We start from the raw sequence: 54,062 nt of genomic DNA on the forward strand, positions 1-54,062 counted from the left end.
GTATATCGGCGGCATGGACCACGGCTGGAATGACCCAGCGGTGTTATTGGTCTTTGGATGCACGGACGAAGAATACTATTTGATCGAGGAAAGCTATCGCCAGCAAACCAATGTTCTGGTGGTAGACGATCAAGGTAAGCTGGAGGACTGCCTTGTTAAGAGGTATCTGGAGCTTCAAAAGGATTACCCGATGGATGTTATTTGGGCAGACCCTTCTGAGCCAGAAGATATTTCTACGTATAGACGTTACAAGCTTCCAGTGTATCCCGCTGAAAATGCTATTGGTCCCGGAATACGTCGAGTGTCAAGTCTCTATAAGGTAAAAGAGTCATCTGGCCGTCCAAACCTCTACATTGCTCGTACTGCTGTCGAGACGATAAAAGAAACAGGCAATTACAAGTACAAGGAACAAAACGGCATCATGCTTGAAGAACCGGTTGATAAAGACAACCATACCCAGGATGCGAAGAGATACGCGACTTACAGTGATTGGCTCATGTTACTTCAAGCTGAGAAACGAGAGGATAGGAAAAAGAACGGGAAAGGAGGATGGATTTAATGTCTGGAGCAACAGGCTGGTATCCCATTGGTAAAGCTGAGGGAGAGGGCGAAAGCAAGCAGCTTGTAATTGATCAATTCGAGCAGGATTACGATGAACACAAGCTCATACGCCCAACCATTGACCCTGTAGCGTGTGTTCAAGTAGTTAAGCAGAGCAACATCATCCCTCAATGTGTCGAAGCGTACAAAACAAACGTGGTTGGTTATGGCTATGCGCTTACATACCATCCCGGTGAAAGCGACAAGACAGCAAAGGCAGAATGGGATGTTGCTGACCGATTCATGCAGACGGCCAATCTGGAAGAATCGACCGAGCAACTGCTGAGCCAACTGGTAGAAGACCTTGAGCATTGCGGCAACGCTTACGTTGAAGTTGCATGGGGTGGTGGCCTCCCTGCTCTCTATCGAATTCCACCGGAATATATGCGGTGTACGGCTCCACTTGAAAAAGTAGAGATGAAATATCGGCGACTTGTACAAGGCAAGGTGGAAGAGTTTACGCAAAGTAAGTGGGTTAGGAAGTATGCTCAAAAGCGCGGTACCAATATTACGTGGTTCCGTGAATTCGGAGCTCCCGGCGAAGAGAATGAAGTCATTCATCTTCAGCTTGGAAACGGAACGTATGGAGAACCTCGTTGGATTGGTAATTCGCCTGGAGTCGTTGGCTCTAGGAAAGCTGAAGAACTCAACTTCGAGTACTTTGATAACGGTCGAATGCTCGACATGATCTTGACTGTCACAAACGGCGAATTAGCTCCACAGTCTGTCGATGCTCTAAAAGGGGCAAGGGGGAAAAAATCTCGTGGAGGAATACTCTATCTCGAAGTGCAAGGGTATGACAAAGGGCTGCTTGGCGATGAGAAAAAAAACCACCATTAAGCTGTACAAGCTGAATGACTTGCTGCAACAGGACGCTCTTTTTATCGAGTACAACCAGGAGAAGCGAAAATAGGTTCGTTCAGCTTTTCGATTACCACCTATTCTCACGGGTGAATCTGAAGACTATAACAGAGCGACAAGCGACAATGCTAGTAGAATTGCAGTGGAACAAGTCTTTAAACCATACCGCTCGTGGATTATGTATGAGATTTTCAACAAGCGATTGTTACCTGCAATTGAGGTGTATAGGGTGAAGGCAATACTGAACAGCCCAAAAATCAGCGATCCAGAAGAGTGGAAAGCGTTACTTGATTTTCTGGCTGACAAAGGAATTATGCTGGTGCGCCATCTCATCCCAAAGCCGAGGAAGTATTGGGTACCACGATTGATGAGTCGAAGTATACCGAGGAGTACCTCGATACACTGATTGCTAGCTTGGGCAGCACATTCTCCCAAGAACCATTTGATACATCTGATCAAAAAGAGCAAATGGCGACGATAGCAAAGCGTCTGCTTCGCGGTGGCGGGCAGCGAATAACAAGCGCAAGCGCAAGGATCACAAAAAGGCAAACGCTCAGACAGGGGACATCGACGAACATTTCGAAGTAGGAGGTGAAAAACTTATGCACCCAGGAGACCCGGCAGGAAGTGCAAATCAAATCGTAAAATGCAGATGCAGGATGCAAGCTGTGTTTGACGAAGGGAACTCGTCCGATTTAATGTCAGGGCTCAATAAAGAAGCCCAGAATGTTTATACAACAGCAATGCATTTGAAGATGACTTACACACAGTAATAATCCACTCCTCCAGTTGCAGGATTACGTGATTGATAACATCTTGGACATGGAGTATAGCTACAGACATTTTCTTCAAAGCATCGATATTCCCACTGTCTTGTTCGTGGATTAAACCTTCTAAGACATCTTGGGCGAACACGACACGACACACCACATCGAGGTAGAGGTAACATCGGTGGTCTTAGCTGTGTTGGTGTAATTCCGGGATAGTAAAAATTATGTTGATTATAGTTATACATCGAGAGTCCCCCTTATGGGATTTCTACAATATCCTATGAAAACTTTATCCAAATTCTTTAGGGGAGTGCCTAAGATCATGGAAATTTTTACCGTTTATTCTGTGATGAAAAATTTAGTTCAGTCTGTCGAAAGGAGGTGAACATTTTTGTCATACGCATTGAAAGACGCAAGAATTACGCACATTTCCCTCGTGGATAAGGGCGCAAATGGTAAACCGTTTGCGATCATCAAGGAAGAGGGTAAAGAGCCATTACAGAAAGATATCCGCATAGCAAAGGCGGACAAGGCCAAGCAGATCGTTTACGCCGTCGTATATGAGCCTGATACCGAAGATGCACATGAAGATCAGATGACAGAAGAAGAAATCGAGAAGGCAGCTCATGGTTTCATGGGGCGTCAGAACACATACAACATCGATAAGCAACACGATTTAGACGTAAACAAAGGTTACGTGGTGGAATCGTACATTGGCCTGTAGATATGACTCTAGGTGATCAGGAGATTAAGAAAGGGTCCTGGGTGGTTGGCGTGAAGGTAATGGACGCTAACACATGGGAGCAAATTGAAAAGGGCGAGATTACAGGCTTCTCTATGTGGGGAGTAGGTAAACGTGAAAAAATTGAAGGAGCCTCTTCGGATACCGATGATGAAACGGTAGAGAAGGGGCTTTTGCATTCCCTTGCCAAGCAATTGAAGCAGAAGAAGAGGAGAAGGTAAGCACATAGCTTTCTCCTTTCTCCCGAGCGGTAGGCGGTTGGGGAGAAGTAAAGAAAAGAACGCTCTGAAATAGAGCGTCTAGATGTTATAATATTCCAAGTGTAATTGAATCGGCTCATTCCCGATAGAAAGGGGGTGAGGCCATGACGGTGTTTGAGGCAATATCATTGATGCTCACTTTCGGGCTTCTGATTGTTGCCGTGCTGTCGTTCCACAAAAAGTAGTAGACCACCCTTGAGCTTGGTAGGCTTGGTGGTCTACTGATGACAAATTGAGATAAAAGAGGTGGGCTACATGGATTTAGATAAAGCGATATTAATTGCCGTAAATGCTCATAAAGGACAAACCGATAAAGGAGGGGACACTTACATTTTACATCCATTAAGGGTCATGCTATCTATGGATACTGAGTCATCAAGAATTGTGGCAGTCCTTCATGATGTAGTTGAAGATACAGATGTAACACTAACTGATTTGCGACAGCAAGGTTTTTCCGAGCAAATCATAACTGCCATTGATTGTTTAACTAGGAGAAGTGGAGAGTCATATATGCAGTTCATTGAGCGGGTAAAACAAAACGACTTAGCAAGGGCGGTAAAGATAGCAGACATTAATGACAATAAAGATTTGTCTAGGATACCAAGTCCAACTAAAGAAGATATAGAACGACTCAAGAAGTACAACGAAGCATTAAACCGGTTGTTATCACAATAGTTAATGTAGATGGCACACTCTTTTTAGAGTGTGCTTTTGTCGTAATATGTCGTTTGTTCCCGAAATGTTTAAACTGACTGGAAAAGTGAGGTGGGGTAGAATGTAGGCGGGAGGGAGTGGTATATATGAGACAGGTATTCATTTTATTTGTATTTCTGCTTTTAACTGGCTGTGCTAATGTATCGAATACAGACAAGAGCTTGGTTGAAGTATTTGGCGAATCTACTAGTGAAATAAAAGATAAGCTGACCAATACGTCTGACTGGTATCATAATTCTCGATCGTTCCCCGATCTAAAAGCTTCATCAAAATGGTTCGAACGTGACGAAGGTAACGGATTCAAGACATATTTTACTTTTTCTGAGGACAGTAATCATGCATTCGGATTAGTTGTAAACAAAAACGAGAACAAGTTAGTTCAGGTTCTGGTAATGTCGTTTTTGGATCCAAAGTTTAATGAGAATGCGAGTGAAAAGGCATTTGCCTCAGCCCAGATGATCACCACTGCGGCAGGCTGGACATTAGATGAAGCCAATGAAAAAATCAAGCAAATAACAGAAACTAGTATAGAGAAAGATATAGATCAGGTAAGTCACAATGGATTTGTTTTGAAAAGAGAAAATAAAAAAGTGGAACAAATGGTATTCTATTCGATAAAACCTGAGAATGAAGAGGTTCCTGTAGAATTTATGAGAGTGTTAACTAATACATAGCAAGCTAAAACCACCTAGCAATAGGTGGTTTTCTATTTGGAGGTGATACAGTGGGGGCAGTTGTAGGGCTTACCGTATAGATCTAAGCTAAAAATCAATTGAGTTCAGAACTTCAAAAGTTGATTGGTAGTTTGTTGACACCCTCGCCGAGATAGCTAGCACTACGACTGACATTCGTGGAGAGGTACTCGGCTCAATCGTTGAGTACAGCACCCAAGTGACGAAGTTTTTGGATACGCCTGAAAAACTAGCTGCTCTAACCAAGGAAATGAATAATCTGTGGTCGATCGATAAAGTTTTTGATGCTTTGAAGGAAGCAACGATCAAACTCGACAATCAAGGTGATATGGTCAATGTTTTGAAGACAGCGTATGAGGCGCAGGACATTGATTCAGACGAAGCTCAAAAACGAGCTGAGAAATCAAAAATTATTGCCGAAGCGATTCACGCGTCAAACGCGGGAGACAATCAGTTTGCAATAGCGGCATTGATACAAACATTCGGTGGCATTCAGGACCAAAAAGGTTAGACAAGAATTGCTGAACGAGTTGGGTGGAGGAGCAGGGGAGGATATCGCTACGGCATTTGCGCCTCTACTAGATGCAGCGGGTCGTATTGGTATGGCTGATTCCAGTGAATATGACTACTCCGGTAAGCTCAATCAAGAATTTAAAACATATCAGGACAATGACCCATTACGAGGCTTTACTGAAGCGAAAGCATTGCTCACGACAGAATTGGTGGGGTTAGGTACAGTTGTTGGAGGCGTGACAATTGCGCTATAGAAGATGAAAGTTGCGTTTGATGCAGCAACCGCCGCAGCCGTACAGAGAAAGCTAGCTGGTAACAATACATCAGGATCTGATTTTCCGGATTTACCGGATGGACCCGATAAGGGTGGTAAGCCGAAAGGAAAAGGTAAGGGTAAAGGCGGCTGGTTTAACCCGTTCAATTGGGGAAGCAAAGGCGACAAAACGCCACAATCAGCAAAGGATTTTGCATTCAAAAATCCGCTGGAGGAAGCGACAGAACCTTCAAGCTGGAAAGATAAGTTCAAAAATGGGGTGGCATGCTGCCGAAAGGTGATGCCGTGCTAGATAGTCTCAAAGGTGCATGGGACGTTACTAAAACTACTGGGACAAATCTGTTTCGAAAAGTACCTGAAACATTTAAAGCCATAGGGGTCCGGTACGTTTACCCAATCGAAGATCGATTTGATATACAAGGCGCTGTTCAAGCGGTGGAGAGAATCAGACCTGTTCACTGTAATGGTGTCGCCTTTGAACCTGTGTTGTCCGAAAAAATCGAGCTGCGAGATGTCTTGGTTGTCGGGATAAAGGAATACCACAAAGTCTATGAATTTAGGGTAGGCATGACACCTATTAAACGCTATGAGGAGGTCGTGAAATGATCCTGCCAAGCTATCTGCAAACCGTCCGTAATGACCTGCTAGATAGGGTGTCGGGTGGCGACATTTTGATAAACGGCTCCGTTTCAGTACCTATACAGGCTGTGGAGATTGCTTCTCATCCGATTGCGGGTATCCAGGATGGAATAGCGCTACAAGTATCTGCTCAGCATGTCGCCAACGTACAAGTCATCACAGACGTGAAGTTGAGGACTTGAACGGGAGCTGTAGTTGCCGAGAAGACAGGAGCCATCGAATTGAACGGGGCGCAGTTTGTAAACCTGACCTTTGTTATTGAAGCGAGAGGAGGGATGTAGTTGTCTTATGTGGCGAAAACAGACTGGAAACACGATGATCCGGTTACCGAACACGATATTAACTGTTGGGAGCGAGGTATTGCGGATGCCCACGCTGAACTCGCTGTGCTCAAAGCAGATGTTTCGAACCTGAAAGTCCGAGTGAATACGATAGAATCAACCTTGCCTGACGGATTCGTACACAACAATTTCAATGATGATCTGTCCACTATCAGCTCACTCAGAGTGATTCGGGGCTACTATAACGAAGCTCAGAGTCGGTTGGAAGTTTAGATGGTAAAAATAGGAATGGGTCGATATAACAGCCATTATCATTGGAATAATTAGAAAATTATTATTTACAATTGACGATAAATAAATATATGATATTAAAAAGTATAATAACTTATGTGGATGGGAGTGATGTTACTTGATTAAAGGATTGTACGAGGCTCATTTGCCTGTGAAAAACTTGGAAGTTTCAATAGAATTTTATACTAGGCTTGGGCTGAAATTTGCTTGGCGAGATGATGAAACTGCCTTCTTTTGGATTGAGGAAGGAAAGAGCTGGCTTGGTCTATGGGAAGGGAAGGAGCATCAGACTCCTTATCATCCTTCTTTGCGGCATATTGCTTTTCAGGTAACTTATGACGATTTAAAGCAATCTTTACAGTGGTTGGAATCAATTCAAGTTAAGGCTGTACCATTTGGGAGGAGAAACTCTGCTGAACCATTTGTTCGTCCGTATCTAGGGAATGCTTCAGTATATTTTGAAGACCCAGATGGAAACAGCTTAGAATTGATTTGTAATTTTGTTGTACCCGATGATTTAAAACATATTACTGGTAAGTTGTTATTCCATGAGTGGGAAGAATTGCTGATAAAAACAACAAATCAACATTGAAAACACGTTTATGTTACCCCCCATCTATTCTTAGGACGGGGGTGTATTGTTGTCGAGGAGATGATCTGAAGTTGAGTTTTATTATTTCAAATAACGGCCATACGCGGGAGGTAGGGGGAAGAATATGCCTGTAGTTACGTTATCAAGAGCTAATTCTATAATGCGGGATACCTACGTTTGGGAGTATGCTCCTAATACAGAGCCTATGGTACAAATGATCCTGGGTTTAGTGTTGGTGTAGGAGATTACACAAACTCTAGGGCAAGATCGCTCTTATTTTTCGATTTAGGCCTTGTTCCGAATGACGTAATCATTAATAGTGCTACTCTTCGTTTGCATCAATACGTCAGCTCATCGGGAGCGGCAAATCGAACAATAAATATCCATACTATTACTTAAAATTGGGATAACGCAACAACTTGGAACAATCAGCCATCTTATGACAGCAATTCGTTTGTGAGTTTTCAACGTTCTAATGCGATTGCCACTATTCATATCGATATCACCAGTTTGGTCTGTGCGTTTATTGGCGGGAAAAGTAACTTCGGACTATTAATAAAAGAAGCAGATGAGTCTACATTGAAAACTTTCCGTGGTTTTGCTTCTAATGATTCAACAGGAGGAAATCATCCTACGCTCATCATTGATTACACAATACCGACAACAGGAAAAAAACAAGTAGAGTTTGTCGGGAGTGGCTCGACTGCTTATCAAGTGGGAACGACGGTAATCACGCCAGAACTACCACAAGGAGTGAAGCTTGGTGATCTGATGGTGTTATGCAGTTAAGATGTCCAAGCACAGTCAATGTAACGTTATTTGAAGGATGGGAACTCTTCACATTAATAATAGATAATTCCATTCAAGTAAGATACTTTCTAGCTATTAATAGACATAATGGCAATGAAACAAACCCTAGTGTAAATTTCAGTTCATCTACAACACCACTTGCTAAGATTTCAGCTTTTAAGAATGTGAAATCTATTGTAAACAGCTATGGTCGAGTGGTAGCTGACGGCGGTTATTATCCGGCTTATACTGCATCTACAACTGTAAGTAATACACTTTTCGTTATTTTCAATACATCGGTTGGTAATGGGATATTCTTTCCTGATCTTTTTAATTATACGAAGGGTTACCATACTGATCCTGTAGTTGGTGTTTTCTCTCAGATGAATAATAAATACATGTATAGTGATAAAGATCAAAATTCATCTGAAATGGGTGTAACTCTCTATAGAGCTGGGGCTAGTCAGTTATTAGTATTGGAGCCTGTGACCAATACGCCCCCATCAGTTACGCTTACGTCTCCTGCCGATAATCAGACATTAACGGAAGGGAGCCCATACAAAATTGAGGGTAGTGCGGCTGATCCAGATGTAGGCAACGTAGTTACCGCAAAATACAAAATAAATAACGGTCGAATTAAGGCGTTGCAATCCGGTGTATCGAACGGAAGCGCGCCTATTTCTTTTGTGCTGAATATGACGTTCAGGGACAAACGGATATGGGATGGCGAAGTAGATATATACGATGCGGATTTGGCAGAAAATGTGGACCACACTCTAGCTGTCTGGGCAGAAGATGACCAAGGTGGGAGGAGCGGAGAAGTCACTCGCAAGTTTAGGGTGGTTTGGAATCGTCCTCCGGTGATCGGTGGCGAGAATAAGGACCTTGGTTCCTTTATGCAGCCACCAGTAGTGAACTATTCAGCCACCGATCCAGAGGGCAATACATTCACATTCAGCGAGTATTTAAACGGAAAACAAATCAGGTCGGGCGTAGCCGGACAGCAATACACAGTTGAAATTAGCCATGATACTTGGATTCGATTGGATTTAGACGTGCAGCATCAAATCAAAATAGTCACCAAAGATAGCGCGGGAATTTCATCCGAACGGGTTTACACATTCACCCGAACAGAGACGTATATTGAATTTATGCTAGATTACGGAAACCCTGACATCAAAGCAGACTTCATGTTAGACGGTATGCCATTACGTGTATTAGTGACACTTGAGCGATATTTGCCAGAAGGCTCGTCAATTGAAAGTGTGAAAGTTTATAATAACTACTTAGATACTGTGCCGACGTGGGAAGATTGTACGGGAGCAGTAAAGGGGAACCGAGGCTATCTTTTCATCAACAAAACCAAGACTGCTTTAAATTGGGCTATTAATTTGTGGGTGACGATCGACAAAGGAACGGCTAGGGAACGTGTACTTGTAAATGGTTATGGGGGTGCGTTCGATTAATGAAGATGCAAAATAAAGAGGCTATCTCAGTGATTAGAGAACAGCAACAAACCGATCCAGTTATGACGATGGGACAGGAGCTTGCTTCACTCAAACTTAGCAACGTCCAAAAGGATGCGCTAATCCAAACAATGGGGGAGCAGCTAGCCATGGTTAAGCTTGAGCTAATCCAATTGAAAGGAGGTGGTAACTGATGGCATTCTGGGCTTTGGCATTTAGCATGAAGTGGGTATCAGCAGCAGAAAAGCTGCGACTTGCTGTAAAGACAACATCAAATCCTTTCGGAGAAATCTCCACGGAAGAATTCAAGTAAATCACTAACCAAGAATTCTAGGTTGGTGATTTTTTATTTCAACAAGACCTTGAGCCAGCCTCGTACCTAGCGGGGCTATTTTTGTTGCCCCGAGGGGGTGAGGAGGAAGATGAGCTGATGAAGTTTTTACAGTGTTTAGAGAATGTAGTGACCCCAGCAAACGGAATAGCAGCGACGCTTGGGGTGTTTCTTACTCCGATTTTCCAGTACCTCTATGGAACGGGTCGGCTCGATATTCTAATCGTGCTTTTTCTTATGATTTCACTCGATTGGATCACCGGTATTTCCGCAGCAAAAAAGGACCATACTTACTCGTCCGATTATGGCCTTTCCCGAATCCCACGGTCGCTGTTTCTTTTTGCACTGCCGGCCGTAGCAAATTTGCTGGATCGGGTGATGGGCACACCCGGTTTTCTGTTTTATGGAGTTACATTCGGTCTACTCTATCACACATGGAACAGCCTCACAGCGAATGCACACCGAGCAGGTTGGCCTGTGCCGAAGTCGGTCGTAAACTTGGTCGGTTCGGAGATCAAAGCCAAGACTGAGCGTGCTGCACTGAAGGAGACAAAATAACAATGAATATGACGATTCCCGGTGCGCGTGTGACAGATGTTCGCGCCTCTTTACCACGACACAAAACACTTAGGTATGGACGGCGTAAGCCATCAGATATACGATCAGCAGCCATCCACCACTCAGCTACAGTAAGAGTAAGTGGGGCGCCAGAGGCATTTGCACGCTACCATGTCGGCACGAACGGTTGGCCGGGCATTGCCTATCATTTTGTGATTCAAAAAGACGGCGTAATCTATTGGTGCAACGATCCAGAGGCAAATTCCTACCACGTAGGCAACAGCAACCGTCATGCGCTAGGAATTTGCCTTGTAGGTGATTTCCGGACACTGCAACCAACCGCAGCACAGCTAGATGCTGCAAACAAACTTATCAAGCACTTACAGGAACAAATCCCAACAATGAAGCAGGTGCTTGGTAACCACGAGTACCCCGGCTATGCGTAGAAAAACTGCCCTGCATTCCCGATGGGTAAGTTTCGGTCGGATTATTCACAGTATTTACTGAAGCCTGTGGACAAGCGGGTCAAGCCACAGCAAGTGCCTGTTGCTATCAGCCTGAATGGATCGCTGTTATCAGTGACTGGGTTCCTACAGGATGGTGTATCCCTGCTACCTGTCAGAGCGGTAACCAATGCTGTTGGCGGAAAAGGTGGAGTGGATAGCGGCTACCCAAGATGTGCGTGTAAATGGCGAGGACTTAAACGAGAAAATTGTATCCGGTTCCGCGTATGCTCCATCCCGTGAGTTAGCTTTTGTGCTTGGTCTACAAGTGGAGTGGGATGGTCTAAATAAAATTGTAAAGCTGAAAGGAGTGTAGATTCATGAATAACGTTTTGAGCAAGCATAAGAAATCTGTGTTGCTTATTATCACTGGCGGTCTGGCTATTGCGGGCACTTACGTAGGCATCAGCCAGGAAGCACAAGTGCAGATTCTAAACGGGATTGAATATATTCTACAATATGTGTGAAGTATCCCGCGAAGGAGAATCTACTGTACAATTAATTACAAAAGTTTACATTACAGGAATATTGAGCGGTAAAAATTGGTTGTTTGGTAAAATGGATAGAGTGGTTAGGGACGTGCCGGTGAGAACTGGTGCGTCTATTTTTTTATAAAAAAACGAACGCATGATCTGGTTTGGGGTGATGTTGTAGTTGTGATTCTCAACTAATTGGAGAGTAGGTGAGCGTTTGACGAAAGAGGAATGTAGAAAAATACTACGACGCATTGCTTGGAACCTGAACTATCGAGAGAGAAAGCGGCTCCGAAATGAGTGCCCGATCTTGGACGACTTTGGTCAACAACAAAGAACGAAAGATAGCGACAATAGTCTTTTTGTTGAGGAACTGTTACAGCAACTTTCTAGTGAAAAGGAAAGATACGTAATTCGAAAGGTTGTACTGGAAGGTTTCACAGCAAGAGAGGTCGGAGGAGACCTACACATGGGAGAAAGAGGCGTGAATCAATGCAAAAGTCGAAGCCTAAAGAAGCTGCACAATTATCTAATCACGCATTCACTTTAATGGTTGAGCGGGCAAAAAATGGGGACAATGAAGCGCTACTGATGGTCTTGGAAGAAATGGAACCTGAAATTAACAACTTGGCGAGCTTTCTTAAACTTCCAAAGGAAGAGGGGATTCAAGAGATTACGACGCGGTTTATTGAAAAAATTAGAGGGTGAAAAGCATTAAATATTTTTTGAGGAAAACTGTTCCGTTTTACCGCTGTTTTTTTCCTAGATAGGTGAAAGCGACAATGACCGGTCAAACACTGTTGCTTATCCATTAAACTAAGAGGAGAATGTATAAATGGCACGAAAAACTCACTATGTACCAGGAACAAACATCACCTTCACGATGAAGCCAGGAAGCGTTCATATTGACAATGACTCTTATCTTCGAACTGTACTAGAAAATGAGGTTATGACAGGGAAAGAGATCGCAAGAGAAATTAAAGATATTTACTATGATGTGTATGGTGTAAATCTTGATATTTCTACGAAATCTCTCGGAATTGAAATTTTAGGTCACGTATATCCAGGTGAAATGGCCAAACTTGTTAAGGCAGAGTTTGATCCTCCTAAGTGGGTCACTAGAGAACTCGATAAAATTGTTAGTCGAACAAAAGTAATTGATTGTGGAGAGAATAATGAAGGAAGCGAAGATACCAACCGTAGACTTTGGGATTTCTTAGCTAAACTTTTTGATACCTTGGATTCCATGGTGACGGTCCCATTTCCGGGATTGTAAACAAAAACAAAGAACGTTCACTTCTGTGGGAAGTGAACGTTCTTTGTTTTAGGAAAGTATTTTAGATGATATTGCTGTACGTTTAGCATCAAAAAATAAAACCAAAAAAATTAATGCAATACAAATAAATCCGGTAATGGTAATAATGGTATCGTACTCGTGATAGTTGTAGATTAATGATTGAGTCATAGAAAAGCCCCAAAGAAGTGTAGGAAAGAAAAGCAAATAATATAACTTGTTGCCAGGAATTATTTTAACGTAAAAGATAGTAATGGCTGTAGAGGCGAGAATGGTAAGAACTACACTTTTCATCTCATCATAAGTAATGTTTATAGGCATATCACTGGAAAGAAGCATCATTTTGCACCAAAGTAAAAAGAACCATATAGCTATGACCCCATTAGCACAGAATATCAAAAGTTTTTTCATCATTTTCCCTCCTGATAAAGACGTGATGTAACCGCGAATTTTTTCAATTAGGTATCCACTTATTTGTTATGACGCAATAAAACGGAAAAAGTTTCAAGTTAATGGGAATATAATCCATTGTACAATGGATTGATCTGCTTTATTCAAAAAATCATAAGGATTTTTTTGTTATATCCCCTTACTCTAGTTAAGTATCTTATTATAATAGTATCAGAGGGTATGAGTTACATACATTCAACTAGAAGCAAGGAACGGTGATGGTAACAGCTATTTTGCTGGTTATCGCGGGGATGCTCAATTTGCTAACTGCAGTCATCAACTGGCAAACCGCCAAGCGGAATGCTAGAAAAAAGTAAAAACCCCTTACGCCGCAATCGTAAGAGGTCAAGGCACAGGCAGGTTCGAGGGCGAAAGCCCTCACCTGCTACCATCATCTTACTCCAATCATACCCTCGTTATTCTTAAAAGTCAAAAGGAGGCAGAGGCTGTGTAAACACTTGCTACCGTCATTAGTATTATTGCATTAGTATTTTCTATTTCCCCATTTGTACAAGCCTTGAAATCGAGAAAAGGATGACGACCGTGATTACTTTCAGCAGCTTAGAAAAATTAAAGGCGTATATTCAAGGTAATGTTATGACCACATCAGAGGTGCTCGATTATCTTAAAATTAGTCGTCCTGGATTAAAGGATTTGATTGATCGTGGTAAGCTCGCACCCCTAAAAGAGGAGAAGGCTACTCGTTTATTCTTTCGTGCAGATGTGGAAGCAAGAAAACGTGAGGCAGATGAACTCAAAAAAAAGTATCGTCCTTATGATTGAACCCTGGCAGAAAAATTTGCTGGGGACTTTTTTTATTTGCATGTTCGAAATCTGTTCGTATATAATTCGAACGAACGTTCCAGTTTTTGGGAGTGGTTTTTTTGTCCTTATCTGATATCGAGCGGAAGGTATTAAGAGTGATCGGCAACTATTCGGCAGGGCGGCATAGGACACCAGCCGTAGACAAACTATGGATCAAGACTGGAGACACAGCAGTGGTAGGGTTATTGTCGTTTTAGAGGCGATCTACAGTCTTGCTGCCAAGGAGCTTCTTAATGACTTGGACGATGGAAGAAGAGATTGACCCATGATCCTGCTGGTGTCGGAATGAATTGCTCTGGCTTATGTTTACGATGTTAAATCGAGTAACAGAAAAAGCGACGACGTAAAAGCGATAGCCCTCCTTCTGGTTAAACAGGGGAGGGATTTTATATTCTATTCTTTATAAATATAAAGTAAATACTTTACATTATTTGGAATAAAATGGTATTATAAACTCGTAATCTAGAAAATAATGGGAGGGAAACTTATGAAAAGGTTCAAACCTATGTTAGTAGCTTTGGGGTTATTTACTGCAATTTCGTCTGTAACGGCAGGTGGTGCATTGGCAGCAAATGATAATTGGATTGTAAACTCTAAATCTTCTATACAATCTGTAAAAACCTCCTTCAGATTTGATATTAACAGTCATCTTGAATCTGATCAGTTTGATGTAGCTGAAGGTGAAACTATTAAAGTTACTGTTGTACAATGGTTTAAGAATAGTAATGCAACAGGAAAGCCAAAAGTTTCGTATAAACTGTATAATATAAATAGTACCGAAGCAAAAGGTTCAAAGTTAATTGAAGGTACGTATACAAATACAAACACATCGTTTGAATTTCCAAATCTAAAAAAAGGAAAGTATTATATTAAAATCATAAATGAATCAAACTCGACGGTAGCTGGAAACGGGTATGTCGAGTAATAGGTGCTAAACCGCTGTATAGGGGCTGTCTCAAAAGTCGATTTTCCGACTTAGAGACGCCTCTTTTTTTGTTTGCGTGTTCGCATTATGTTTGCATATAATACGAACAAACATTCTTATTCGGAGGGAACAACTTGATTAAGGAAATGCAAAGAGCAATAAACCAGCAACTGCACATTCAGTTTATTTACCTCGGAAACAACAAGAAGACGTCGCAGCGTACTTACGCCCACTGGCGATTTTTGGAGACAGACTGAAAGCTAATTGCCTTACACGAAAGGCGCCGAGGGTTTTTGTCATCGATAACATTCTTACTATTGAACCGGTGGTGAGCAGCCATGCTATCTGATATCGAGCGGAAAGTCTTGCGAGTGATCGGAAACTACTCAGCAGGGCGGCGTAGAATGCCAACAGTAGACGAATTGTGCATCAAGACAGGGCGAACTCGTGGAGGCATAATGACAGTGCTGGAGTTATTGGCAAAAGCAACTACTCCAAAAAGACCGACTCGGGATGAATTTGAATTAGAAGAATTGGGAAATCAGCTCGCTGAAGCTAAAGATGATGGCGACAAAAGATCGTTGTCTGTTTGGGGATGTCGGAGAAAGTGTGTGGGCGGATCACGGTTCCTGACTCGTGTACTAGACTCGTTCACGTGGAAATAGAAAAGAGAAAGAACAAATTGAATGTCTTCGAAAAAACTATGACCCGTATCTGTAAAATAGCAGAGACTGGTCTTTTGTTTATTTTTGGTAGGGGAAAATAGCCATACATTCCGATATTTACAAAACAATGCTATTATCATTAATGGAAAACTGTTACAGAGGTACCACAACATAGAGAGAAGAGAAGGTGCATTCATACGAGAATTAAAGAGATTGATTATCTAAGGGCTATCAGTGCTATTGCAGTAATCTCAATCCATGTAACAGCGAGTTATGTAGAAACTAGTGTTATGGCGTTTGCTTGGAATCAGGTAGCGCGTTTCGCTGTACCAATGTTTATTCTACTTTCAGGATTAAGTCTTGCCTTAAGTGATCGGGGGAGCATAGGGAAACGTGAGTTTTTTAAAAGGCGGTATAATAAGATCTTACTACCGTATTTGATCTGGAGCATACTTTACTTTATCTATGCCCAGCGATACAATCTTGGGTCAGCCGAACCCTGGGTTCTTTTAACAACGCTAGGGAAGCATATGGTGAAAGGTACGGCTTACGTTCACCTATATTTCTTGGTGATCATTTGTCAACTCTATCTAATATATCCATTCTTGAAGAGTCTTCTACGGACGAAGACGAATTGGACGCTAACAGTTTCGTTTATATCGACCTTAGTAATGCACATGGCAATTTATTTACATGCCAACCAACTAATCGTACTACCTAGCATCAAGGTACCTTATGTTATTCTTTTTCCTGTATGGGTGTTTTACTTCGTTTTGGGAATGTTCGTGGCAATGAGATTTAATGAAATCTCAGCATTTGTCGGAAAGCTGACGCTCTGGCAAACTTTTGTACCATGGTTTGCCTCTCTGATCGTATTGGTGGTTGATAGTAAATGGACGGACACTTTTGCCTCCTCAACTAAGCCGAGCACTTTGTTGTACACGGTTGTTAGCGCGTTGTTCATGTACAGGCTGTCAACAAGCATGACTGGTTGGCCAAGGAAGGTATTACACTCGGTCTGTTGGTTCTCTACCCATTCCTTTTTCATTTACCTGATCCATCCTTTGATCATTAGTGAACTGTTTCACTTCAAAGGATTGAGAGTAGGAGATTCAGGATTGGTAATGTTATTTATACTAACGATCGTATGTTCCTGTGTCCTTGCCTATATGAGCAGTCGGTTTAAATTCGTCCATTTGTTCGGCGGAGTCTTCATCAGACAAAAGCAGAGAAAAGAAATTGATATAAAGGTAGATTATCCAAATTGAGAACTTATTGTAGATTATTGCGAATTTCTAACTGGGCACCGTAAAACACCAAAGGTAAACGAACTTTGAATAAACATCTAGGAAAATCCCTTTCCTGGACATTATAAAGGTTAGCTACAAGTAATTACCAGCACCAGTATTCGTCGATTGTATCCTCTCTGCCGACATAGATTACAACGGCAACGGAGTCTTCAAAAGTGCGAGGCACCTTCCAGTTTTATAGGAGGTGCCTCGACGTGTTATTTGGTATATTCCATCACTTCAAAGGATTGAATCTTACTGAATGCTACATAATCTTTTCGAGAGGTAAATGGGCCTTTATTAAAGTCCTTATCAAACATGTATGTCTCTTTGCCGCGACCATCTGCACGGTCATTGTACCAGTCGATGAAGTCTTGTACTTCGGATGCAGTTAGCTCAAATTCTTTCTCAAGACCACTAATCATTTTAATTACAAGAAGTGCGTTATCACCAGTTGGGGTTGGCTCTGGTTCAGGCTCCGGCTCAGGTTGTGGTTGAATATTCTTTGACATCATTTCTATTTCGCCAAGTGAGAGGGCTGCACCATCATTATTAGAAGAAATATTAATGCGATATGTTTTATAGCTATTTGGATTATCGAAAGTATATTCCTTTACTTCACCTAACACCCAATTAGTAACATTATTACGGACATCTAATACTACCCAATCACTACCATCCCAAGCTTCAAAGGTCCAATCTCTCGGATTCTCATTAATACTTAAATTATAATTCCTTGATTTTAAGGTGTATTTTGAAATAGTTTGTGGTGTTTGAAATTCATAGGATATCCATCCGGATTTTATTCCTTCGCTAGTTACCCATCCATAATCATTGGCTGAATCATTAAATGCATTATAGGGTTGATGACTCCCACTCCATTGACTACTAGCACTTACAATACCACTTGGAGTATTATTGCTTGTCATGATAGGAATCAAATCATCAGAATACTGATCTTCCGCATGACCAATGTTCTGACCAGAAAATAAAACAGAAAACATAAGGGCAAAGCGAAAGAAATGCTTGCTGAGCTTCTTTGTTAAAATCATGATAATCCTCCTCGGAATTCAAAAAATGGATAATAGATCAAAACACCATAGAAATATATTACAGTTCGTTGATTTGAGCAAAACAGTAAAAGGAATAAATTCAAATCAAAGGGACAGTCAGCGAAAATAGTCAAAGAGAGTTCAAAAAAACCGTCCCTGAATTTCAGGTGACGGGTTTTCGTGTTTCCTCACTACTTATGACAAGCCGTTCGCGCATATCTTCTCGACAGGAGGGAGAAGCCGTATGATCGGAATATATGCCAGGGTGAGTACAGAGGAGCAGGCCAAGAGCGGATTCAGCCTCGACGATCAGTTAAGGGAATGCAGGAAGAAGGCAGCGACGAGTGAAGCTGCCGAGTACATAGATGATGTATCAGGCGAGTTGCTAGATCGTCCGGCTCTCTCAAGGCTAAGACAAGATGTGAAGGACGGGGTCATTACAAAAATAGTTTGTCTGGACCCTGACCGTTTATCGCGTAAGCTAATGAACCAACTGCTTATTACAGATGAATTTGATAAGCGTGGTATAGAGCTTGTGTTCGTAAATGGAGAATATGCAAAAACGCCTGAAGGTCAACTCTTTTACAGCATGCGTGGAGCAATTGCTGAATTTGAGAAGGCAAAAATTAATGAGCGTATGAGTCGTGGAAGAAGAGAAAAGGCAAGACAGGGCCTCGTTCTCCGTGACTTTCAAATATATGGGTACAGTTATGATTCTAAGAAGGAACAGATAGTAATAAATGAAGCTGAGGCAGCAGTAGTGCGACTTGTATTTGATCTGTTTACTCAGCCAAACGATCTTGTTGAAGGGATAAATGGAATAGCCGTTTACCTGACCAGCAAGGGGGTTCCTACAAAACGGGGGGCGAGTGTATGGCATCGACAAGTGGTACGTCAGATGCTGATGAACGAGGCGTACGTAGGAAGATTTTATCAAAATAAGTGGAATACGGAAGGGATGCTGGGCAATCAGTTTCGCCAGCCAGATGAGAAAGTCCGTATGAAAATGCGCCCAAAAGAAGAGTGGATATTGTTGCCATGCCCATCCATCATTAGTGAAAAGAAATTTGAACATGCCCAAAGACCACTAAAGGAATCTAGAAGAAGATGGGCGGGCCGGAGCTTTAACGAGTACCTCTTAAGCGGCCTAATACGTTGCGGGACTTGTGGAAATACGATGCCAGGAAGAAAAGCGAAAAACTGGAGCCAACATATTTTTGAGTATACTGACGTTAAGAATACCGCAGGAGCAAAGAATAAGGGATGCGGTCGCCGTGTCAGATGTGAGCAATTGGACAATCAGGTTTGGGAAACGGTGGCGTCCTGGTTGAATAATCCTGACGAGATTGCGGTGGCAGTGGAAGATAAAGTGGAAACTCCGTTCGAGCAAGTGGAGATGGAACGCTTGCAAAAGGAACTCGAAAAAACAAAAGCGGGTCGCAAGAGATTGCTTAAATTGTTTGCTTCCGGCGAAGAAGATATTGGTGAAGAAGATATTCGCCAAGAGTTGAAAGTGCTGAAGGAGAAGGAAGATAAACTGAATCAGCGTCTCAATGAGCTGCTGGATCAAACAAAACAGCAGGTCGATTATGAGTATAGCCGCAACTTGATCCAGGAAGATGCTGAATATTATTTATCCAAGGCACAGGATGAGCTAACCTTTGAGGACAAAAAAGAGCTGATCCGACATGTGGTAAGGGAAATAAGAGTATTTGAAGAGAGCGTGGAGATATTCACGTTTTAAGTCTTTCTAAGCTCCTCTTTTGACATTTAGATTGAAATCCTCATGCATCTAAGAAGCCTGAAAAAAACCAAAAAAGACGTATCCTTGCACGACCCAATCGGGACGGATAAAGAAGGGAATGAAATGAAATCACCTTAATCGACGTCCTTGGCACAGAAACCGACGAAGTGGTCGACGCTGTACAGCTCAAGCTGGAGTCCAATAAGATTTACCAGCACATACACATCCTTGATGAGCGCGAAAAAGAGGTGATCATCGGCAGGTTCGGGCTGGATCAGGACAAAGAAAAGACACAGCGTGAAATTGCACGTGAGCTGGGCATTTCTCGTTCGTATGTATCCCGTATCGAAAAGCGAGCGTTAATGAAGCTGTTTAATGAGTTTTATCGAACGAAACAGCCGTAGGGAAGATAAAAGTTCAAGGCGTAAAGGAAATTCATTTGAAAAAGATCACCCGTAAGAGAGGCATTCTTTAAACCAGCCGTCTTACGGGTGATTGCTGTGCGAGTAGCTTCAAAAATGATTGTATCCGCACCACTTTCATTTTTTACACGAAAAAACAATCGTAACATCTGATGTTTGAAACAATTCACCCTGATGTAAAGCTTAAAGTCGGAAGCAAGGTGGGAATTGATCTATATTCGCATTTAAATCTTTTTGTCCTAAGTGATATTTATCTAAATTGTATCCAGTCTGAAGGTTATTCAGAAAAAGAAAGAAGGTAAGGATAGTGCGAACAAATGAGCGACTTTAGTAGGCAGAAGACCTCTACATGAAACAACACTCCTTTTCTTGGAGCGTAACGTAGCAGGATGGGCAAAAAAGAACCCACCGATAGCACATTCACTATGGGTGGGAGTGGGAATCGTTACCCTGCCTATGGCTCACTCTTTAGGGATTCAATCCAATCAGCATGACAGGTATCGCACAATAGTTCGTTGCGATCCTGCTTACCTTGGAAAAACGTGATTTGGCGAACGCTGTCGGTTTCACGTTCACAATAATAACAGCGATATTTCCCCAATTCGTTCCCTCCTTGAAGAGTTTTTCAAGAGTAACGATAGTTATTCTCCCCATCTATGGTTTTATCTAACACGCTAGAAATTTTTCAAATGATCATAACCTCAATTATGTTAAATCAAATCGTTTATGACCTTCTATGGTTTTTTGTCTGAAGTAAAGAAACAGAGGAAAAGCAAATGATAGACCAACAGTTAAAGTTGCAGCTATGTAAATCCACCAATGCTTAATGTGATGCTTTCTAACTTCTTGAAAAAGAAATACCCAGAAAATTAAGCAAGAGATTAGAAAATCGGTTGCAAAAAACGAAGAAATGTTGTTTGCAAAAAGTTCCGATGTAAAGAGTTTGATATCTAATCCATTTGCACGAAGGAACGGAATGAAATAACTGTAAGGCAAGACTGCTCCCAAAATTGCCAGTAACAAATATAAGTTTTTCATTCTCAACTTCCCACCCTTATTTTTGGGAATATTATACAGTAGGCAAAGAGTCAACTTCAATCCGTTTGAGAGTGAATTATTTGGTCTAAATACCATGGTGAACAATATTGTAGTTTTCATGAAAAGCCCGTTCAGCAATTGCTGCCAAAGCAGCTAGGGTTTTCGTCAGATCATCTCTGGTGCAAGTGTCTTTGAGCAGGTTCGCACCTTCGTTACGAATGATTGTAATGCCGTGGTAATTTAAGCCGGTTTGGTTGTTAAACTATTGGAATGTATGAGACAACATAATCAAATCCGTATAAGATACCGATTTTGGATATTACGACAAAGGGCGCTATGCCTGGCAATTAGATGACGTTGAGCAGATAGATGAGCCGATGACATCGAAAGGACAGCAAGGACTCTGGAATTGGGGAGGGGAACGGGATGCAATTCACCAGGCTACGTGAAAAGAACGGCAAGGAGATTTTCAAAGGGGATATCTTGCAAGATATCACTAACAGCGATGCTGCCGTCTGCTTAACAAAAGAGAAATTTAGATAATCAAGTTGTTTAAACAAACGAAATTAACAAGAGGCCTTCCGTAGAAAGCCTCTTTCAAAAGAGTAGGTTTATGGTGTTGTGACTGAAATAGTACCAGAAGTTCTCCCGGTCCTTTTGCTGTTATATCTAATGTAATATTCGCCAACTGGTAGCGGTTTACTACTTGTGAAGCTAAAGGATCCATTTCCATCTAAGTTTGCACTGCCATAGGAGGTTGTAGTACCATCCGGACGGTCTTTAACAATTGCATAGAGAACATAAGCGGTGTCACTATTATGAGTCTGACTCACATTAACTGTAACATAGCCTTCTGTATTTACATTGAAATACCCAGACGAACTAGTCTTATTACTTTTGCCTAAGTTCGAAAAATTTGCTACTTGTGTTGTTGTAGAAGGTGCAACGGTATTAGAAGTTTGTTGAGAATTGGCGGCTTCTGCCCCTGTTGGAATAACAAAAGAGGCAGTAAGTAATGCGAGCATAGCTGCTTGAGCAAACTTTTTCAAATCTATCATCTCCTAATTTTTAGATTCTAGTATATATTACATAATAAACCAATTTTTTACAATATTTTTCGTGTGCAAAACACCTTATAACAAACCACAGCATGAAGTCTTATAAAAATGAACTGACACAAAAAGTAGGCGATTCTTCAAATTGCTACAGCGCTCGGTATGATTTGAGCGTCTTTTCTATTTTTCATGAAACAATACTGAGTTGATTATCGTATTTTCATATAATTAGAGTTTCTAATTTCCGTTAATATGCTAAGGGATCGAATAATGAACGGTGTTTTAAGAATGCTTGAAGAAAAGTCTTGTAAAAAGTAAATAGGGGGTAAAAGCATTTTGAATGACTATATAACAACAATGAGAAAACTCATTGGTCATGAAACACTATTAACAGTAGGCTGTGGGGCTATAATGGAGGATGACTTTGGGAGAATTCTGCTTCAACAAAAAAGAGATATTTGGGGTCTTCCAGGTGGCCTACTGGAAATTGGGGAAACCTTTGAGGAAGCTGTTAGAAGGGAAGTTTTCGAGGAAACCAATCTGGTAATCAATCAATTTAAGTTGTTTGGTATCTACTCTGGAAAAAATGGTTTTGCCCAGTATACAAATGGAGATAAAGTTTTTAGTGTACAGATTATTTTTCATGTAACTAATTTTGCAGGTACACTACAAGGCAATGAGGAAAGTACACAACTTCAATTCAGATATAAAAATGAAATACCTAACAATTTAAATCCTCATCAAGCCCCATTCATTTTAGATTGGTTACATGGAAGAATCCCACCTGTAATAAAATGATTTAACGGGCTCAATTGCTTATAACAGATGTGCCAGAGACTAGCTTTGAGGTGTTTTTTTGATTGGAGTTTTAAATGCAAGCTCCTCAAAAAATCTCGACAAAAGCTGGATAAAAACCGGACAAAATCGGGGATAAAAGGCAGGATGATTTGAAATGGAGAAATCAGTAACGTTGGGATTATTTTCTAATGTGTGCATTTCAGCAGTTTTCAAGTTTTAGGACCCCTCTCGGAGCTTTGAAAAATCGGGAATTACTCTGCTGGGATTTACCGGCAAGGGGATTACATGCGAGACCTAAGGCTTCGGGCTCTCGGCCCTTGTCGGTTACATCTCATCTTTGTCTACGGAATATGGTAGTCACAATAGGGGAACACCCCCGTATGTTGGCGGGATATTGAGAGGCTGTCATGTTGATGATTGGTTCTAAGAGTGTTAAGAGGGATAGAATGAAGTGAAACAAGCCACCCAGTATATGAGTGGCTTGTCTTTGAGGGAGTCGTGGTCTCCCTGCTCAATGGAAATGTGTAGCTTAATCCAAGTACCTGCTATATACATAGTATTCATCAGGAAGGTTGTCATTAGAAATGATTGTATCTACTCTTAGGTTGTATGTTTTGTTTGCTTCGAGGTAGACATCGAAAAACTTATTATCGTAATTGGCGACATTTGCGTTGTACGACCCATTTGCATTTAATCGTAGCCAAAAGTCTTGATATCCTACACCACTACCTTTTGTTCCACGAGCGTAGACAAACTCAAAGCGAACGGTGCCTGATCTTGGAGGAGTAACTTTATAATAATCGGTGGATTGGTCATCTTGAAAACCATTAATTTGTCCACCGATAGCATAGAGACCGGCACCACTTAGTTTGTTGTTGTCCGGCTCAATGTCAGGATAAGTTGCTGAGGCATTAAAATTATCTAGTGCTGGAGACTCCTTAGCAGAGGCAACGGGGATGAGACTAGAGAGCAAAACTAATGTAAGCAACCCAGACATTACTTTTTTCACACGCTACTACCTCCTAAAATTTGGTATATAATATTATTAGCACCTTATATGTTAGTTGTATATGGAATTTTTTGGATTTTATTTTAATTTATATTTCTCACCACTATATAATTGATCTAATGGTTTGCCAGCTAAAGCAGGTGGTTAAATGTGGCTAAAGACGGAATATAATAACACTGAGAGCCCTCTTTTATTAAAAAGAGGGCTCTACCTTATGAAACAGGGCGAAAATGTTGCGAGTAACAAGGGAAATATATTACGATTCCATATATCTTTGATAACGAGCTAAACTTATGATTGGTATATAGAAAGGGAACGCCATATGTTCGCACAAGAAACATATATTTTAAAACCAAGACAGTTCATAAACCAAGAAGAAATGTGTAAAGAAAACAAAACCTTCATTGACTGCTTTGATTTAGTTTTTGTCTCATTGGACGATAGGGAAAAAATGAATAAGTACTTCTCGTGCAAAAGAGATCGCCGGTATGTTGATACAGCCATTCACCTTACCTTCAATGAGGATACATTGTTGCATAAACATGTCTTCGAAACCGATCTTTGGGGCGATTTTTTATCCCTCGTGAGTCGATTTATCAAATTTAATTTTGCTAATGTTCAATTCACTGGCACACAGAGTTATTTTTCACTAGTAGATCTTCCAAGTAATACTATTCAATATTCAGTTAAAGTGACTGACTCGATTTTTGATTTTGAGAAAGAAACGATTCTGCCTAAAAAGGAATTTGTCGAATTCATCCTAGTAGAAACCATAAAATTCAGTGAATCAATGATAATGTCCGGTTTTAACCAAAAATATTATGAAGATAGAATGAAACGGGCTACTCAGTGGTTGTATTGTGTTGATTTTTTGTAACTAGAAATGATAAGAGTCATTGAATCGAGATCAGGCTCACTATTCCATGAAAATGAAATCTGTGCATGATCAGATGAGAGCCTATCCTGTACCAGCAATGGTCGGTAGCCTAAAAACAATGTTCCTGATTCCATTCAAGAAATAGATCACCCGTCCCTGTTTTAAGGAGACGGGTTCTTTGCTGTGAAATGTTTATTCGTATCAGTAATCTGTGGGTGCACAAAACAGACACTTTATTTGACCAGGATTTCAACCTTAGTTCCGTTTGGAAAATCCTCTAGTTGATTGGAAATCCACGATCCAGCTCCTCGATTATCGGATGGTGATATGTATTCGATATGTGCCCCTGTTCCACCCTCAGCACACATTGCCATCGGCCATTCGTCTCGATCGAGTCCCTTTTTTGTAGGTATGCCTTTGAGTGATTCTTCACGATTTTCATCTGCTCCATCGCGGTCAATTGTACATACAGCGGACTTCCCAGAGGCAATCGCTTTTTTGATATGCTTTGCAGTCTGAGGGTATCGATCAGATGGAAAAACAATCGTATGGTCTACGTTCCCGTTGCTGACTGTTTTGTTCTCTATTGGCACAAGTCCAAAGAAATAGGCGGCTCCGACCAGCAGCACCACAATCAACATCAGCATTTTTCTGTGTGTCATGCTTTTGTCCTCCAATTAAGTTCTTTTTCAATAATAACACCACCCAGCGATATGTCGAAGGGATGTGATTAGCTTGAGCAAAGGGAACTAGCTATACCTGCAAAGGTCAGAAGTCCAAAGAATGAGGGACCCAAATATATCTTAACCTATGAATAAAAAGAGGCACCATCCTGTCTTAGAGGAGGTGTCTCTCATGTTATTTAGTATATTCCTAAGTTAAATCACTCGTCACTTTTGCCAAAGTATGTAAAAACATTCCAAATTCCAATAGCTAAATAAAGGAAGCGGCCACGCCAAACTCCTTTGGGAATTACTATGCAGGGATTTACCGGACTGGGGGAATAAATGGAGATTATGCTAGCTAAAAGGAAAAAATTGGAACGTTTTTAAATAATACGGTTGTATTGTTTAGAAACGCATGCTATGATGTCTTTGAAATAATTGGAAGGAGATGGGAATTATGTATTAATTTTGGTTTTATAAAGAAATATGAAAAAGGATTTGTTCGAAAAGATTAAGTGGGAGTGTGGAGTATGATTAAAAAGTTAATGACTTTAGGTGCCGTTGTTTCTGCATTAACTTTCGGTTCGCAAGTTGTGTTTGCAAATGACGTTTCACAAACTGAGAAATTAGGCCAAGAAAAGATTAGGTTACAAGAGGGCAGTGTCATTGGTAGAGATCAGCAAATCAAAAATGTTCAGCAGCAATCAAATGAAAACATCTTTTTTAGAAAACTAGGATTAAGAAATACTGATGGATGGATCGCTTATGAGGATTATGCCAAGTTCACTGTTAACTACTACCGAGTAGTAGAGATTACCACCCACCATACGGGACAGAATGCTGATATCGAATACGTAGTGGTTTCCCCAGGTAAGGAACCAAAGACGTTTCAGATAAAAGGAGAAGTCATAGGCAAACAGACGTTTTGGCTCCCACCTGGCACGTACTATGTGAACTTCCGTAATCACTCAAGTGATCCGGCTGATGTTTCTGTATCGGTAAATCAATACATGTAATGACCAGTAAGACTCACCATGACCAAGTCTACTCCCTATCAACTTGCTCTTCTTCAGAAGGCGGGTAAAAAGAAATGTAAAAAGGAGTGTTTTACGATGAAAAAGTTTATGACAAGCTTAGCGACAGTGGCATTATTGACTTCAGCAGTTCCTGCATTTGCACAGGAGGGGCAGCAAACACCTGTAACTACTGCAACCACTCCATATTCTTCATCTAACGAGTTATCAAAAGCTTCTGCTGAACAGGAAGAGTTTCAAGATATTGAAGTGCGTTTTAATCATGTTCCAAATGTAGATAGATATAAGTGGGTTCGTTACAATATAACCGATGGATATGAGGACGCAGGTGGTACTTCGTACTCAACTAGCACAAAAATTTATAGTTTGCGAATTGGAAAACTATACAGAATACATGCTTATGCTTTAGACCAAAACAATAATGTAATTGCAGTATCGAACGCGGTGGAAGTAAGAGGGGAAAGAGGGGAAACGGTTATTTTTCTTAATTTAAAATAATGGCTATCGGAATAGATAGACGTAAAAGCACCTCTTGGGTGCTTTTTTTATCGAGGTGGGCGGAGTCTCCCCATATTGAACAATTTAATGAGGTGTTTATGCGGACTCTTACGGGTGAATTTTGTTAGACAGAAGCTGTACCTCCTGTTTTCCTTCCCTACTTTACGTGTGTAAGGGATACTTCAAAGGCATCTAAAATCTCTAGAAAATGCGAGGCTTCTCTAAATACATGGTCAGCGAGCAACGGGGGGATTATGCTCTTGATTTTGCATTCCTCAATCAGATCACGAGCAGTTTTTTTGAAGTCACGCAATTGACGGACGGATACGCGATTTTGATCGACAAATTGATTCAGGAGCGGTTTCGTTTGAGACTGGGGACGCATGGAATCAAGATCCTGAGCTTGGAACAATAATTGATCAAAATCATGACTAAATTCTCTAGCTTGATCCACTAGCTTTCTTTCGGAAGGATCGAGCAAATGGTTAATAAATTTCGCATGGTCAGCCATGATTCGCAGGAAAAAGACATTTTCATTAATCACCGCATCTGGTAAGGGATCAAGGTTTCCTGTATTCAGTTGTTCTAATCGATTCCGGAAATAGGCGGCTTCCCGGCTCACGTGATCGACCAACAGCGGAAAGTTGTTACCACCGATTTTGCAACGAATAATGAGTCCGAGTACTTTGCGTTTAAAAGCCCAAATATAGGAAGCGGCATTGTGAACGATTTGATTAAAGTCATAGATTCGTTGAGGGTCTACATCAGAAGAAAAGGCAAGGGCTTGGCTTTCAATTTCTTCAAAAATGCTGTAAAAGCGATTCGCTTCTTCAATCAATTTTGTGTCTTCGCAGTTAAAGCCCAATTTGAGAAACAGGGAGTGTTCTTTCATGATGCGGGACCAAAAACGTATTTCCTCTAATGATCGTTCAACAAAAACATCTGTCATGTTGTACCTCCGCATAAGGATTTGGGCGGATCATAGCCCATTTTCCACTTTTGATCACATATGATGTATGTCTATGCGTTTACCCAGTTTCGTGAATGGGCATGAGCACAGAATGAATAAAAGAATGGTGCCCATTTCTTCATACAATTGTCTCGGGTGTGCTTGTCCCATAAAAAAACTCCCAGTAACGGGAGTTTTCCATGTTAAAAACGACGCATCGAATGCATTTGCGTTCTGTGGTGATGGGCCCGCATGCGATGGAAGTGTTCTCTTTCTCTAAAGGTATGATGACGCATGCGATCATGCCGATGTTCAAAAGCTAAAGAGCGAAAACGTTCTGCTTGCCTCATGTGGTGATGCATTCGCTGTCTGTGATGCTCAATAGGATCCATGACACTTCCTCCTTAACGTTGGTACTGTATAGCATATGAGGACAGCTTCCTGCTTGCTTATGCAAGAGTGGATATCGCAAAGAAAGAATGAAAAAGAGGCGTAAAGCCTTTAGCTTTCGCCCCGTTCTGAACATGGTTAAGCTTTTACTCGATTCGCGGTCTGGTCGGGAAACAGTCTGGTGATTGTACGTCGGCAACCTCAGATAGCTTCATCAAATAGTAGCATTCTTCTCGAGACATATGGTCGGCCATAAGTGGGGAGAAAACTCCTAGCAATTCATCGCACATTCGCATCTCTCCCAATTCATGCAAGAATACCTGAAAAAGCTTCATTTCCATTTCTGCTTGATGGTTAAAACGACGTAGTGCCGGGAAGTTATTCAAGTTTGTTCGGAGATACCCGGCCAACTCCACCGCTTTTAGGTAAAAATGCTCGAATTTTTTGGTGAATTGCTCACTTTTAAGCTGATAGTCTTTTTCCACCATGTCCAAAAGGGAAGTGATAGTGGCTGCATGCCCTACCGCATCGGATAGCCACAGAAGGTGGAGCTCTACCGGGTGATTGGCAGATGGTAAGCTTCCGGAGAGAAAAGCATGCAAAATTCGTTCATATTCTTCTAGTTCGTTGACCATGTGGTTTAAAAACGTTGGGGGAAGACTGATCGATATTTTACTGATGAGGTGCCTTTCCAAAATGTGGAGTTTAAAATCACGAAGTTGTTGGGTGAGCGCACTTGCTTGCTGGTTGAGGGTGAGAAGTTCATCTGAAGACAGGTTTTGCCTGGCGTTATCCAGTAAGTTATCGAATGACACGATAAAGTATATGGCTCTTTCAATCTCCTGCTCTTCATTCGGAGCGAGTGATTGAAAAATAAAGCGGGCATGATCGCCCAGAATTTGTAGCCAGAAACGATGCTCAAACAACATGCTTTCTCGCAAAGGGTCGTTCACTGTTTTTCCCTCCTTACTCCACATCAAGATATGTAAAAACGCCCAGAAGTGTGTAACGGATTGACCTTGACTCGGAAATAAACATAAATGGTAAAATACTTGTAGGAGCAGCAGCAGTAAGGGGGGAGAAAATGAAGAGGCCAATCATGCATATCCCAAAGACAGGCAGCGAATGGTTATGGGATGTAGTTGGTTGTTTATTTTTCGTGGGATCGCTACTCTTTTTAGTCTTTGCATGGAATAAGCTTCCTGACGAGGTGCCTGCCCATTACAATGCTCTGGGTGAAGTAGATCGCTGGGGCTCAAAATGGGAACTGCTTCTTTTACCTGGGATTGGTGGTGTCTTTATCATTTTCCTCATGCAGATACTCGAAAAACATCCAGAGCTGCATAATTATCCGGCACGCTTCACTGAATTGAATGCCGAGTCGTTTTATTTGCACAGTCGAAAAATCGTAAACCAAATAAAAAATAGCTGCTTAATTATTTTTTCCGTAATCTTGTTGGAGTCGGTTTCCATTGCGTTAGGATGGGGAGGCGGCTTTGGGAAATGGCTTCTGCCGATCACGATCATTGGGATGATTATTCTGCTTGTAATAGGAATCGTGAAACAGAAAAAGATTCAATGAGAAGAATGAGCGAGAGGGCCTTCAAACGGGAAGGTTCTCTCCTTTGTTTTTTGCAACAAAAACCATGAGGACATATGTCCTTCCCTATCCACCTTGCGATCCTTTTTAATTAGGAACAGATCAGTGTGAGGTGAGAGGATGAAAGGAATTATTTTTGCTATTTTGGGCGGTGTTTTCATTACCTTGCAAGGTGTAGCGAATTCAAGAATCAGTCAAGATATTGGTACTTGGCAAACCGCGACACTTACGCAGTTAACGGGTTTCCTCACGGCTTTTTTACTCCTGTTGTTTTTTCGAGATGGAAAATGGCAGGCATACAGGCGAGTGAAACCGTTATATTTGACAGGTGGGGCATTCGCCGCGTTTATCATTTTTAGCAATGTTACGGCCATTCACCATATCGGGGTAACCATGACGATTTCCGCCCTCTTGATTGCGCAGCTAAGCCTGACTTTTCTCATTGACAGTAATGGGTGGTTCGGTGTGGATAAACAAAAGATGAGGCTGCCGCATTTTATTGGGATCGGGATGATGATTCTGGGGGTACTGATACTGAGAGCCTGATGTCGAGAGGGTGAAACAGAGAAATGAAGGAAATCGAAAATCGTGAGCTTTTGCAACAATATCTCCGTGACCATCAGTTAGCGTCTGTTTTTCATGAGCCTTTTCTGCCGTATTTGTCCTTGTTTCAATTTGAACAAGGGGAGCTCATTTGTGCTCAGGGCGAAACGGCCTGTCATCTGTATGTTTTGGTGGAGGGCAAAGTAAAGATTTTTACGACTTCCCCCGAGGGAAAAACCCTGATCCTTTCCTTTAAAAAGCCGCTTGAAGTGATCGGAGATATTGAGTATGTAAGGGGAATTTCTTATCTGAATTCGGTGGAAGCAGCCTCGTCTGTTCAGATGATCGGAATTCATTATCGCTGGTTGAAAAAATACGGAACAGACTACGCTCCACTCCTGCAATTTTTACTGCAAATCATTACGCATAAATTTTGTGTGAAGTCCAACTCATTAAGCATCAACCTTCTGTACCCAGTTGAGGTACGTTTCGCTCGTTATTTGTTGTCCGTTTCCATAGAAGAGTGGAATACTGCCAACAAAGAACAAATCAGTACGAGCAATCTCTTGGATGCAGCGAATATGATTGGGACGAGCTACAGACATTTGAATCGGGTCATCCAGCAGTTCTGCAAGGAGGGACTGATTGAGCGTGCCAATGGATTCCTTCTGATCAAGGATAGGGAAGGTTTAGCTAAAATGGCGAGCGAGACTTCGAACGAATAAGGAGACAGGAGTGTCAATAACATGGTAGTCGGGTTATTCTTCGCGTTACTGGCTGGCTTGTTGGTCAGCCTGCAAAATATTTTCAACAGGAAAGTAAGTGAACAGGCAGGAACATGGTCTACGACGACACTTGTGCTTGGGATGGGATTTCTGTCGTCTTTGACGATGGGTCTCATTTTCGAAGGCAATCAGTTGTTTTCGCTTCCAGCTATGCAGCCGTGGTACTGGTTCAGTGGCATGATCGGTGTTGGGGTGGTCTTTTGTCTGGTGCAAGGGATGAGACTGCTTGGCCCAACGTATGCCATTTCCATCGTTCTCACTGCGCAGCTTGGCTTTGCTTTATGGTCGGATTCAATCGGCTGGTTAGGGCTGGTTCAAGTGCCGATTACTTTCACGCAATTGTTTGGAGTTCTGGTCATTGTCGGGGGTGTGATCGTATTCAAACTAGGCGGCGAATGGCAACAGAAACGCTCCATAAGTAAGATGTAAATTTTTTATTGACTTAATTTTAAACGTCATGATAAAATAAAAAATTTTAAATTCGATATTTGTGCTATAATGGATATAGATTGCTTTGAAGGAGGTGGACGTATGTTTCAAGTTGGAGACAAGGTTTTTTATCCGATGCACGGGGCAGGCGTAATCGAGGCGATGGAGGAGAAAGAATTTCTGGGTGAAAAACACCTCTATTATGTGCTCAACATGCTGCTGAAAGAGTTAAACATCATGGTCCCGGTTGAAAAGATGTCCGCTCTTGGTATTCGAAAGGTGGTCGAATCCGACATTCTGGAGAATGTCTTGGCCGCCATGCGAGAGGGGCAACGCGACACCGCCTTGAATGCAGCGCAGCGCTACAAGCTTCATACAGAAAAAATGAAGAGTGGCGATATTTACGAGCAATCTGAGGTCATTCGCGATTTGGTTGGTATGAGTAAAGAAAAAGTATTGGGAACGAGTGACAAAGTGATGCTGGATAATGCGCAGCAGCTCCTCATTAGTGAGATTGAATTGGTAAAAGACGTAGATACGGAACAGGCAACAGAAATGCTAAAGCAAGCTGTATGCCCGGAAGAAATGTCTGAGATTGTCCCATAAATATTGTCCATACAAGGGAAGTAAGGGGAGTGATTGTTACTGCAATCACCCCCTTTTTTGTATGTGCGTTAGAGCGGCAAGCCATGATCCAGTGAGAATTCTTGGCGACTGGCAAAGTGCTGGTATCCAGCGCGTAAAAAGGCTTTGGCCATTGGCGTGTTTTTTACATCGGTATCTGCGCGAATGGATGTTTCTCCTGCTAGAACAAGAACGTCTGTGGCTTGCTTCAGCAATCGATCAATATAGCCGTGTCCTCTTTGCTCGGGGAGAACACCTATGTATCCAATCGTAGCAAAGGTAGGGCTGACCGTAGGCATCAAAAATCCAATGAGCTCATTTTTTTCTGTATAGGCAAGCTGCCACCATTCCGGTTCGTATTTCATTTGCTGTAAATCCTTGAACATTTCCTGTGCTTGGACTAGAGGGCCTTTTTCCATGCGCTCCTCTGTAATTTGTTGATCATAGGTGAATTGCGAGACGCGCATGATGGCATCCACAAATGCAGCTTCGCCAACCTCAGGAAGACTGCGGTAGACGATCAGATCATGCGCTTTGTTTGACGGTATAGCAGTTGCATCAATCGGAGCATGCCATTCAAAGCGGTTTGTTTCCCGGCTAATTTGGAAGCCGAGTGCCTCCAGTACATTTCTTTGCTCTTGGTGATCCGTTTGCCATTGGGGAGAGGAGGAAGGTGAATCCAGGACGTAGCCGATTTTCTCCGAAAGATTTCCTGCCATGAGTGTAAAGACTTCGCGCAAAAAATGAGCTCCAAGCGAAGGACATTCTGTTTCTTTCCATGGAAGCTCCCACAATACCAAATCAGTCGCTTGATTACTGCCAGGCAATGTCCAGAAGGCAAGACGGCCAGTGATCTCACCTTGTACCTCCAGAATAAAGCACCAGTCCTGACGCATGGCTCCTCGTGCGAACATTTTGTCGAGGTAAGCAGCTATATCATCCCGAACGGATGCAGGGTGGTTCGGGAAGGCAAGAAATGCAGGTAAATCCTCCGAGTGGATACGGCGAACTGTGATCATGCAAGTCATCTCTCCTCTGTAACTATCTAAGTTAATTTCGTTAGTTACAAAAGGATTTTACCAAAATGTTCTGTGAATCGTCAATCGCGGTCTTTGTAGGAAAAGAGGAAGGGGAGGGAGTAAACTGACGGCTCCCTCGTTTGCTTCAGTGTTATTCAATCAATACGCCCCGCGACCTGCCTATGATACGGATGGCGCGATTCCACAGCAACTGGAGCTTTTTTCTCTGTAGGGGTCGCACATACAGATCAGGGCTTTTTAGATACGAACGCATGGGGATGACACGAAAGCGTATACGCCCTTGACTTACGTAGCGTTGCGAAAACGTCGGGATGACCGAAATTTGCTCGAGTGAAATCTGATTCCGCTCATCCTTCTCGACAGTAAATCGCAGGATTGCTCCGCACTGAGATTGATCAAACGAGAGCATTTTCTCTGATGTGAAATTGCCCAAAGAATACGCGACTAGTGTTTGTCTCTTTGTTCCGTGAGCAGTCGTGATACTCGGGGTGACAACAGGCTGCAGTACATGAGGGTGAGCCCCAAGGATGACATCAGCTCCGTTGTCAAGCAGGCTTTGTACGAGATGTCGTTGGCGAGTCGTCGGTGTATAGCGGAATTCAATCCCAAAGTGTAGGGAAATGATCACGACATCGACGAGAGGACGGACTTTTCTCAGGTCGGATAATATCGTGTCAAGATGAAGAAGTCGGACCATCCATGGCGTATGAGCGGGGATCACCTGCTTGTTTGTCCCGTAGGTGTACGCAAGCATGGCGATGCGAATACCGTTTACCTCCTTGATCAAGAAGGTATTTGCCTCCTCAAGGCTTCGATAGGTTCCGGTATGAGCAAGCTTGTATCGATCCAAAACATCAAGGGTTCGGCATAGTCCGGTTACTCCGCCATCCAGACAGTGGTTATTCACTGTCGTCAATACGTCAAAGCCAGATGCTTTCAAGTCCCGAGCCAATTCATCTGGACAGTTGAAGCGAGGGTAACCGGTTCGTGCCGAACCGATTTGATAGGGCTGCGCCTTCCCGGAAAAGGTGGTTTCTAAATTGCCAATCGTGAGATCTGTCGCTGAGAGAATCGGTGTCACGGGGTGAAACATATCCGTAAAAGAGAATTGATCTGTACCAGGCAGTCTGGCAGTTGCCACCTGCTCTTTCCACATCAGGATGTCGCCTACAGCGGCGATGGTGGCCTTCTTTTTCATTCGCTTCACCTCCCTTGCTACTCTATTCCAGAAGTCGTCCGTCTGATTTGGATAGTAGCGGAACGTTTTCATAGATAATGGTCTATACAGGCTGTCTATGTCGTTCATACAATAGGAAAGCTGATCGAGAGAAGAACGAGGCAAAGGGGTGATGCCCGTGAAAAAGAAGAGAAGAGCTGCTGTACCGGTAAAGACACTGATTCTCGACAAGCCGGTTATCGCCGTGACGGGAAGCGCAGGGAAGACCACAACAAAGGAAATGATCTACACCATCCTGAATCTACGCATGCCCACATATAAATCGATGTACAACAAGAACTTCCTGGGAAATACAAGAGCGCATACCAAAAGAATTCGGGACGAGCACAAGGCCGCAGTGCTTGAGTATGGAATTTATCGAAGCGGTCATTTGCGACAGCACTGCAAAATCATCCAGCCATCTATGGGAGTCATTACGAATATAGGCACGGCTCATATTGGAAATTTTGGCGGTGATGCTAGGCAGCTGGCGTTAGCAAAAACGGAGTTAATTCGTCATATGAAACCCACGGGAACCATTTTTCTGAATTGGGATTGTCCCTATTCTCGCGAGTTTATTCAACAGCCTTACCTGGGTTCGTTCATGGGAAAAATCGTGACATTTGGCAAGGAGCATGAGGCGGACTATAAGGCGGGCCGAACGAAAACAGAAGGCAATGGGTTTCGATTCGAATGTTCTTTGCGTGGAGAAAAGGAGTCATTTTTTGTTCCTATTCCTGGCGAGCATAATTTATACAACGCATTGGCTGCTATCGCAGTCGCACATACGATGGGGATTCCCGTCGATGACATTCGTCACGGGTTAAGTCAGTTTCGCGGACAGCGAAAACGTCTTACCAGCTATCGACTCGCGAATAACATTCAGGTGCTGGATGATACCTTTAGTTCGAATCCGGATGCGGCCAAGGCAGCGATTGATGTGTTAAGCCAGGTCGGGCATACCACAAAGATCGCCGTGCTCGCCAGCATGCTGGAAATGGGCAAATACGACGTGAAAGGTCATGAGGATGTCGGGAAATATTTGAGTCAAAAAAATGTAGACTATTTATATACGCTGGGAAGTAGTGCTAGGTATATTGCAAGAGCAGCGATTCGCTCCGGATTTCCGGCAAATCGGGTGAGACATTGCTTGAGTAAGGCAGGCTTGCATCGGCGTCTAGCAAAACAACTGCAGCCAAATACAGCCTTTCTCGTAAAAGGATCAAATCGGTTGAAAATGGGAGAGACTGTGCAATTTTTGTGCAGGATTACAGCCCATCAAAGTAATCGAAACACTGGGAAAGGATAAAAGAGTGGGGACGCCTGCGGGGTGGCGGACAAGGGATTTATATACAGGCTATTGCGGAAAAAATAGGTGAATGACGGCGGGCAAACGCACATACCATCTGTGCGTTTGCTGCATTTCCTATAGGGAGACTAGTAGGAGGTGACACGTCATGTCATATCAATTTCCCCCTGGCGGCCGAGATGGTTCTCCAGATTTTCCAGGCTCCCCTGGTTCCCCCGGTTCACCAGGAGGTTTTCCCCCTCCGCCACCAGGTCCTCCACCGAGTAGGACGCCAAGTGCACCGGGAGCAAGAGGATATGGGGGAACACGCCGGATTGATGCTGGCGGATTCTATCCCTGCTTATATCGTTACACGTACGTTTGGCTGAAAAATGGTCGCTCTTTCTGGTTTTACCCCGTCTATGTCAGTCGTCACTCTGTAACTGGATACCGCTGGACTGGATATCGTTGGGAGTATTACGGGACAGACTTGAATCGAATCGCCTATTTTACCTGCTAACCGAATTTACGAGCAAAACGGCCATTCCTTGGGAGGATGGCCGCTTTATTTTGCATTCTTATTTTATGGAAAGTGAAAAATCTTTGTGATCATGAATGTCTTCCTTTTCCACATGGACCTTCACTGTATAATCTCCAGCAGTAGGGAACTGTGCGTTGCCTTCATACTGACCAGCCGCCGTTTCCGTTGCATCGACGAAGCTGTGCTTTTGGTCAGTTCCCCGCCAGAACTCGAACTTGACTGTCGCTTTGTCCAACGCTTTGTTGTCTTTCATGAGATGAACGGTGAGAGCAGTTGGTGTTGCTACTTGAATATTGTCGGCTGGAGAGAAATGATAATCAACGGTTTCCCCATTCGCGTGACCTGCCGCCTCATGATCATGTGACTGACCTGCGTTAGCTGGAGGTGCGGATGGCGTCGTCCCAGGCGTCTCACCAGCCTTGCTGTTTACGGTAAAAGGTGTCTTCTGCATATTGTGGAAATCACGTGCCGTTACATGGTAGTAGACAAAATAAGTGCCTGGCTCGCTAATGATTTGTTGGGCCGTGTAGATACCGTCTCCTTGCAGCGAAGCCGGGATCGTTTCATGCTTTTCTTGCCCATCTTTCCACCATTCGAACTTCACTTCCTTGGCGTCATCCACGGGTTGGCCATCTTGCGTAACTTTAACGGAGAAGGTAACGGTGTCGCCCGCTACAAGCTCCTTTGGTTCCAATGTAAAGGCAGCCTCAACGGGAGCTCCGGGTTGAAAAGCTTGTTGCTCGTTCTCTTTTCCACAAGCGGCTAAAAGGAGCATAAGCATGGATAAGAGCAGAATCATCGTACGTTTCATGTTGGATTACCCTTCCTTCTTCAATTTCAACAGTTCCTGATAAATTTGTTCGGGATCGAAATCGTCACCCATGCCGAATTTTTGAATGACGGCATTGTTATCATCCACGAGATATGTACTCGATGTATGAGAGATAAATCCATCATCCATCTTATTGGCAAAAAAGCCAAGCGAATTTGTAACCGTTTTGATCGTTTCGTCATCACCCCGAAGCAGGGTCCAGCCTTGTTCTTGAATCCCCAACTGCTTGGCATAGTAGCGCATGACCTCAGGGGTGTCGTTTTGCGGATCAATCGTGATGGTCAAAAACTCAACGTCTTGCCCCATCAAGTTTGCTTCGAGCAAGCGCTTTTGCAACTGAACCATTTTTACCGTTGTCGTGGGACAAATATCCGGGCAACGGGTATAAATCAGCTCCACTAAGCGAAACGTTTTCTTTTGCGGTGCTAGCGAATAGGATTGTCCATCGATGGTTTGCAGAGTTACATCAGGTAATTTCGCCTGGGCGTTTTTGGGCCCGAACCAAACCCAAGAAGCGACAAGAGCAACAAGGACAAGGACGGGTAACAACAAGAGCAACCGTCGGATTCGGATAGCGGTAGCAGGGGCGATATTCACGTGTGTGTGGCGCCTCCTTTCTGTTTCTTTTTGGCTATGGTGTCATGAGGCCGTCCTCTTCCTGATTCTTTTCTTTTCGATACCAGGTAGAGAAGATGTAAGCCAGGACGACTCCATACGTTAGCTCCTGCATGAGCTTCATTACTATTCCGCCCAGCCGTTGATCCTCCAGAGGGAGCAGTGGAACGGCGAACATCGATTTGTCGATCGGCGTGGAAAAGAATGGAGCGCAGAGCATGGACGGACCGTCTACATATGTCGTATACAACGGTGTTGCTGAAAAAATAATCAGTGCGCATGCAGGCGTAATCAAAACACCGTTAGCAAAGATGTAGGCAAGCTTTTGCAGTTCGGACAGACGGTGAATTTCCGGTATCGGCGCGACAACAGGCATCCACATCAAAATCGCAGTCACCAGCAGCAGTAAATGAATCAAATTATGCAGGGCCAGGTTGTTCATTGCCAAGTCTAAAATAACTGGCATATGGTAAAACGAGAACAGGGCATTGAACATGAGAATAGCAGGTATTGGGTGACTCGCTAAACGCATGAACAGCTTGAGCCCCCGACGATAGAACAGGCCGCGGATCAACCATGACGGGGTCCCTGCCAAGAGCAGCAAGGGCATTACGAGATAGAGTAACGATTGTTGCAGCATGTGGGCGCTAAACAAAAAATGTCCAGCCACGTTCAAAGGACTCCCCATACTAAAGTAAAAACCAATTAAGCCGAGAGTGAAAAAAGTCTTTTGCTTTCGCGTAACAGGTGTGGAATCTTGAAAAGTTTGGCGTAATGGTCCGGTCAGCGAGAAATAAGCCAGACCGATCAAGAAGGTCAAAAGAATCAGCTCTGGATTCCATGTCGCCCGAAAGCCAAAGGTTTCAGTGAAATAAGTGAGGGTCATGCGATTACCTCCGTTTTCAAGGATTATCCCCAGTACTCATTATAGGCAAATAACTGGAAAAGCCTAATGACTCGTTCGGGCTATTTCTTCCAAGAGAACGAAATTCTTCACATATTTGTCACGTATGTCCAATATGAAAAGAGCCTCCCGCAAAGAATTGTGGGAGGCTACCAAATGTTATGATTTTTTCTGCTCTTCCAACCAAGCTTTCCATTCGCTTGCTTCACGTCCACCGACGAGTCGAGCTACTTCCTTGCCGCCCTTGTAATGAACGAGGGTCGGAGTGAATTCGATGTTGTATTCACCATAGCTGGCGTTAAATTCTAGCAAATTGAGCTTTTTCATATCGATGTCCAAGCTTTTCACGATCGGTACAAGGACGGGGGTAGTTGCTTTGCAATGCTCACAAACCGGGCTGTAAAAGTAAACAAACGCGTCTTCCTGATTATCGAGTTTACCTTTGAGCTCATTAGGCATAATGAGATTATCGTACAGCGGGTCACTCAATTGTTCGAGAGTAGCGGGGTGCAAATTGGCTTTACCATAAGGGTTTCCTTCCGCAAGCTGACGGTTCGAAATGTCAGAGTACACGATCGCACCGATCAGGATCGCAGCCACAAGGATGGATAGAAAGATGACTTTTTTCATGAATCATTTCTCCTTTGCATTTTTCATAACGATGACAAGCAGGATGCTGATCAAGGTGAAGGCAATGAGTGCAAGGAACGGAATTGTGATAAAGCCTAGCCAGTTAATATAGTCCGTGTTGCATGGCACAATGCCGCAAGCGCTACCGAGATCTTGCAGGGCAGGTATTTTTTGAATCGAGTAATGATACAGCGATGTGAGTCCTCCTATGATGGAGAGAATCAAGGCGTACGACGCGATCTTGTCATCTTTCTTCGCGGTGGCCACTCCGAGTAAGATGACGAGCGGGTACATCAAGATTCGCTGGTACCAGCACAGGTCACACGGTATGTACTTTAACACCTCTGAAAAAAACAAACTGCCTCCTGTTGCGATCAGGGAGACTCCCCAAGCGGCAAACATGGCTTGTTCCACGATTTGCTGACGTTTCATATAAACACCTCGTCCATATCTTAACATATTACAAATCGAAAGTAGATTATAAAAAGTAATAATTTGTTGAACGAATGGGCTTGTCTCCCGCATCATACTGGATGCACTACCCGATGCGCTTGCAGCAGGTAGGAGCACCAGTGCGAAAGCTCCCAGTTTTCCCCGAGCACGATCAGTAGACCCGTACTTGTGGAGAGGATTGCCTATCCCGAATCGGTACGAACATGGTTTGAAGAGAAGGCCATTCGACGAGCATGACGCCTCGCCAATATCCTGCGCCACCATCAATGCCGACGATATTGTCTCTGCGCCAAGGACCGCTGCCTGTGTATTCAGGCAATCCGGGAACAGGGGTATGACCAAAGATGACAGGGAGTTCTCCATCATAATAAAGATAAAAAGGCTCGCGAATCCATAGTAAATCTTGCGGATTTTGATCCTGCAAGCGGATGCCGGGTCGAATGCCTGCGTGTACCAAAAGTACGGCTGGAGCTCCTGTTCGCGGATCGGCTGGCAGCTCTATATACAGAGGAAGAGACGACAAGGTTGGCAAGGTTGTTGGATAGCGAGAAAGGATGAATTGCCGCGCTTCTTCTTGTTCCTGCAAAGAAGGCGTCCGGTTGAGAAAAGCTCGCCGAAGCGGGTGATTCCCTAAGAAAGAACGTATGGTGGCATCGCCGCCATTGTAGCGCAGGTATAACTCCGGATTGCCGTTTCCGGACAGCCAATCCTCGAGCATTTGCTCGTGGTTGCCTTTTATGAGATAGATTTGGTTCGGATACGCCTGCCGAAGAGCGAGTAGATCGAGCAATACTTCCTTTGATTCAGGTCCTCGATCGATCATGTCCCCCAATACGTACAGACGATCACCAGCTTGGGGCGAGAAGGAAACGTCCCGCAGCGCCTTTTGAAAAGCCTGATTCTGACCATGTATGTCCGAGACTAAATAAGTAGTCAAACAAGATCACCCTCCTCGAGTACCCGTTATGCCTTTTAATAGGATATGCTTGTGTAAAGGGGAGGGTGAAAGTTGTGTCTCTTTCTCGATGGAATAGATGGGTGCACATATTTTGTAAACGAGAATAGAGATGCATAATGAGTCAAATACCCATACGGTGGGAGGATCAACGACAGATGGCTACTTCCTATCGCGACTATACATCGCCTAATACTCAGTTCACGTACGATCTGAGGAATAATCTGTTTTTCAAAAAGGACGATCGGAATTTTATCGATTCCCTGGGGATCGCACAATTAAATACATTGGGCAACAATTCGCTGCTGGATATTTTCCTGACAACGGGAAATGTAGTCGAGCCACACATTCATCAAAATGCAGCGGAGCTGGTGTATTGTATCGCTGGTGAGGCCATTGTGTCCTTAATCAATCCTTTTACTAATCAATTGCTCAACTACCATATTAAACCGAGACAAGTTGCCAATATCCCGCAGGGCTGGTGGCATTATGAAATGGCTTTGACAGACGATACGCATCTACTGGCTATTTTTGATGCGCCTGTTCCTGAGGTGATCTTTGGCTCCGATATTTTGCGGTTGACTCCAGCAAGTGTGTGGGCACATACGTATTGTTTAGACGAAGCAAAGGTAAAAGAAACATTTGCGCCTCTTACCCAAACAGTCGTGATTGGACCGCCTGTAGGATGTCAGCAGCAGGGGCAGTTGCCAGCTAGAGCAGCCTCAAGCCAGTACCCGTCCTATGGCTACTCGAGTCAGTTGCCAGACAGTTACGGTTATTACGATGCCTACTATGTGCAGCAGGGTGGGTATGGACAGCGCCCAGTCTATCAACAGCCGACGGGATATCCGTCACAACCCGTTTATCCATCCTACTGAATGGAAAGACAGATGGTGTCCTGATGGGCAGGTCTCCCAATTCCGGCATTCTTCTATTACAATCAGGAGAAGAACATTTTCAAAGAAGAAGGGGAGACCATGATGGATCATCTGGCACACTGGTTGCGGACATCTTCCTATACAGTTGTATTCACCGGAGCAGGCATGTCGACAGAGAGTGGCTTGCCTGATTTTCGTTCACAGTCTGGACTATGGCGTGGTAAAGATCCGATGCAACTCGCGAGTACTCGCGCGATGATGGAGAATCGGGAAGCGTTTGTGGAATTTTATCAGATGCGCATTCAAGGACTGCTGTCATGCAAGCCACACGCCGGACATGAATGCTTAGCTGAATGGGAGCGGCGTGGATTGGTTCATGGGATCATTACACAAAATGTAGACGGCTTTCATCAAGCGGCGGGAAGCTTGGCTGTAGCCGAACTCCATGGCTCCCTTGCGAAAATCCGCTGTCTTGCCTGCGGGACCGAGTATGCCAATACACGCTATCTACAGGAACAAGGGACGATTTGCGCATGCGGAGGATTTTTGCGTCCGGGTGTTGTCCTGTTTGGCGAATCTTTGCCGCAATCGCAAGTCGATCAGGCCATCTCGTGGACCGAACAAGCCGATTTGTTCATCGTATTAGGCTCTTCGCTTACCGTGAGTCCGGCCAATTGGTTTCCGCAGCATGCAAAAGAAAGAGGAGCCAAACTGGTCATTGTCAATCAGGAACCAACCCCATTGGATGCGTGGGCAGATGAGGTCATCCAAAATGAACGGATCGGCGACGTGCTGCAAAGAGTAGGACAGTCGTTAGAAGAATAAAAGCAGGCGTGCTCGATGAAAAGAGTACGCTTCTTCTGTTTGGGCTCGTTGACATACCTTATTGCTGGTGACGCTTCCTATTTTATTTTTATCCAGGTGTCATTATTACTTAATATTCAATATTTTACCATTAATGAGACGTCATTCCAATATTTGCTCGATCCATTGAATCACCCTAGAGCTTGCGCGAAAAACATGATACCATCGAGTGTAAGATTTATATGGCTTCTCGATAAGCAAATAGAAAAGTACAGGTGACGTTCATGCAAATATTATCAGTAGAAAACCTCTCCAAAGGTTTTGGAGAAAAAGTATTGTTTGATAACATTTCCTTTCATATTGCCGAGCAAGAGCGAATTGGTCTGATCGGTGTCAATGGTACGGGAAAATCCTCGCTCTTGAAAATCGTGGCGGGCTTGGATACTGCCGATAGCGGGAAAATTGTTCACGCGAATCATTTCCATGTGGAGTATTTGCCGCAAAATCCCGATTTTGACGAAAGCTCTACGGTACTGGAACAAGTATTTTATGGTGATTCTCCGCTCATTCAGCTTTTGCGTGATTATGAAACAGCGCTTGAGGCTGTTCAGGAAATGCCTGACGATGAGAAAAAGCAGGCGCGATTGTTTGCTGTTCAAAACAGGATGGATGCGGCTGACGCGTGGGAGAGCAATACGCAAGCCAAAATGATCCTGACCAAGCTGGGCCTGCACAATTTCTCACAAAAGGTAGGAGAGCTCTCTGGTGGACAAAAAAAGCGGGTAGCAATGGCGCGTGCTTTGATCCAACCAGCAGACCTGCTCATTTTGGATGAGCCTACCAACCATATTGACAATGAGACAGTCGAGTGGCTGGAAGAGTATTTGTCCCGCTACAAGGGTGCTTTGCTGCTCGTCACCCATGATCGTTACTTCCTGGATCGCGTGACGAACCGCACGTTTGAGCTGGATCGCGGCAAGCTGTACAGCTATGAAGGCAATTATGCGATGTTCCTGGAGAAAAAGGCGGAGCGTGAAGAAAACGAAGCGGCCGTTGAGAGCAAGCGACAAAATCTGCTTCGTCGTGAGCTGGCATGGCTTCGTCGTGGAGCAAAAGCACGGACAACCAAACAAAAGGCACGTGTGCAACGGGCGGAAGAGTTGCGAGATAAAGTAGTAGATGGACCTGCTGCCAAGATGGAAATGGCACTCGGGGCCAGCCGTCTCGGCAAAAAGGTGATCGAGCTTACGAACATCCATAAGGCGTACGGTGAGCGAAAACTGATTAACGATTTCAGCTATATTGTCCTGCCGGGTGATCGTGTGGGGATTATCGGGCCAAACGGAAGTGGGAAAACAACTCTCTTGAACATGCTTGCAGGAAGAATTCAACCGGATAGCGGTTCATTGGAGATCGGGACGACTGTTAAAATCGCCTACTACACGCAGGACAATGTCGAGATGGACGAAAAGCTGCGCGTCATCGAATATGTAAAGGAAGCAGCAGAGGTCATTCAGACGAGCAATGGCGAGTCGATCACGGCTTCACAAATGCTGGAGCGGTTCCTGTTTTCGCCGCATATGCAATGGACACCGATTTCCCGCCTGTCTGGGGGAGAACGTCGTCGTCTCTATCTGCTCCGTACGCTGATGGGAGAGCCGAATGTGCTGTTTTTAGATGAGCCTACGAATGATTTGGATATTCAAACGCTCAGTATTTTGGAAGACTATCTCGAGCAATTCCCAGGCGCAGTCATTACGGTATCGCATGACCGCTATTTCCTCGATCGTACCGTTGACCATTTGTTTGCTTTTGAGGGGCAAGGAAACATTCGTCATTATTATGGCAACTACTCCGAGTACCTGGAAGAAAGACGCCAGGAAAAAGCAATACAGGTGCAAGAAGCGGATCCACAGGCAGAAAAGACGCAAAGCAACAGCGGGGCTAATCGCGGAAACAACCGCACACGCAAGCTGTCTTACAAGGATCAGAAGGAATGGGATGCGATTGAAGGCAAGATCGCGGCTTTGGAAGAGCGCAGCGTCCAGCTAAAGCAAGAGATTGCAGCGTCTGGCAGCGATTACGGCAAAATTGAAAAGCTCTATGCAGAAGAACAGCAAGTGGCGGCAGAGCTGGAAGCAACCATTGAGCGTTGGGCGGAATTATCAGCATTGGTAGAGGAATTGGAGCAAGGGAAATAATTAGTGGCGTAGCCAGTAATTGAGGGCTGGGAAAGCGACGCTTCCACCTGTAGACTAGAGTAGATTACTAGAGTAGAGGAGTCGCTGTCGTTGCCTGCCTATAAGTTAGACCCGGAATGGGTGATGTCTTACCTAGAGCTGCAAGAACAGCAGCTCTCTTCCGAAGTGCATCCAGAGGATAAAGAAGTGATCATGAACAAGATCAGGGAAATGACGTTATCGATCATGTACAAACAAGCGAGAAGATTTCTTGTATACTTGGAAGCGGATGAAACGGAAGCAGAAAGAACGAAAAAGACTCATCTTATGTAAAGAAGACCCGCCTTGGTTTAAGAGAGGCGGGTCATTTCATGTTTATGTTTATTGCTGTCTGATTCGAACAGGCGTACCGATGGGCACGATTTTTCCCAGAGCATTCACGTCCTCATTGTACATGCGAATACAGCCGTGAGATACATACTTGCCGATAGAAGAGGGGTTGTTCGTGCCGTGAATGCCGTAGTGTGGTTTACTTAGCCCCATCCATAAGGTGCCGAATACACTCAAAGGACCTCCCGGATAAGAATTCGGATAGGGGACTTTGTTGATGATGGTAAAATCCCCTCGTGGCGTCGATGTGGCAATTTTGCCCAAGGCAACAGGATAAGAGCGGATGAGTTGGTTCCCATCGAACAGATCGAGACGTAGCTTTGCAATCGAGATGCGGATGTTGTAGGACGGCAGCTTTTTCACCTCCCCCACAAGCGTTACGAAATGCCGCTGCTACTATCTTATGAAAACGAGTGGAACCGGTACCGTTCTCTTATGATTAATGTAGTTTGACATCTAACGAAAACGTATCCGGATAGCGCAGGCCGTCACGATAGAACAAGGTTCGCACCCAGACGTACATCCGTAAAGGAATGGAAGGAAAGACGATGGCCAACTTACCTTCTTCCAAGACAGGCAAATCGAGCGGGGATTGAATTTCATAAGGGACTCCTTCTTGATCAAGCAACGTTTTGTAATGTTGGGCCTCGCTCCAGCTAACAGGATAATAAAATGATTTTTCCATCCAATTCCAACACCTTTCCAGGTTTCACTGCTTACCATTGTATGTAAAACATTTGAGATAAAAAAAGAAACAAACGCCACAGTCATTGAAAAATAGGCAGTCCAATTGAGGTTTCTAAAGTGTCGTCTACGCAAAAAACGTCATGATTTTCCCAGAAAATGCGTGTAAAGTGGAAGTAAGCACAAACTGGAGGGACACGGGAATGAAGCAGACACACTTGCACTTTAACATGCAAATAGGCAGGAAAAAGCCAGTGAGTGTAAACAACACAGAGACGGCCTGTCCTTTTTGTGATCGAAACAGTCTCACAGACGTTTTGGAGCAGCGGGGCTCCATGATTTGGCTCAAGAACAAATTCCCTGTTTTGGAGGATACGCATCAGACTGTTTTGATTGAGACGGATGAATGTCAAGGGGATTGGTCTGTCTATTCCAAAGAGCATGTACGAGCATTGCTGGCATTCGGGATAGAGAAGTGGCTTGAAATGGAGCAAAGCAACTCTTATCGATCCGTCCTGTTTTTCAAAAACCACGGCCCGTATTCCGGGGGGAGCATCCGTCATCCACACATGCAGATCGTCGGATTACATGACTACAACTATTTGGATCAGGTAAAAGACAGTGATTTTATTGGCATAACCATCGATCAGGAGGCGGGGATTGAATGCAATCTTTCTACGCATCCACGTGCAGGTTTTTTTGAATACAATGTCATTCTATCAGACTTTGATCAATTGCCGAAAATGGCAGACTACTTACAAATTTTAGCACATTGGATACTGACTCATGTCAATCCGCGTAACCAAAGCTACAATTTTTTCTTTTACCATTGGGGAGAAAAGCTGATCGCTAAAGTAGTTCCGAGGTTTGTTACCTCGCCTCTTTACGTAGGCTATTCGATTCCGCAGGTCGCCAATAATTTGGAAGAAATGGTGGCTGAATTGCAACGACGATACTTCTAATCAAAGAAGGGGTGCTTAGGCGATGACGTATACGATCACGGCAAGAAAAACACTCACCTCAGGAGAACTGGCACAGATTAAAGAATTGGTTGCGATTTGCAATGAGCAGGATGGGCTTGATCTCAAAGTAAACCCGGGTATGCTGGAAAAGCGTTCGGGAGAGCATGAAGAAGACTTTGTATGTTATGCGGATGGAAAGCTGGTTGGCTTTCTAGGGCTCTACGTGTTTCATGGCGGTGAGGCAGAAGTGAGCGGCATGGTCCATCCAGCCTACAGAAGAAAAGGCATATTCACAGCGTTGCAAGCACAAGCCGCAGATGCATGCAGGCGAAGAGGTATTCCGTCGCAGTTGTTTATCATTCAGCGAGATTCGCAAAGCGGCAAGTCATATATGGAGCGAATCGGCGGGGAGTATCAATTCTCGGAATATTGGATGGATTTAGGGGAGAAACAAAGAGCAACGGTTTCAGGAAACGTACTGCTTCGACCGGAGATCGCCAGTGACTACGAAACATTGATTTGGCTGAACGTCCATGGTTTTCAAATGGAGGAAGAACGCGCAAGGGAAATGGCCGAAAACATGGCGGGTGATCCCAAATCCACCACGCATTTAATGATTGTCGATGATAAGGCCATTGGCAAAATAAGCGTGAACAAGGATGAGAGCAAGGCGTTTATTTATGGATTTTGTGTCCACCCAGATCACCAAGGGAAAGGATATGGACGCCAGGCTTTGGCACAAACGATCGAGAGGCTGGTGGAAGAGGGATGTCCGCAAGTATCACTGGAGGTAGCCTGTGAAAACAGCAGTGCTTTGGGGCTGTATGAATCATGCGGTTTTTTTGTAAAGTCGGCCAATGATTACTACAAGCTGGCGTTGTAGTGGGCAAACTGCTTTTCACTATCTCTCAGGTTGGAAAACGGATCAGGATACATGCTACGATAGACGGGAAGCATGTAGCGTTGTAAAAAGGTTGTTCAAAAAGCCGTCTTTTGATCACGAGGTATTCGTGACTTTTTGAACATGCATAATTAAGGAGTGACTCACTATGAAACTGTTGTCCATCGAACCGACGCCGAGTCCAAACGTCATGAAGCTGAATGTAGACGAGCGTTTGCCGGATGGGGTCCAACATGTCTATACAAAGAAAGATGCGAGTAAAGCACCAGAACTCATGAACAAGCTTTTGGAGATCGATGGGGTTACCTCCATTTTTCATACGGCAGATTTTCTCGCGCTGGAGCGAAAGTCCAATGCAGATTGGCAGCGTATTTTGACTGTCGCACGCGAGGTATTGCAAGCAGGTGCAGGAGCGGCTGTTCCTGACATGTCTGCGGAGGAAGCGGGGGCATTCGGAGAGGCGCAAGTGTACATTCAAATGTTCCGCGGGGTACCGATGCAGGTCAAGGTGACAATGGGAACGGAACAGATTCGTGCAGCGCTGCCAGAGCGTTTTGGACAGGCAGCCGTGCGTGCAGGCTCTGCGTCGCCGAACCTCATTATGGAACGAAAATGGGTCGAGCATGGCGTGCGCTATGGCGATTTGCGCGAGATTGGCGAGGAGGTCGCATTGGAAGTCGATGCCTCCTATCCAGAGAGCCGTGTGGAAGAAATCGTGGAACAGGCCATGGCGCTTGGTCCCGGGGAAACCCCAGAGCCAGTCGTGCGTGAAAAGAAAGTCGTTACCCTGGAGATGCTCGATGATCCAGATTGGCAAAAAAGATATGAAGCGCTGGATCGAATGGAGCCTACTGAAGAGGATTTGCCTGTTTTGGAAAAAGCGCTTCGTGATAGCAATCCGTCGATTCGCAGGCTTGCGGTTGTGTATCTCGGCATGATTGGCGGCGACGACGTTTTCCCGCTGCTGTTTGAAGCGCTCCGCGATGATTCCGTCTCTGTACGACGCACAGCAGGCGATACCTTGTCCGACTTGGGGGACACGCGCGCGATTCTACCGATGTGTGAAGCGTTGAAGGATAAAAACAAGCTGGTACGCTGGCGTGCTGCTCGCTACTTGTTTGAGGTGGGGGATGAAACGGCCTTGGACGCTTTGCGTACCGCACAGAACGATCCTGAGTTTGAGGTCAGCTTGCAGGTTCAGATGGCCGTGCAGCGCATTGAAAGCGGCGAGGCGGCTAGTGGTACCGTTTGGCAGCAAATGACTCGCCGAAACGAATAGTTCACTGCTTCCAGTTGCGCTAGAGCCCTCTATCAAGTAGATTACTGCGATAGAGGGCTTTTTTTGACGTGTTTTCGTTGGCTGGATATACAGTGAATAGCGGGGCATACTGCTTCAAGAAGAGCGGTCAACAAGTTGGTTCATTAGGTAAATATTGGTATAAGTCAGTATAAAAATAGACACAGTTCAATAATAGTTGACTTCCACCTTATCCATCCCTTAGACTAGGATAGGGTTTAGCTTATGTATTCAACATCGCTAGTGCGTAGGGGAGATTGTGTATGACAACCAATCACTATGACGTTGTTATTGTAGGTGGGGGACTAGCTGGTCTTTCCAGTGCCGCCTACCTGTCGTCGAAAGGCAAAAAAGTTGCAGTTTTGGAACGCGGTCAATTGGGTGGACGTGCCGTTACACTGAAGATCAAAGGATTTAACTTTAACTTCGGTGCCCACGCCATTTATGCTCGCGACAGCTCCGTTTTGAGAACGTTTGAAAAAGAATTGGGTCTGAACATCGATTGGCAGGATTTCAATCCGACAAAAGCCAAGTACGATATTGGTAGCGATCTGACTGCAGTTCCAGCGAATGTACAAGGACTTTTCCAAACGAAGCTCTTAAAAGGTATGGACAAAGTATTGTTCACGTTTGAGATTTTGAAAACGATGCTAAAAATGGAGAAAGGCCATCCACATATGTCGATTCAAAAGTGGATGGAGAAAAAGCAAGTCAACGAAGAAGTGCGAGAAATGATGTTGACGCTTGCCTCTTCCAACTTCTTCACACGTGAGCCTGAAAAGATTCCTTCTGACGTTTTCTTTTCTTACTACAGCCGTTTGTTTACAACGAATAAACCGGTAGCGTATATCGGTGGCGGCTGGCAAGCATTGATCAATGAATTCGTGCGTGTGATTGAAGCAAATCAGGGTACGATTCTGATCAAAACCAAAGTAGAAAAGTTCCAAGTAGAGAATGATCGTGTGGTTGGAGTGGTGACACCGGAGGGCGAATTTACGGCGGATGAATTTATTTGCTGTATTCCGCCGAAGGAGATGGCGAAGGTCTTTGCGGAGACGCGCCTGGAACATGCGGTTGCACAGCATGCTGAATACGAGCCAACGGTTGTTATGGTGTATGACATTGGCTTGAAAGAGCGAATTGACGTACCGTTCTCCTACATCTACGAAAAAGCAAACAATATTTTCATTACCGATATTTCGTATTATGACCGTACTTGTGTACCTGAAGGCGGGCAGTTGTTGCAGGCGACTGCTTACATGCGTCAGGATGAAGTAGGGAACAAGGAAGCGGCAGAAATCCGCAAACAAGAGATTGAAAACCTGTATGACAAGCATTTCCCAGGCTGGCGTGAGCAACTGGTTGTGCCGCGCGTTTCTGCTCGTGCAGTCGTACAGGAGATCAAGTGGACCATGAATCAGAAGCCAATGCCGATTTTCATGCCGGATTACCGCAACCTGTTCTTCGCGGGTGACTGGTGTGAAGGCCAAGGCCAACTGTCTGAGCTGTCTTTCTCTAGCGCGATGAACGTTGCCAAGCTGATTTTGGAAAAAGAATAATTCGATGACGAGCGGGTGTTCCTTGGCGAAAGGAATGCCTGCTTGTTTTTTCTCATTCAACGTTTTAAAGAAAAAAGCCCGCCAATGGAGATGGCAGGCCACATGGATTACGCTTTCTGACAATATACGTGATAAACGAGATGGCCGATTTGCGCCATGACGTCGGCAGCATCTTTTTGCTCGAGTCCCTTGTTTAAAATGGACAAGGTAACAGCATGAGAACCGATGTAGAGGATGCCGACATCATGCGTGATTTTGGTCACAGAGCCAGTCTTGTTGGCGAATTCCCATTTCGGAATCATCCCGATCACATCACCGTCCGGGTCAGGCAAAAGGAAGGGGATGCGGTCACGGTGCTGCTGAGTCTTCAAGATGGCGACCATTTTCAAACAACTGTCGTAGGAGATCACTTTTCCTGTTGCCAAATATCGGAGGTGGCTTCCCATGTCTTTTGCCGTCACCTCATTGTAACCTTCCAATTCGGCTGGGACGACCATGAGCTTGTTGTAGAAGTTACTGTTTGTCATTTCTGTTTTTTGCATCGCGTTGCGAATGCTCTCAGTTCCGACGAGATCAATCATCATGTTCGTCGCCGTATTGTCACTTTGGATGATCATCAGGGTAACCAGGTCGCGAATCGTAAATTCAGTGCCGGGAGTCATATGCTGAAGAACACCTGCACCGCCAACGAGATCCTCTTTACGCAGCTTGATCTTGTCCTCTAAGGCAAACTTGCCTGCGTACGCCTCTGCAAAAACAGCTGTCATGATCGGGACTTTGATCACACTGGCTGCGTAGAAGCGTTGATCTTCGTTGATGGATAATGTTTCACCGGTACGCAAATCTTCGAAAAAGATTCCCCATTCCCCGCAAGCGTCCTTGATCAGGCTGGATATTTGGGCAAAAAGACTGGATAACATGTAGACCCATCTCCTTTTGTTTCGATGTAGACAAAATTTTCTCAAGATAATATTATTTAGTCATGCTCCTAACAATCAAGAAGAATTATTCCTAAGATGGGGGTTTTGCTGTTGCATAAGTGGAAGAAATTATCATTTTGTGCTGTTCTGTTAACCAGTTTAGCATTCGCAGGTTGTGGAACACCACAAGCAAGCACCACGGGGGAGACGACAGGTGCAAAGCAGGAGCAGAGTAGCGCCCCCCAAACGATGCAGGTCAACCTGAATTCTGGTGAGCCAAGCACGATCGACCCTGGACTGGCAGAAGATATCCCTTCGATGTCTGTTGCCCGTGCAGCATTTGATGGCCTCCTGCGCTTGAATGAAAAAGGCGAGCTGAAAGAGGCGGTCGCAGAGAAATACGAGGTTTCCGCTGATGGTCTCACGTACACCTTCCATCTGCGGGAGTCCAAATGGACCAATGGAGATCCGGTTACCGCTCATGACTTCGAGTATGCATGGAAACGGGTTCTCGACCCGAAAACCGCTTCCGGTTACGCGTACCAGATGTACTATTTGAAAAATGGGCAAGCCTTTAACGCCAACAAGGCAAAAGCCGAAGATGTCGGCGTGAAGGCAACAGACGACAAGACACTGGTTGTTACGCTGGAAAACCCGGCACCGTTTTTCCCGGAATTGGTTGCATCTGTCACCTATTTCCCGGTCAATAAAAAAGCGGTTGAGGGAAACAAAGAATGGGCTTCGAAGCCAGAGACGTACATTACAAACGGGCCATTTAGCTTGAAAAATTGGGAGCACAAATCAAAGATCGAATTCGAAAAGAGCGATTCTTACTGGGATAAGGACGCTGTCAAATTATCCAAGCTGACCTTAAACATGATCGAGGATGCCAATACGGAGCTATCGATGTTTGAGAAAGGTGATCTGGATTGGGCAGGCTCACCACTGGGCGATTTGCCACTGGATGCGCTGGATGCTCTGAAGGAATCCGGAAAGATGCAAGCTCAAGCGACAGCGGGTACGTACTGGTACATTTTCAATACGACGCAAAAGCCGTTTGACAACAAAAAGATTCGTCAGGCATTTGCTACGGCAGTCAATCGTCAGGAAATCTCCGATAATGTCGTACCATACAAGAGCACGCCAGCGACGGGAATTCTCCCGCCAACCATGGCACTCACACCAGAGGGCTATATCAAAGACGGCGATGTAGAGACAGCGAAGAAGCTCTTGGCAGAAGGCATGAAAGAAGCGGGGATCAAAGAGTTGCCACCGATCACGATTGCATACAATACGTCAGAGGTCAATTCGCGTATTGCGACAGTCATTCAGGATCAATGGCGCAAAGCATTTGGCATCGAAGTCAAACTGGTAAACAAAGAGAACAAGGTTCACCGTGAGGACATGAAGCAAGGAAACTTCACCATCGGTCGTGGTAGCTGGATTGGCGATTTCAACGATCCGATCAACTTCCTGGAAGTCTTCAAGGGGGGACTGAATACATCCAAATGGGAAAACAAGGAGTTCCTCGATTTGCTCGCACAGTCTGCCAAAGAAGGGGATGTAGCGAAGCGCAAGGAAATCCTCAAGAAAGCTGAACAAATCGTCATGGATGAAATGCCTGCGTTGCCAATCTACTATTTCACCTACGCATGGGTGAAGCAGGATAGCGTAAAAGATGTGGTAGTAGATGCACTCGGGTTCATCGACTTCAAGTACGCTTCCAATCAAAAGTAATCATGAGTCTATAAGGGAGTGACTGGTGTGCGTCCGATCATTGGTGTGGCATGTACGAAAATGTATTTTCCGAAGAACGATCTCGACCAGTTTTTCTATGTAGGTTCAGGCTATGTGAACGGAATTGCGCGCAGTGGCGGTACTCCACTGATCTTGCCACTGCTGACGATTCAGGATGCTCCGTTTCGTGAGATGATCGAATCGCTGGACGGCTTGATACTGTCCGGTGGTGAAGATCCTGCGCCGCATTTGTACGGCGAAGATCCGCTACAAGGGCTGGGCGATATCAATTACGAAAGAGACATCACGGAGCTTGAGATTATCAAGATTGCGCTGGAGCTGAAAAAGCCAATCCTGGGCATTTGCCGCGGGATGCAAATATTGAATGTGGCGTGTGGCGGCACCCTCATTCAAGATATCCCAAGCCAAGTACCAGGAGCGTTACAGCATGCGCAGAAGGGTTCACGGCAATACGGGGCACACAAGATTACGCTGCAACCTGGCTTTGTAGCGGATGCTCTTGGAAAGACAGAGGTGCTCGTGAATACTTCTCACCACCAAGCAGTCAAAGACATAGCACCGGGCTTCAAAGTCACAGGATGCGCGGCTGACGGTGTGATTGAGGCGATAGAAAGCCTCGACGGGCTACATGTAGGCGTACAGTGGCATCCAGAGCGGATGTGGGCACACGACGACGACATGTTGAAGATTGCCGAGGCATTTGTTGCCCGGATAAAGCAGTTGAAGCTGCAAGCGACTAACTAGAATAGAAATGTGAGAAACCGTTCTGGGATTGCCTAGAGCGGTTTTTTGCATGCAGGAAGACTCTGCGATGGTAGAGCCTCGCGTATCGCAGCGGATATAAGGGGGGGTCAGTGTTAGCGTGGTGAAACAAGGATAAATGACAGGCAGAATCGAACTTCACGTAAGAGAATGGATTTTCGTGAGGTGAGTTTTTGAAGAAAAT

The 54,062-nt window shown here is 44.2% G+C and carries 75 protein-coding genes and 3 pseudogenes (2 of these 78 cut by a window edge); 57 read left to right on the plus strand and 21 right to left on the minus strand.

The window, feature by feature from the left end; all coding sequences use genetic code 11:
- The 25 genes and pseudogenes from HP568_RS07080 to HP568_RS07185 form a co-directional block, all read left to right on the plus strand.
- Positions 1-559, plus strand: partial view of a terminase large subunit domain-containing protein gene (locus tag HP568_RS07080; RefSeq protein ID WP_173628728.1) — the final stretch only. Its footprint begins 884 nt before the window's first position; the window shows 559 of its 1,443 coding nt (coding positions 885-1,443); its start codon lies off the left edge, out of view; the stop codon is at positions 557-559.
- Positions 559-1,440 carry a phage portal protein gene (locus tag HP568_RS29650; protein WP_254551059.1) on the plus strand — a complete coding sequence of 294 codons (882 nt, stop codon included), beginning with the start codon at positions 559-561 and terminating at the stop codon, positions 1,438-1,440. Before HP568_RS07080 ends, HP568_RS29650 begins: the two co-directional genes overlap by 1 nt.
- 372 nt (positions 1,441-1,812) lie before the next feature.
- Positions 1,813-2,049: a hypothetical protein gene (locus HP568_RS29655; RefSeq protein WP_254551060.1), complete on the plus strand. Its 237-nt coding sequence runs from the start codon at positions 1,813-1,815 to the stop codon at positions 2,047-2,049.
- Positions 2,050-2,622: 573 nt separating this feature from the next.
- Positions 2,623-2,955, plus strand: coding sequence for an XkdF-like putative serine protease domain-containing protein (locus HP568_RS30310; RefSeq protein WP_254551061.1), 333 nt, complete (start codon positions 2,623-2,625; stop codon positions 2,953-2,955).
- Between the two features lie 2 nt (positions 2,956-2,957).
- Positions 2,958-3,194 (plus strand): XkdF-like putative serine protease domain-containing protein, encoded by a 237-nt coding sequence (locus tag HP568_RS30315; RefSeq protein ID WP_254551062.1) that lies wholly within the window; start codon positions 2,958-2,960, stop codon positions 3,192-3,194.
- A gap of 143 nt (positions 3,195-3,337) precedes the next feature.
- Complete coding sequence (locus tag HP568_RS30220; protein WP_370444409.1) at positions 3,338-3,418, plus strand: putative holin-like toxin; 81 nt, start codon at positions 3,338-3,340, stop codon at positions 3,416-3,418.
- 70 nt (positions 3,419-3,488) lie between these two features.
- Positions 3,489-3,908 carry a GTP pyrophosphokinase gene (locus HP568_RS07095; protein WP_173628729.1) on the plus strand — a complete coding sequence of 140 codons (420 nt, stop codon included), beginning with the start codon at positions 3,489-3,491 and terminating at the stop codon, positions 3,906-3,908.
- Between the two features lie 125 nt (positions 3,909-4,033).
- Positions 4,034-4,621: a hypothetical protein gene (locus tag HP568_RS07100; RefSeq protein WP_048032191.1), complete on the plus strand. Its 588-nt coding sequence runs from the start codon at positions 4,034-4,036 to the stop codon at positions 4,619-4,621.
- Positions 4,622-4,838: 217 nt separating this feature from the next.
- Entirely contained in the window at positions 4,839-5,150 is a 312-nt protein-coding gene (locus tag HP568_RS07105; RefSeq protein WP_173628730.1) for a hypothetical protein, read from the plus strand.
- Positions 5,151-5,157: 7 nt separating this feature from the next.
- A complete protein-coding gene (locus HP568_RS07110) occupies positions 5,158-5,406 on the plus strand; it encodes a hypothetical protein (RefSeq protein ID WP_173628731.1) in 249 nt (82 codons plus the stop codon).
- Positions 5,407-5,409: 3 nt separating this feature from the next.
- Positions 5,410-5,718 carry a hypothetical protein gene (locus tag HP568_RS07115; protein WP_173628732.1) on the plus strand — a complete coding sequence of 103 codons (309 nt, stop codon included), beginning with the start codon at positions 5,410-5,412 and terminating at the stop codon, positions 5,716-5,718.
- On the plus strand, positions 5,691-6,032 hold the full coding sequence (locus HP568_RS07120; protein ID WP_254551063.1) for a hypothetical protein: 342 nt from the start codon (positions 5,691-5,693) through the stop codon (positions 6,030-6,032). Before HP568_RS07115 ends, HP568_RS07120 begins: the two co-directional genes overlap by 28 nt.
- On the plus strand, positions 6,029-6,247 hold the full coding sequence (locus HP568_RS07125) for a hypothetical protein (protein WP_254551064.1): 219 nt from the start codon (positions 6,029-6,031) through the stop codon (positions 6,245-6,247). Before HP568_RS07120 ends, HP568_RS07125 begins: the two co-directional genes overlap by 4 nt.
- A gap of 108 nt (positions 6,248-6,355) precedes the next feature.
- Positions 6,356-6,619: a hypothetical protein gene (locus HP568_RS07130; RefSeq protein ID WP_309142210.1), complete on the plus strand. Its 264-nt coding sequence runs from the start codon at positions 6,356-6,358 to the stop codon at positions 6,617-6,619.
- 136 nt (positions 6,620-6,755) lie between these two features.
- On the plus strand, positions 6,756-7,229 hold the full coding sequence (locus tag HP568_RS07135; protein ID WP_173628734.1) for a VOC family protein: 474 nt from the start codon (positions 6,756-6,758) through the stop codon (positions 7,227-7,229).
- Between the two features lie 216 nt (positions 7,230-7,445).
- Positions 7,446-8,018 (plus strand): annotated as a pseudogene (locus HP568_RS07145) (DNRLRE domain-containing protein); the annotation flags it as partial.
- Complete coding sequence (locus HP568_RS07150) at positions 8,009-9,484, plus strand: Ig-like domain-containing protein (protein WP_173628735.1); 1,476 nt, start codon at positions 8,009-8,011, stop codon at positions 9,482-9,484. The pseudogene HP568_RS07145 and the gene HP568_RS07150, both read left to right, overlap by 10 nt.
- 29 nt (positions 9,485-9,513) lie before the next feature.
- Complete coding sequence (locus tag HP568_RS07155; protein WP_309142209.1) at positions 9,514-9,678, plus strand: XkdW family protein; 165 nt, start codon at positions 9,514-9,516, stop codon at positions 9,676-9,678.
- Positions 9,678-9,797 carry an XkdX family protein gene (locus tag HP568_RS07160; protein ID WP_173628737.1) on the plus strand — a complete coding sequence of 40 codons (120 nt, stop codon included), beginning with the start codon at positions 9,678-9,680 and terminating at the stop codon, positions 9,795-9,797. Before HP568_RS07155 ends, HP568_RS07160 begins: the two co-directional genes overlap by 1 nt.
- Positions 9,798-9,914: 117 nt before the next feature.
- Complete coding sequence (locus HP568_RS07165) at positions 9,915-10,373, plus strand: phage holin family protein (protein WP_173628738.1); 459 nt, start codon at positions 9,915-9,917, stop codon at positions 10,371-10,373.
- A 2-nt stretch (positions 10,374-10,375) separates the two neighbouring features.
- Positions 10,376-10,819 carry a peptidoglycan recognition protein family protein gene (locus HP568_RS29670; protein ID WP_254551065.1) on the plus strand — a complete coding sequence of 148 codons (444 nt, stop codon included), beginning with the start codon at positions 10,376-10,378 and terminating at the stop codon, positions 10,817-10,819.
- A 21-nt stretch (positions 10,820-10,840) separates the two neighbouring features.
- Positions 10,841-11,119, plus strand: a complete 279-nt coding sequence (locus HP568_RS29675) for a hypothetical protein (protein WP_254551066.1) — start codon at positions 10,841-10,843, stop codon at positions 11,117-11,119.
- A 77-nt stretch (positions 11,120-11,196) separates the two neighbouring features.
- Entirely contained in the window at positions 11,197-11,343 is a 147-nt protein-coding gene (locus HP568_RS07175; protein WP_173628739.1) for a hypothetical protein, read from the plus strand.
- Positions 11,344-11,841: 498 nt separating this feature from the next.
- Positions 11,842-12,057, plus strand: coding sequence for a helix-turn-helix domain-containing protein (locus tag HP568_RS07180; RefSeq protein ID WP_173628740.1), 216 nt, complete (start codon positions 11,842-11,844; stop codon positions 12,055-12,057).
- 127 nt (positions 12,058-12,184) lie between these two features.
- Positions 12,185-12,625 carry a hypothetical protein gene (locus tag HP568_RS07185; RefSeq protein WP_106656857.1) on the plus strand — a complete coding sequence of 147 codons (441 nt, stop codon included), beginning with the start codon at positions 12,185-12,187 and terminating at the stop codon, positions 12,623-12,625.
- A 48-nt stretch (positions 12,626-12,673) separates the two neighbouring features.
- On the opposite strand, the gene HP568_RS07190 is transcribed toward HP568_RS07185, so the two are convergent.
- Entirely contained in the window at positions 12,674-13,054 is a 381-nt protein-coding gene (locus tag HP568_RS07190; protein ID WP_254551067.1) for a hypothetical protein, read from the minus strand.
- 582 nt (positions 13,055-13,636) lie between these two features.
- Here HP568_RS07190 and HP568_RS07195 point away from each other — a divergent pair.
- From HP568_RS07195 to HP568_RS30225, 6 genes and pseudogenes are all read left to right on the plus strand, one after another.
- Positions 13,637-13,876, plus strand: coding sequence for a helix-turn-helix domain-containing protein (locus HP568_RS07195; protein WP_217366458.1), 240 nt, complete (start codon positions 13,637-13,639; stop codon positions 13,874-13,876).
- Positions 13,877-13,977: 101 nt separating this feature from the next.
- Complete coding sequence (locus HP568_RS07200; protein WP_173628702.1) at positions 13,978-14,115, plus strand: hypothetical protein; 138 nt, start codon at positions 13,978-13,980, stop codon at positions 14,113-14,115.
- Positions 14,116-14,405: 290 nt separating this feature from the next.
- Entirely contained in the window at positions 14,406-14,843 is a 438-nt protein-coding gene (locus HP568_RS07205) for a hypothetical protein (RefSeq protein ID WP_053079564.1), read from the plus strand.
- Positions 14,844-14,977: 134 nt separating this feature from the next.
- Positions 14,978-15,100, plus strand: a complete 123-nt coding sequence (locus HP568_RS29985) for a hypothetical protein (RefSeq protein WP_256434908.1) — start codon at positions 14,978-14,980, stop codon at positions 15,098-15,100.
- 219 nt (positions 15,101-15,319) lie between these two features.
- A pseudogene (locus HP568_RS29680) lies at positions 15,320-15,609 on the plus strand (YolD-like family protein).
- 153 nt (positions 15,610-15,762) lie between these two features.
- Positions 15,763-16,776, plus strand: a complete 1,014-nt coding sequence (locus HP568_RS30225) for an acyltransferase (protein ID WP_375154927.1) — start codon at positions 15,763-15,765, stop codon at positions 16,774-16,776.
- A 239-nt stretch (positions 16,777-17,015) separates the two neighbouring features.
- On the opposite strand, the gene HP568_RS07220 is transcribed toward HP568_RS30225, so the two are convergent.
- Positions 17,016-17,849, minus strand: coding sequence for a discoidin domain-containing protein (locus HP568_RS07220; RefSeq protein WP_173628743.1), 834 nt, complete (start codon positions 17,847-17,849; stop codon positions 17,016-17,018).
- Between the two features lie 244 nt (positions 17,850-18,093).
- Here HP568_RS07220 and HP568_RS07225 point away from each other — a divergent pair, with 244 nt between their 5' ends.
- Entirely contained in the window at positions 18,094-19,593 is a 1,500-nt protein-coding gene (locus tag HP568_RS07225; RefSeq protein ID WP_173628744.1) for a recombinase family protein, read from the plus strand.
- Between the two features lie 33 nt (positions 19,594-19,626).
- Positions 19,627-19,997, plus strand: a pseudogene (locus HP568_RS07230) (sigma-70 family RNA polymerase sigma factor); the annotation flags it as partial.
- A 486-nt stretch (positions 19,998-20,483) separates the two neighbouring features.
- Here the strand turns inward: HP568_RS07230 and HP568_RS07235 are convergent.
- Together HP568_RS07235 and HP568_RS07240 are read right to left on the minus strand one after the other, a co-directional pair.
- Complete coding sequence (locus HP568_RS07235; protein WP_162630235.1) at positions 20,484-20,669, minus strand: hypothetical protein; 186 nt, start codon at positions 20,667-20,669, stop codon at positions 20,484-20,486.
- 51 nt (positions 20,670-20,720) lie between these two features.
- Positions 20,721-21,053 carry a DUF2834 domain-containing protein gene (locus HP568_RS07240; RefSeq protein WP_048032196.1) on the minus strand — a complete coding sequence of 111 codons (333 nt, stop codon included), beginning with the start codon at positions 21,051-21,053 and terminating at the stop codon, positions 20,721-20,723.
- Positions 21,054-21,479: 426 nt separating this feature from the next.
- Here HP568_RS07240 and HP568_RS30230 point away from each other — a divergent pair, with 426 nt between their 5' ends.
- Positions 21,480-21,596 (plus strand): YopX family protein, encoded by a 117-nt coding sequence (locus HP568_RS30230; protein WP_113732267.1) that lies wholly within the window; start codon positions 21,480-21,482, stop codon positions 21,594-21,596.
- Between the two features lie 68 nt (positions 21,597-21,664).
- Here the strand turns inward: HP568_RS30230 and HP568_RS07250 are convergent, their stop codons facing one another.
- Positions 21,665-22,111, minus strand: a complete 447-nt coding sequence (locus tag HP568_RS07250) for a hypothetical protein (RefSeq protein WP_173628745.1) — start codon at positions 22,109-22,111, stop codon at positions 21,665-21,667.
- Between the two features lie 333 nt (positions 22,112-22,444).
- Between HP568_RS07250 and HP568_RS07255 the strand changes: the two genes are divergently transcribed.
- Positions 22,445-22,906 (plus strand): NUDIX hydrolase, encoded by a 462-nt coding sequence (locus HP568_RS07255; RefSeq protein WP_173628746.1) that lies wholly within the window; start codon positions 22,445-22,447, stop codon positions 22,904-22,906.
- Positions 22,907-22,945: 39 nt separating this feature from the next.
- On the opposite strand, the gene HP568_RS07260 is transcribed toward HP568_RS07255, so the two are convergent.
- Together HP568_RS07260 and HP568_RS07265 are read right to left on the minus strand one after the other, a co-directional pair.
- Positions 22,946-23,119 (minus strand): hypothetical protein, encoded by a 174-nt coding sequence (locus tag HP568_RS07260; RefSeq protein ID WP_173628747.1) that lies wholly within the window; start codon positions 23,117-23,119, stop codon positions 22,946-22,948.
- A gap of 316 nt (positions 23,120-23,435) precedes the next feature.
- Entirely contained in the window at positions 23,436-23,915 is a 480-nt protein-coding gene (locus HP568_RS07265) for a hypothetical protein (RefSeq protein WP_048032197.1), read from the minus strand.
- Between the two features lie 322 nt (positions 23,916-24,237).
- On the opposite strand from HP568_RS07265, the gene HP568_RS07270 reads away from it, so the two are divergent.
- Positions 24,238-24,792, plus strand: coding sequence for a hypothetical protein (locus HP568_RS07270; RefSeq protein WP_173628748.1), 555 nt, complete (start codon positions 24,238-24,240; stop codon positions 24,790-24,792).
- A 233-nt stretch (positions 24,793-25,025) separates the two neighbouring features.
- Here HP568_RS07270 and HP568_RS07275 read toward each other — a convergent pair whose 3' ends face one another.
- Positions 25,026-25,454 (minus strand): NucA/NucB deoxyribonuclease domain-containing protein, encoded by a 429-nt coding sequence (locus tag HP568_RS07275; RefSeq protein WP_048032199.1) that lies wholly within the window; start codon positions 25,452-25,454, stop codon positions 25,026-25,028.
- A 533-nt stretch (positions 25,455-25,987) separates the two neighbouring features.
- Between HP568_RS07275 and HP568_RS07280 the strand changes: the two genes are divergently transcribed.
- Entirely contained in the window at positions 25,988-26,473 is a 486-nt protein-coding gene (locus tag HP568_RS07280) for a hypothetical protein (protein ID WP_173628749.1), read from the plus strand.
- Positions 26,474-26,569: 96 nt separating this feature from the next.
- On the plus strand, positions 26,570-26,989 hold the full coding sequence (locus HP568_RS07285; RefSeq protein WP_173628750.1) for a hypothetical protein: 420 nt from the start codon (positions 26,570-26,572) through the stop codon (positions 26,987-26,989).
- 157 nt (positions 26,990-27,146) lie between these two features.
- Here HP568_RS07285 and HP568_RS07290 read toward each other — a convergent pair whose 3' ends face one another.
- Positions 27,147-27,938, minus strand: a complete 792-nt coding sequence (locus HP568_RS07290; RefSeq protein WP_173628751.1) for a DUF2935 domain-containing protein — start codon at positions 27,936-27,938, stop codon at positions 27,147-27,149.
- A gap of 200 nt (positions 27,939-28,138) precedes the next feature.
- Here HP568_RS07290 and HP568_RS29990 point away from each other — a divergent pair, with 200 nt between their 5' ends.
- Positions 28,139-28,261 carry a hypothetical protein gene (locus HP568_RS29990; protein ID WP_048032203.1) on the plus strand — a complete coding sequence of 41 codons (123 nt, stop codon included), beginning with the start codon at positions 28,139-28,141 and terminating at the stop codon, positions 28,259-28,261.
- 213 nt (positions 28,262-28,474) lie between these two features.
- On the opposite strand, the gene HP568_RS07295 is transcribed toward HP568_RS29990, so the two are convergent.
- On the minus strand, positions 28,475-29,281 hold the full coding sequence (locus HP568_RS07295) for a DUF2935 domain-containing protein (RefSeq protein ID WP_048032204.1): 807 nt from the start codon (positions 29,279-29,281) through the stop codon (positions 28,475-28,477).
- A gap of 131 nt (positions 29,282-29,412) precedes the next feature.
- Here HP568_RS07295 and HP568_RS07300 point away from each other — a divergent pair, with 131 nt between their 5' ends.
- The 5 genes from HP568_RS07300 (at position 29,413) to HP568_RS07320 (ending at position 32,291) form a co-directional block, all read left to right on the plus strand.
- Positions 29,413-29,910: a DUF1648 domain-containing protein gene (locus HP568_RS07300; protein ID WP_173628752.1), complete on the plus strand. Its 498-nt coding sequence runs from the start codon at positions 29,413-29,415 to the stop codon at positions 29,908-29,910.
- Between the two features lie 138 nt (positions 29,911-30,048).
- Positions 30,049-30,474, plus strand: coding sequence for a DMT family transporter (locus HP568_RS07305; protein ID WP_048032206.1), 426 nt, complete (start codon positions 30,049-30,051; stop codon positions 30,472-30,474).
- Positions 30,475-30,497: 23 nt separating this feature from the next.
- Complete coding sequence (locus HP568_RS07310; RefSeq protein ID WP_048032207.1) at positions 30,498-31,196, plus strand: Crp/Fnr family transcriptional regulator; 699 nt, start codon at positions 30,498-30,500, stop codon at positions 31,194-31,196.
- A gap of 21 nt (positions 31,197-31,217) precedes the next feature.
- The gene (locus HP568_RS07315; RefSeq protein ID WP_173628753.1) at positions 31,218-31,685 is read left to right on the plus strand and encodes a DMT family transporter; all 468 of its coding nucleotides are present in this window, start codon (positions 31,218-31,220) and stop codon (positions 31,683-31,685) included.
- 102 nt (positions 31,686-31,787) lie between these two features.
- Complete coding sequence (locus HP568_RS07320; RefSeq protein ID WP_048032209.1) at positions 31,788-32,291, plus strand: CarD family transcriptional regulator; 504 nt, start codon at positions 31,788-31,790, stop codon at positions 32,289-32,291.
- 68 nt (positions 32,292-32,359) lie between these two features.
- On the opposite strand, the gene HP568_RS07325 is transcribed toward HP568_RS07320, so the two are convergent.
- The gene (locus HP568_RS07325) at positions 32,360-33,328 is read right to left on the minus strand and encodes a GNAT family N-acetyltransferase (RefSeq protein WP_173628754.1); all 969 of its coding nucleotides are present in this window, start codon (positions 33,326-33,328) and stop codon (positions 32,360-32,362) included.
- A gap of 151 nt (positions 33,329-33,479) precedes the next feature.
- Positions 33,480-34,547 (minus strand): CapA family protein, encoded by a 1,068-nt coding sequence (locus tag HP568_RS07330; RefSeq protein ID WP_048032211.1) that lies wholly within the window; start codon positions 34,545-34,547, stop codon positions 33,480-33,482.
- A gap of 151 nt (positions 34,548-34,698) precedes the next feature.
- Between HP568_RS07330 and HP568_RS07335 the strand changes: the two genes are divergently transcribed.
- Both HP568_RS07335 and HP568_RS07340 read left to right on the plus strand, forming a co-directional pair.
- A complete protein-coding gene (locus HP568_RS07335; protein WP_173628755.1) occupies positions 34,699-35,874 on the plus strand; it encodes a UDP-N-acetylmuramoyl-tripeptide--D-alanyl-D-alanine ligase in 1,176 nt (391 codons plus the stop codon).
- 148 nt (positions 35,875-36,022) lie between these two features.
- Positions 36,023-36,373, plus strand: a complete 351-nt coding sequence (locus tag HP568_RS07340; protein ID WP_173628756.1) for a transporter — start codon at positions 36,023-36,025, stop codon at positions 36,371-36,373.
- A gap of 58 nt (positions 36,374-36,431) precedes the next feature.
- On the opposite strand, the gene HP568_RS07345 is transcribed toward HP568_RS07340, so the two are convergent.
- The 6 genes from HP568_RS07345 to HP568_RS07370 form a co-directional block, all read right to left on the minus strand.
- Positions 36,432-37,205: a FixH family protein gene (locus HP568_RS07345; RefSeq protein ID WP_173628757.1), complete on the minus strand. Its 774-nt coding sequence runs from the start codon at positions 37,203-37,205 to the stop codon at positions 36,432-36,434.
- A gap of 6 nt (positions 37,206-37,211) precedes the next feature.
- Positions 37,212-37,823, minus strand: a complete 612-nt coding sequence (locus HP568_RS07350; protein ID WP_048032214.1) for an SCO family protein — start codon at positions 37,821-37,823, stop codon at positions 37,212-37,214.
- A 34-nt stretch (positions 37,824-37,857) separates the two neighbouring features.
- Positions 37,858-38,727, minus strand: coding sequence for a cytochrome c oxidase assembly factor CtaG (gene ctaG / locus HP568_RS07355; protein ID WP_173628758.1), 870 nt, complete (start codon positions 38,725-38,727; stop codon positions 37,858-37,860).
- Positions 38,728-38,904: 177 nt separating this feature from the next.
- Positions 38,905-39,375, minus strand: coding sequence for a thioredoxin family protein (locus tag HP568_RS07360; RefSeq protein ID WP_056490950.1), 471 nt, complete (start codon positions 39,373-39,375; stop codon positions 38,905-38,907).
- A gap of 3 nt (positions 39,376-39,378) precedes the next feature.
- On the minus strand, positions 39,379-39,807 hold the full coding sequence (locus tag HP568_RS07365; protein WP_007727820.1) for a disulfide oxidoreductase: 429 nt from the start codon (positions 39,805-39,807) through the stop codon (positions 39,379-39,381).
- A gap of 172 nt (positions 39,808-39,979) precedes the next feature.
- Positions 39,980-40,765 carry a metallophosphoesterase family protein gene (locus tag HP568_RS07370; protein ID WP_048032216.1) on the minus strand — a complete coding sequence of 262 codons (786 nt, stop codon included), beginning with the start codon at positions 40,763-40,765 and terminating at the stop codon, positions 39,980-39,982.
- A gap of 176 nt (positions 40,766-40,941) precedes the next feature.
- Between HP568_RS07370 and HP568_RS07375 the strand changes: the two genes are divergently transcribed.
- The 4 genes from HP568_RS07375 to HP568_RS07390 all read left to right on the plus strand — a co-directional run bounded on the left by HP568_RS07375 (position 40,942) and on the right by HP568_RS07390 (position 44,978).
- Positions 40,942-41,661 (plus strand): cupin domain-containing protein, encoded by a 720-nt coding sequence (locus HP568_RS07375; RefSeq protein WP_173628759.1) that lies wholly within the window; start codon positions 40,942-40,944, stop codon positions 41,659-41,661.
- Between the two features lie 102 nt (positions 41,662-41,763).
- Positions 41,764-42,486 (plus strand): NAD-dependent deacylase, encoded by a 723-nt coding sequence (locus HP568_RS07380; RefSeq protein ID WP_173628806.1) that lies wholly within the window; start codon positions 41,764-41,766, stop codon positions 42,484-42,486.
- 263 nt (positions 42,487-42,749) lie between these two features.
- Entirely contained in the window at positions 42,750-44,666 is a 1,917-nt protein-coding gene (locus HP568_RS07385; protein ID WP_173628760.1) for an ABC transporter ATP-binding protein, read from the plus strand.
- A 90-nt stretch (positions 44,667-44,756) separates the two neighbouring features.
- Positions 44,757-44,978 (plus strand): hypothetical protein, encoded by a 222-nt coding sequence (locus tag HP568_RS07390; RefSeq protein ID WP_007727805.1) that lies wholly within the window; start codon positions 44,757-44,759, stop codon positions 44,976-44,978.
- A 48-nt stretch (positions 44,979-45,026) separates the two neighbouring features.
- On the opposite strand, the gene HP568_RS07395 is transcribed toward HP568_RS07390, so the two are convergent.
- Together HP568_RS07395 and HP568_RS07400 are read right to left on the minus strand one after the other, a co-directional pair.
- Entirely contained in the window at positions 45,027-45,398 is a 372-nt protein-coding gene (locus tag HP568_RS07395) for a L,D-transpeptidase (RefSeq protein ID WP_048032220.1), read from the minus strand.
- Positions 45,399-45,474: 76 nt separating this feature from the next.
- Positions 45,475-45,720, minus strand: a complete 246-nt coding sequence (locus tag HP568_RS07400) for a hypothetical protein (RefSeq protein WP_048032221.1) — start codon at positions 45,718-45,720, stop codon at positions 45,475-45,477.
- A gap of 202 nt (positions 45,721-45,922) precedes the next feature.
- Between HP568_RS07400 and HP568_RS07405 the strand changes: the two genes are divergently transcribed.
- From HP568_RS07405 to HP568_RS07420, 4 genes are all read left to right on the plus strand, one after another.
- Positions 45,923-46,681 (plus strand): DUF4931 domain-containing protein, encoded by a 759-nt coding sequence (locus HP568_RS07405; protein WP_173628761.1) that lies wholly within the window; start codon positions 45,923-45,925, stop codon positions 46,679-46,681.
- Between the two features lie 22 nt (positions 46,682-46,703).
- Complete coding sequence (locus HP568_RS07410; protein ID WP_173628762.1) at positions 46,704-47,564, plus strand: GNAT family N-acetyltransferase; 861 nt, start codon at positions 46,704-46,706, stop codon at positions 47,562-47,564.
- A gap of 166 nt (positions 47,565-47,730) precedes the next feature.
- On the plus strand, positions 47,731-48,861 hold the full coding sequence (locus HP568_RS07415; protein ID WP_173628763.1) for a virulence factor: 1,131 nt from the start codon (positions 47,731-47,733) through the stop codon (positions 48,859-48,861).
- A 281-nt stretch (positions 48,862-49,142) separates the two neighbouring features.
- Positions 49,143-50,438, plus strand: coding sequence for a phytoene desaturase family protein (locus tag HP568_RS07420; RefSeq protein WP_016742568.1), 1,296 nt, complete (start codon positions 49,143-49,145; stop codon positions 50,436-50,438).
- A 107-nt stretch (positions 50,439-50,545) separates the two neighbouring features.
- Here the strand turns inward: HP568_RS07420 and HP568_RS07425 are convergent, their stop codons facing one another.
- Positions 50,546-51,358 carry a serine hydrolase gene (locus HP568_RS07425; RefSeq protein ID WP_173628764.1) on the minus strand — a complete coding sequence of 271 codons (813 nt, stop codon included), beginning with the start codon at positions 51,356-51,358 and terminating at the stop codon, positions 50,546-50,548.
- Between the two features lie 111 nt (positions 51,359-51,469).
- On the opposite strand from HP568_RS07425, the gene HP568_RS07430 reads away from it, so the two are divergent.
- From HP568_RS07430 to HP568_RS07440, 3 genes are all read left to right on the plus strand, one after another.
- Positions 51,470-53,095: a peptide ABC transporter substrate-binding protein gene (locus HP568_RS07430; RefSeq protein WP_048035755.1), complete on the plus strand. Its 1,626-nt coding sequence runs from the start codon at positions 51,470-51,472 to the stop codon at positions 53,093-53,095.
- A gap of 27 nt (positions 53,096-53,122) precedes the next feature.
- Complete coding sequence (locus HP568_RS07435) at positions 53,123-53,860, plus strand: gamma-glutamyl-gamma-aminobutyrate hydrolase family protein (protein ID WP_048032226.1); 738 nt, start codon at positions 53,123-53,125, stop codon at positions 53,858-53,860.
- A gap of 191 nt (positions 53,861-54,051) precedes the next feature.
- Positions 54,052-54,062, plus strand: partial view of a hypothetical protein gene (locus HP568_RS07440; RefSeq protein WP_048032227.1) — the 5' portion only. 478 nt of this gene lie beyond the right edge of the window; only the first 11 of its 489 coding nucleotides appear in the window; the start codon lies at positions 54,052-54,054; the stop codon falls past the right edge of the window.

The organism is Brevibacillus sp. MS2.2, from assembly GCF_013284345.1.
GTDB lineage: Bacteria > Bacillota > Bacilli > Brevibacillales > Brevibacillaceae > Brevibacillus > Brevibacillus brevis_C.

Bases quoted from the DNA above. Each gene is read 5' to 3' on its own strand.
- HP568_RS29650 (WP_254551059.1), top strand. From the start codon at position 559: ATGTCTGGAGCAACAGGCTGGTATCCCATTGGTAAAGCTGAGGGAGAG.
- HP568_RS30315 (WP_254551062.1), top strand. From the start codon at position 2,958: ATGACTCTAGGTGATCAGGAGATTAAGAAAGGGTCCTGGGTGGTTGGC.
- HP568_RS30220 (WP_370444409.1), top strand. From the start codon at position 3,338: ATGACGGTGTTTGAGGCAATATCATTGATGCTCACTTTCGGGCTTCTG.
- HP568_RS07095 (WP_173628729.1), top strand. From the start codon at position 3,489: ATGGATTTAGATAAAGCGATATTAATTGCCGTAAATGCTCATAAAGGA.
- HP568_RS07100 (WP_048032191.1), top strand. From the start codon at position 4,034: ATGAGACAGGTATTCATTTTATTTGTATTTCTGCTTTTAACTGGCTGT.
- HP568_RS07115 (WP_173628732.1), top strand. From the start codon at position 5,410: ATGAAAGTTGCGTTTGATGCAGCAACCGCCGCAGCCGTACAGAGAAAG.
- HP568_RS07120 (WP_254551063.1), top strand. From the start codon at position 5,691: ATGCTGCCGAAAGGTGATGCCGTGCTAGATAGTCTCAAAGGTGCATGG.
- HP568_RS07125 (WP_254551064.1), top strand. From the start codon at position 6,029: ATGATCCTGCCAAGCTATCTGCAAACCGTCCGTAATGACCTGCTAGAT.
- HP568_RS07150 (WP_173628735.1), top strand. From the start codon at position 8,009: ATGCAGTTAAGATGTCCAAGCACAGTCAATGTAACGTTATTTGAAGGA.
- HP568_RS07160 (WP_173628737.1), top strand. From the start codon at position 9,678: ATGGCATTCTGGGCTTTGGCATTTAGCATGAAGTGGGTATCAGCAGCA.
- HP568_RS07165 (WP_173628738.1), top strand. From the start codon at position 9,915: ATGAAGTTTTTACAGTGTTTAGAGAATGTAGTGACCCCAGCAAACGGA.
- HP568_RS29670 (WP_254551065.1), top strand. From the start codon at position 10,376: ATGAATATGACGATTCCCGGTGCGCGTGTGACAGATGTTCGCGCCTCT.
- HP568_RS29675 (WP_254551066.1), top strand. From the start codon at position 10,841: ATGGGTAAGTTTCGGTCGGATTATTCACAGTATTTACTGAAGCCTGTG.
- HP568_RS07175 (WP_173628739.1), top strand. From the start codon at position 11,197: ATGAATAACGTTTTGAGCAAGCATAAGAAATCTGTGTTGCTTATTATC.
- HP568_RS07180 (WP_173628740.1), top strand. From the start codon at position 11,842: ATGCAAAAGTCGAAGCCTAAAGAAGCTGCACAATTATCTAATCACGCA.
- HP568_RS07185 (WP_106656857.1), top strand. From the start codon at position 12,185: ATGGCACGAAAAACTCACTATGTACCAGGAACAAACATCACCTTCACG.
- HP568_RS07190 (WP_254551067.1), bottom strand. From the start codon at position 13,054: ATGAAAAAACTTTTGATATTCTGTGCTAATGGGGTCATAGCTATATGG.
- HP568_RS07205 (WP_053079564.1), top strand. From the start codon at position 14,406: ATGAAAAGGTTCAAACCTATGTTAGTAGCTTTGGGGTTATTTACTGCA.
- HP568_RS07220 (WP_173628743.1), bottom strand. From the start codon at position 17,849: ATGATTTTAACAAAGAAGCTCAGCAAGCATTTCTTTCGCTTTGCCCTT.
- HP568_RS07225 (WP_173628744.1), top strand. From the start codon at position 18,094: ATGATCGGAATATATGCCAGGGTGAGTACAGAGGAGCAGGCCAAGAGC.
- HP568_RS07235 (WP_162630235.1), bottom strand. From the start codon at position 20,669: ATGGGGAGAATAACTATCGTTACTCTTGAAAAACTCTTCAAGGAGGGA.
- HP568_RS07240 (WP_048032196.1), bottom strand. From the start codon at position 21,053: ATGAAAAACTTATATTTGTTACTGGCAATTTTGGGAGCAGTCTTGCCT.
- HP568_RS30230 (WP_113732267.1), top strand. From the start codon at position 21,480: ATGCAATTCACCAGGCTACGTGAAAAGAACGGCAAGGAGATTTTCAAA.
- HP568_RS07250 (WP_173628745.1), bottom strand. From the start codon at position 22,111: ATGATAGATTTGAAAAAGTTTGCTCAAGCAGCTATGCTCGCATTACTT.
- HP568_RS07270 (WP_173628748.1), top strand. From the start codon at position 24,238: ATGTTCGCACAAGAAACATATATTTTAAAACCAAGACAGTTCATAAAC.
- HP568_RS07275 (WP_048032199.1), bottom strand. From the start codon at position 25,454: ATGACACACAGAAAAATGCTGATGTTGATTGTGGTGCTGCTGGTCGGA.
- HP568_RS07280 (WP_173628749.1), top strand. From the start codon at position 25,988: ATGATTAAAAAGTTAATGACTTTAGGTGCCGTTGTTTCTGCATTAACT.
- HP568_RS07285 (WP_173628750.1), top strand. From the start codon at position 26,570: ATGAAAAAGTTTATGACAAGCTTAGCGACAGTGGCATTATTGACTTCA.
- HP568_RS07290 (WP_173628751.1), bottom strand. From the start codon at position 27,938: ATGACAGATGTTTTTGTTGAACGATCATTAGAGGAAATACGTTTTTGG.
- HP568_RS29990 (WP_048032203.1), top strand. From the start codon at position 28,139: ATGTTAAAAACGACGCATCGAATGCATTTGCGTTCTGTGGTGATGGGC.
- HP568_RS07300 (WP_173628752.1), top strand. From the start codon at position 29,413: ATGAAGAGGCCAATCATGCATATCCCAAAGACAGGCAGCGAATGGTTA.
- HP568_RS07305 (WP_048032206.1), top strand. From the start codon at position 30,049: ATGAAAGGAATTATTTTTGCTATTTTGGGCGGTGTTTTCATTACCTTG.
- HP568_RS07310 (WP_048032207.1), top strand. From the start codon at position 30,498: ATGAAGGAAATCGAAAATCGTGAGCTTTTGCAACAATATCTCCGTGAC.
- HP568_RS07315 (WP_173628753.1), top strand. From the start codon at position 31,218: ATGGTAGTCGGGTTATTCTTCGCGTTACTGGCTGGCTTGTTGGTCAGC.
- HP568_RS07320 (WP_048032209.1), top strand. From the start codon at position 31,788: ATGTTTCAAGTTGGAGACAAGGTTTTTTATCCGATGCACGGGGCAGGC.
- HP568_RS07325 (WP_173628754.1), bottom strand. From the start codon at position 33,328: ATGATCACAGTTCGCCGTATCCACTCGGAGGATTTACCTGCATTTCTT.
- HP568_RS07330 (WP_048032211.1), bottom strand. From the start codon at position 34,547: ATGAAAAAGAAGGCCACCATCGCCGCTGTAGGCGACATCCTGATGTGG.
- HP568_RS07335 (WP_173628755.1), top strand. From the start codon at position 34,699: ATGCCCGTGAAAAAGAAGAGAAGAGCTGCTGTACCGGTAAAGACACTG.
- HP568_RS07340 (WP_173628756.1), top strand. From the start codon at position 36,023: ATGTCATATCAATTTCCCCCTGGCGGCCGAGATGGTTCTCCAGATTTT.
- HP568_RS07345 (WP_173628757.1), bottom strand. From the start codon at position 37,205: ATGAAACGTACGATGATTCTGCTCTTATCCATGCTTATGCTCCTTTTA.
- ctaG (WP_173628758.1), bottom strand. From the start codon at position 38,727: ATGACCCTCACTTATTTCACTGAAACCTTTGGCTTTCGGGCGACATGG.
- HP568_RS07360 (WP_056490950.1), bottom strand. From the start codon at position 39,375: ATGAAAAAAGTCATCTTTCTATCCATCCTTGTGGCTGCGATCCTGATC.
- HP568_RS07365 (WP_007727820.1), bottom strand. From the start codon at position 39,807: ATGAAACGTCAGCAAATCGTGGAACAAGCCATGTTTGCCGCTTGGGGA.
- HP568_RS07375 (WP_173628759.1), top strand. From the start codon at position 40,942: ATGGCTACTTCCTATCGCGACTATACATCGCCTAATACTCAGTTCACG.
- HP568_RS07380 (WP_173628806.1), top strand. From the start codon at position 41,764: ATGGATCATCTGGCACACTGGTTGCGGACATCTTCCTATACAGTTGTA.
- HP568_RS07385 (WP_173628760.1), top strand. From the start codon at position 42,750: ATGCAAATATTATCAGTAGAAAACCTCTCCAAAGGTTTTGGAGAAAAA.
- HP568_RS07400 (WP_048032221.1), bottom strand. From the start codon at position 45,720: ATGGAAAAATCATTTTATTATCCTGTTAGCTGGAGCGAGGCCCAACAT.
- HP568_RS07405 (WP_173628761.1), top strand. From the start codon at position 45,923: ATGAAGCAGACACACTTGCACTTTAACATGCAAATAGGCAGGAAAAAG.
- HP568_RS07410 (WP_173628762.1), top strand. From the start codon at position 46,704: ATGACGTATACGATCACGGCAAGAAAAACACTCACCTCAGGAGAACTG.
- HP568_RS07415 (WP_173628763.1), top strand. From the start codon at position 47,731: ATGAAACTGTTGTCCATCGAACCGACGCCGAGTCCAAACGTCATGAAG.
- HP568_RS07420 (WP_016742568.1), top strand. From the start codon at position 49,143: ATGACAACCAATCACTATGACGTTGTTATTGTAGGTGGGGGACTAGCT.
- HP568_RS07425 (WP_173628764.1), bottom strand. From the start codon at position 51,358: ATGTTATCCAGTCTTTTTGCCCAAATATCCAGCCTGATCAAGGACGCT.